The 42,738-nt window shown below is 35.2% G+C and carries 36 protein-coding genes, 1 tRNA gene and 4 pseudogenes; 14 read left to right on the top strand and 27 right to left on the bottom strand.

The features are described from left to right. Window positions 1-1,153: 1,153 nt before the first annotated feature. Both CJF42_RS12865 and CJF42_RS12860 read right to left on the bottom strand, forming a co-directional pair. Window positions 1,154-1,711 (bottom strand): NAD/FAD-utilizing enzyme, encoded by a 558-nt coding sequence (locus tag CJF42_RS12865; RefSeq protein WP_095367071.1) that lies wholly within the window; start codon window positions 1,709-1,711, stop codon window positions 1,154-1,156. 187 nt (window positions 1,712-1,898) lie between these two features. Then, window positions 1,899-2,270 carry a hypothetical protein gene (locus tag CJF42_RS12860; protein WP_095367070.1) on the bottom strand — a complete coding sequence of 124 codons (372 nt, stop codon included), beginning with the start codon at window positions 2,268-2,270 and terminating at the stop codon, window positions 1,899-1,901. A 481-nt stretch (window positions 2,271-2,751) separates the two neighbouring features. On the opposite strand from CJF42_RS12860, the gene CJF42_RS12855 reads away from it, so the two are divergent. Further along, complete coding sequence (locus CJF42_RS12855) at window positions 2,752-3,444, top strand: DNA-3-methyladenine glycosylase I (RefSeq protein WP_095367069.1); 693 nt, start codon at window positions 2,752-2,754, stop codon at window positions 3,442-3,444. A 46-nt stretch (window positions 3,445-3,490) separates the two neighbouring features. Here the strand turns inward: CJF42_RS12855 and CJF42_RS12850 are convergent, their stop codons facing one another. After that, window positions 3,491-3,835, bottom strand: coding sequence for a YajD family HNH nuclease (locus CJF42_RS12850; RefSeq protein ID WP_095367068.1), 345 nt, complete (start codon window positions 3,833-3,835; stop codon window positions 3,491-3,493). Between the two features lie 668 nt (window positions 3,836-4,503). After that, a complete protein-coding gene (locus tag CJF42_RS12845; RefSeq protein WP_095367067.1) occupies window positions 4,504-5,280 on the bottom strand; it encodes a PIG-L deacetylase family protein in 777 nt (258 codons plus the stop codon). Window positions 5,281-5,707: 427 nt separating this feature from the next. Here CJF42_RS12845 and CJF42_RS27495 point away from each other — a divergent pair, with 427 nt between their 5' ends. After that, complete coding sequence (locus CJF42_RS27495; protein ID WP_170940601.1) at window positions 5,708-5,992, top strand: hypothetical protein; 285 nt, start codon at window positions 5,708-5,710, stop codon at window positions 5,990-5,992. A gap of 12 nt (window positions 5,993-6,004) precedes the next feature. On the opposite strand, the gene CJF42_RS12835 is transcribed toward CJF42_RS27495, so the two are convergent. The 6 genes from CJF42_RS12835 to CJF42_RS12810 form a co-directional block, all read right to left on the bottom strand. Continuing rightward, on the bottom strand, window positions 6,005-7,075 hold the full coding sequence (locus tag CJF42_RS12835) for a hypothetical protein (RefSeq protein ID WP_095367066.1): 1,071 nt from the start codon (window positions 7,073-7,075) through the stop codon (window positions 6,005-6,007). 24 nt (window positions 7,076-7,099) lie between these two features. Then, a complete protein-coding gene (locus CJF42_RS12830; RefSeq protein WP_095367065.1) occupies window positions 7,100-7,672 on the bottom strand; it encodes a MiaE family protein in 573 nt (190 codons plus the stop codon). Window positions 7,673-7,817: 145 nt separating this feature from the next. Continuing rightward, complete coding sequence (locus tag CJF42_RS12825) at window positions 7,818-8,453, bottom strand: sulfotransferase (protein ID WP_095367064.1); 636 nt, start codon at window positions 8,451-8,453, stop codon at window positions 7,818-7,820. Between the two features lie 90 nt (window positions 8,454-8,543). After that, window positions 8,544-10,712 carry a tetratricopeptide repeat protein gene (locus tag CJF42_RS12820; RefSeq protein ID WP_095367063.1) on the bottom strand — a complete coding sequence of 723 codons (2,169 nt, stop codon included), beginning with the start codon at window positions 10,710-10,712 and terminating at the stop codon, window positions 8,544-8,546. Then, the gene (locus CJF42_RS12815) at window positions 10,712-11,374 is read right to left on the bottom strand and encodes a response regulator (RefSeq protein ID WP_095367062.1); all 663 of its coding nucleotides are present in this window, start codon (window positions 11,372-11,374) and stop codon (window positions 10,712-10,714) included. Before CJF42_RS12815 ends, CJF42_RS12820 begins: the two co-directional genes overlap by 1 nt. Before the next feature lie 44 nt (window positions 11,375-11,418). After that, a complete protein-coding gene (locus CJF42_RS12810) occupies window positions 11,419-12,303 on the bottom strand; it encodes a hypothetical protein (RefSeq protein ID WP_095367061.1) in 885 nt (294 codons plus the stop codon). Window positions 12,304-12,435: 132 nt separating this feature from the next. Here CJF42_RS12810 and CJF42_RS12805 point away from each other — a divergent pair, with 132 nt between their 5' ends. The 6 genes from CJF42_RS12805 (at window position 12,436) to CJF42_RS26800 (ending at window position 14,997) form a co-directional block, all read left to right on the top strand. After that, window positions 12,436-12,675, top strand: coding sequence for a hypothetical protein (locus CJF42_RS12805; RefSeq protein WP_095367060.1), 240 nt, complete (start codon window positions 12,436-12,438; stop codon window positions 12,673-12,675). A gap of 121 nt (window positions 12,676-12,796) precedes the next feature. Further along, entirely contained in the window at window positions 12,797-13,048 is a 252-nt protein-coding gene (locus CJF42_RS29310) for a DUF2339 domain-containing protein (RefSeq protein ID WP_141235553.1), read from the top strand. A 204-nt stretch (window positions 13,049-13,252) separates the two neighbouring features. Then, window positions 13,253-13,921 (top strand): hypothetical protein, encoded by a 669-nt coding sequence (locus CJF42_RS12795; protein WP_095367058.1) that lies wholly within the window; start codon window positions 13,253-13,255, stop codon window positions 13,919-13,921. Then, window positions 13,921-14,154 carry a hypothetical protein gene (locus CJF42_RS27490; protein ID WP_095367057.1) on the top strand — a complete coding sequence of 78 codons (234 nt, stop codon included), beginning with the start codon at window positions 13,921-13,923 and terminating at the stop codon, window positions 14,152-14,154. Before CJF42_RS12795 ends, CJF42_RS27490 begins: the two co-directional genes overlap by 1 nt. A 31-nt stretch (window positions 14,155-14,185) precedes the next feature. Then, window positions 14,186-14,716 carry a hypothetical protein gene (locus tag CJF42_RS27485; protein WP_170940600.1) on the top strand — a complete coding sequence of 177 codons (531 nt, stop codon included), beginning with the start codon at window positions 14,186-14,188 and terminating at the stop codon, window positions 14,714-14,716. Between the two features lie 41 nt (window positions 14,717-14,757). After that, window positions 14,758-14,997, top strand: coding sequence for a hypothetical protein (locus CJF42_RS26800; RefSeq protein WP_170940599.1), 240 nt, complete (start codon window positions 14,758-14,760; stop codon window positions 14,995-14,997). A 328-nt stretch (window positions 14,998-15,325) separates the two neighbouring features. Here CJF42_RS26800 and CJF42_RS12780 read toward each other — a convergent pair. The 5 genes and pseudogenes from CJF42_RS12780 to CJF42_RS12760 form a co-directional block, all read right to left on the bottom strand. After that, window positions 15,326-15,511, bottom strand: a pseudogene (locus CJF42_RS12780) (integrase core domain-containing protein); the annotation flags it as partial. Between the two features lie 263 nt (window positions 15,512-15,774). Next, the gene (locus CJF42_RS12775; protein WP_095367056.1) at window positions 15,775-15,969 is read right to left on the bottom strand and encodes a hypothetical protein; all 195 of its coding nucleotides are present in this window, start codon (window positions 15,967-15,969) and stop codon (window positions 15,775-15,777) included. Between the two features lie 301 nt (window positions 15,970-16,270). Beyond that, window positions 16,271-17,572: an ADP-ribosylglycohydrolase family protein gene (locus CJF42_RS12770; RefSeq protein ID WP_095367055.1), complete on the bottom strand. Its 1,302-nt coding sequence runs from the start codon at window positions 17,570-17,572 to the stop codon at window positions 16,271-16,273. Window positions 17,573-18,041: 469 nt separating this feature from the next. Next, on the bottom strand, window positions 18,042-19,850 hold the full coding sequence (locus tag CJF42_RS12765) for a cellulase family glycosylhydrolase (protein WP_095367054.1): 1,809 nt from the start codon (window positions 19,848-19,850) through the stop codon (window positions 18,042-18,044). 183 nt (window positions 19,851-20,033) lie between these two features. After that, window positions 20,034-24,272, bottom strand: coding sequence for a glycoside hydrolase family 9 protein (locus tag CJF42_RS12760; RefSeq protein WP_095367053.1), 4,239 nt, complete (start codon window positions 24,270-24,272; stop codon window positions 20,034-20,036). A gap of 479 nt (window positions 24,273-24,751) precedes the next feature. Between CJF42_RS12760 and CJF42_RS12755 the strand changes: the two are divergent. Further along, window positions 24,752-24,880, top strand: a pseudogene (locus CJF42_RS12755) (DUF4372 domain-containing protein); the annotation flags it as partial. A 118-nt stretch (window positions 24,881-24,998) separates the two neighbouring features. Here CJF42_RS12755 and CJF42_RS12750 read toward each other — a convergent pair. The 4 genes and pseudogenes from CJF42_RS12750 to CJF42_RS12740 all read right to left on the bottom strand — a co-directional run bounded on the left by CJF42_RS12750 (window position 24,999) and on the right by CJF42_RS12740 (window position 29,705). Next, entirely contained in the window at window positions 24,999-27,530 is a 2,532-nt protein-coding gene (locus tag CJF42_RS12750; RefSeq protein WP_095367052.1) for a glycoside hydrolase family 3 C-terminal domain-containing protein, read from the bottom strand. Window positions 27,531-27,542: 12 nt separating this feature from the next. Further along, window positions 27,543-27,668 (bottom strand): hypothetical protein, encoded by a 126-nt coding sequence (locus CJF42_RS29540; protein WP_502694792.1) that lies wholly within the window; start codon window positions 27,666-27,668, stop codon window positions 27,543-27,545. Further along, window positions 27,654-28,449: pseudogene (locus tag CJF42_RS12745) on the bottom strand (glycoside hydrolase family 3 N-terminal domain-containing protein); the annotation flags it as partial. The gene CJF42_RS29540 and the pseudogene CJF42_RS12745, both read right to left, overlap by 15 nt. After that, window positions 28,449-29,705, bottom strand: a pseudogene (locus tag CJF42_RS12740) (sugar MFS transporter). The pseudogenes CJF42_RS12740 and CJF42_RS12745, both read right to left, overlap by 1 nt. Window positions 29,706-30,002: 297 nt before the next feature. On the opposite strand from CJF42_RS12740, the gene CJF42_RS12735 reads away from it, so the two are divergent. The 5 genes from CJF42_RS12735 (at window position 30,003) to CJF42_RS12715 (ending at window position 35,035) form a co-directional block, all read left to right on the top strand. Beyond that, window positions 30,003-31,334, top strand: a complete 1,332-nt coding sequence (locus tag CJF42_RS12735; protein ID WP_095367051.1) for a GH1 family beta-glucosidase — start codon at window positions 30,003-30,005, stop codon at window positions 31,332-31,334. Between the two features lie 14 nt (window positions 31,335-31,348). After that, window positions 31,349-32,677 carry a glycoside-pentoside-hexuronide (GPH):cation symporter gene (locus CJF42_RS12730; protein WP_095367050.1) on the top strand — a complete coding sequence of 443 codons (1,329 nt, stop codon included), beginning with the start codon at window positions 31,349-31,351 and terminating at the stop codon, window positions 32,675-32,677. A gap of 54 nt (window positions 32,678-32,731) precedes the next feature. After that, window positions 32,732-33,763 carry a LacI family DNA-binding transcriptional regulator gene (locus tag CJF42_RS12725; protein ID WP_095367049.1) on the top strand — a complete coding sequence of 344 codons (1,032 nt, stop codon included), beginning with the start codon at window positions 32,732-32,734 and terminating at the stop codon, window positions 33,761-33,763. Window positions 33,764-33,978: 215 nt separating this feature from the next. Continuing rightward, entirely contained in the window at window positions 33,979-34,479 is a 501-nt protein-coding gene (locus CJF42_RS12720) for a GNAT family N-acetyltransferase (protein ID WP_095367048.1), read from the top strand. Beyond that, the gene (locus CJF42_RS12715) at window positions 34,472-35,035 is read left to right on the top strand and encodes a GNAT family N-acetyltransferase (protein ID WP_095367047.1); all 564 of its coding nucleotides are present in this window, start codon (window positions 34,472-34,474) and stop codon (window positions 35,033-35,035) included. The genes CJF42_RS12720 and CJF42_RS12715 overlap by 8 nt, the downstream gene beginning before the upstream one ends. 509 nt (window positions 35,036-35,544) lie before the next feature. On the opposite strand, the gene CJF42_RS12710 is transcribed toward CJF42_RS12715, so the two are convergent. From CJF42_RS12710 to CJF42_RS12675, 8 genes are all read right to left on the bottom strand, one after another. Beyond that, window positions 35,545-36,630 (bottom strand): TonB family protein, encoded by a 1,086-nt coding sequence (locus CJF42_RS12710; protein WP_095367046.1) that lies wholly within the window; start codon window positions 36,628-36,630, stop codon window positions 35,545-35,547. A gap of 57 nt (window positions 36,631-36,687) precedes the next feature. Next, complete coding sequence (locus tag CJF42_RS12705; RefSeq protein WP_141235551.1) at window positions 36,688-37,257, bottom strand: hypothetical protein; 570 nt, start codon at window positions 37,255-37,257, stop codon at window positions 36,688-36,690. 44 nt (window positions 37,258-37,301) lie between these two features. Continuing rightward, window positions 37,302-38,348: a lipocalin-like domain-containing protein gene (locus CJF42_RS12700; RefSeq protein ID WP_095367044.1), complete on the bottom strand. Its 1,047-nt coding sequence runs from the start codon at window positions 38,346-38,348 to the stop codon at window positions 37,302-37,304. Then, on the bottom strand, window positions 38,345-40,729 hold the full coding sequence (locus CJF42_RS12695; protein ID WP_252097601.1) for an ABC transporter permease: 2,385 nt from the start codon (window positions 40,727-40,729) through the stop codon (window positions 38,345-38,347). The genes CJF42_RS12700 and CJF42_RS12695 overlap by 4 nt, the downstream gene beginning before the upstream one ends. Window positions 40,730-40,745: 16 nt before the next feature. Further along, entirely contained in the window at window positions 40,746-41,432 is a 687-nt protein-coding gene (locus CJF42_RS12690) for an ABC transporter ATP-binding protein (protein WP_095367042.1), read from the bottom strand. A gap of 117 nt (window positions 41,433-41,549) precedes the next feature. Then, window positions 41,550-41,765: a helix-turn-helix transcriptional regulator gene (locus CJF42_RS12685; RefSeq protein WP_095367041.1), complete on the bottom strand. Its 216-nt coding sequence runs from the start codon at window positions 41,763-41,765 to the stop codon at window positions 41,550-41,552. Window positions 41,766-41,767: 2 nt separating this feature from the next. Further along, window positions 41,768-42,226: a hypothetical protein gene (locus tag CJF42_RS12680; protein ID WP_095367040.1), complete on the bottom strand. Its 459-nt coding sequence runs from the start codon at window positions 42,224-42,226 to the stop codon at window positions 41,768-41,770. Between the two features lie 363 nt (window positions 42,227-42,589). Continuing rightward, a tRNA-Asp gene (locus tag CJF42_RS12675) sits at window positions 42,590-42,666 on the bottom strand. Window positions 42,667-42,738: the final 72 nt, after the last annotated feature.

The following is a 42,738-nucleotide window of genomic DNA, read 5'->3' as shown; positions in this document are numbered from 1 at the left end:
GGAAATACGCTATTTCAGTAAGTCGATAAGCGTGCCAAATGCGGGGCATAAGATGTGTCGTTAAGTCATTATCAACAAATATCTTATAACAACGCAGTTGTCTGCTTATCGTCTTGCCCTAGCAGAGTTTAGGTAGAAAACGATTACGGCGTTATGATTCATAATCAAGGAATAACCATGAATTAAAATCATGCCTTGTACTCATATCCTATCAAAGCTGTGAAACCTGCATTTCCAAGTAGCACGGGTATATAAATACTATAGACTAAATTATTAACAGTTCCATATTCTTAAAAATTAAATTATGACTGATAACAGAGTATTACCTCAAGAATACATCAATAGGACGAGGTTATCTTTCATCTCTTTCACAAAACCGTACGTAAGAATCTCGTATACGCCCCATGTATTCTTTACATCTCATCATTTGTTCGGCATCGATAAAGAACTGTTCGATCTTCGCCACGAATTCATCTTGATGAACTTAAATGGTTTTTCCTAGTATCATTACTGGCTTGTATCGGCCTAACCTTACTCACTACTACGGTTCATCTGCCGCCTCACACAGATATTAAACCTTGGGTTTCTCCTTGAATTTAAACCACTTCCTTATAAGTAAATTTAAAATGCTAGGCATCCCCAGTTACTGCACTAGAGCACCAATTAGTTTAAAATATGAACACCATAATGGTCCAAAAATCAGACAGGCAAGGCGTATTAGTGAATGGAATAGTGGGCTATTTCGAGCTTATACAACGTAGCATGTGTGATTTTTGGCCATTCTCTGCGGGCGAGGCTAAAATTTCCGTATACTGCGTTAAATTTTCTTGATGGAGAATAACTAGACCTACAAAAGTTTTCCTAGTCTACGAAAGTTTTGGCTCTCGCTGGTGACTATATTTTAAACTGATCGGTGCTCTAGCTCCCCATTAGAAATTCCACCCTCAAGCACAGTATTGGTCTGACTAAGTATCGGGCTTTGCGCTATTTTGGACGCTTACCCACTAACACCGCCGAAGCAGGTTACGATTAGTTGTGTACCTTCTAACTTCCTATGACTTCTTTCAGCCTGTCGGGTTTGCCAGCTTCGCTGGGCAAACAAAAAAGCGCCATCATGGCGCTTAATATTAATCATTAAATTTATAAAGCTCTGCTAAGGCATAAATTTCATAAAACGCTTAAAATTATCTTGACTGCGAACAACCCAATGAGGTGTTGCTTCTCCTACGCCAGCCATTTGTATATTCGGATGATATTTCATCACTTTGTCTATAATCATTTCTTGTTCCGGATCAACATCAACAAATAATATATGTTTACCTTTATGTAATAGTTCTTGAAATCTCTGAAAATTAACATTGGGTTTTTGAATACCAATGAAACCCCCTTCCCAAGTACAAAAACCTAATATAACAATAGAAAGAAATATGAAAGGGACCCAGCCTGCCGCAGTATTTGTCCATCCCATAAGATAAGCGATCAGAAGCGTTGAAATCGCTCCAACAATGCCAAATATACACCATACTTCAGTAGAGTGAACAACATCTAATTTTAAAACAGATTCAACCTCATGTAAGTGATGCTCTTTTACCTCTAAATCATGTTCACTCAATACATGAATTTGAGGTTCTGTAAAACCTTGAGATTCAAGCTCTTTCTCAACTAGCTCTAAATCATCAAGATCATTAGTAACGTAATAGTGCCTAATCATGACATATTCCTTTTAAAAACCAAGGTGTACTGTGCTATTTTTCGTGACTTACGATTTATATTTATTAAACTACACAGTATCGCATACCACATACTTGTTTAAAGTATAGCATGAAATAAAATAACCAAGAAAACATACTATTTCACATCAAATAAAGACTATAATTAAAAATTTAAATATAAAATTTCTATTCATCTGTATTAAGCTCGCGCATCATGGCCGTTGCTAATTTCATCCACTCTTCAATTAGTGACTTAGCTACTACATTCATACCAAGTGTAGTATCATCATAAGGCGTATTTATAATAGCTAATAATACTTCAACAACACACCTAACTTGCCTAGAATTTAAAGATACGTAAAAACTTTCTTGATGGATGTTGTCAGCTCTAAATTGCCTAGAACATATGGGATTATTCCCTAATATACGAGTCAGCTCTAAAGCTATTTCGGGCTCTTTTGATTTTATAAGGGTATATGTTAATTCTAGGCTCCCTCTATTAAAAATAGCATCCATGTATTGTGGTGGTACTAAACCAATTTCAAAATCTAATGCCATCAAAAAAACTCCAATTTAAAATATATATCCAAGCTACCTCAAGATGTAGAGTCAGCGTTTCACCGATGCTTAATATTAAGACACAACTTTGTATGAAGTGGTTGTTCCCTTTTAATAAGTTGGAACGTAGCGATTAGTCGTTTTCTACCCAAACTACTTTAGGACAAGACGATAATCGGCCAACTATTGTTATATGATATTTATTGAGAATGTTAAGACATATGTTATGCCTCGCATTTGGCTCGCTTCTCTATTTACTAAAATCGTGTATTTCCATGTAGCATGGGTATATAAGTCCACATAGTCCTTAAAATATAGCTAATAAACCTGAACTCTGCTAAACAAATGCGATAATAGATTGGAAAATAAAACATTAAGAGTTCAAATCTATTTAAATTTAATACCCATATTAAATTTAAATAGATTTGAACTCTGATGCACTTTATTATGAATTCAAATTATGTTGTAAGAAAAATGATTAATGGAAAAATTTATAGATATTAAGGCTCGTGCGATCCAAAGAAAAGGCAGTGAGAAAATGCTAAATTCATTACTGTCAAAGCCATTACCTTCTCAAGATTTGTTAACCTTACCTGATGATACTTGGTTAGAAGAGTTGACTCGGAAAATTTTTCAAAGTGGTTTTTATTGGTCAGTCATTAACAATAAATGGCCTGGGTTTAGAGAAGTATTTTGGGATTTTAATATAACTAAGTTACTTATGATGTCCCCTGAAATGTATGAGCAACGCGCAATTGATCAGCGTATTGTTCGTAATTATAATAAAGTAAAAACAATTGCAGTTAATACCATGATGATACATTCAATTGCGCAATTGCATGGTAGCTTTAGCAAATTTATATATGATTGGCCAAGTGAAGATATTATTGGTTTGTGGGCTTGGTTAAAAAAGAATGGAGCTCGTTTAGGTGGTAATACAGGTGCATATAGCCTCAGAGTAATGGGCAAGGATACCTTTATATTATCTCGAGATATAGAGTCATATTTTAGATCTAACAAAATTATAGATGGTGGCCTACAAACTAAAAAGTCGTTAATAACCATACAATCATTTTTTAATGAAATGCAACAACAAAGTGGATTATCTCTACAAGAAATCAGCCAAACAATATCTTATAGTGTTGGGGATAATACAGTTGGATTTAATCAATAGCTTTATATATTAAGGCTTTAAATAGTATTAAAGCCTTTTTTATCTATTATTTCTTAAGCATGGCTTTTAAATCAGCAAATGGGTTGTATGTTGCCATCTCCTGATTATTATCTCCAGCTTTAATTTCAGTTGGATACTCTTCATGCTTGGTATATTTATCATGTTCATTATCATGACAATATATACATAAAAGTTCCCAGTTAGTGCCATCATTAGGATTATTGGTATGATCATGATCAATATGATGAACAGTTAATTCACTTAACCCTGAGTATTGAAATTCTCTGGCACAACGACCACAAATCCAAGGAAATAATTTTAATGCACGTTCTCTATAGCCTTTCTCTTGCTGCTTGTAATGTTCACTTGTACCAAATCTATCAGCTGACATGATGTTTTCTCTCAATTGCTCTTATGTCCATTGTAGCTAAATACATAAAGAGAAAAAAGAATCTTATTACCTTTTAAACAATTCACTTGCCGGCTAATTTATGCATAGATTCATTAATATTATTGAATCTCTTTTAGAAAATTAATCTTTTTCAGCTTTAGATATAGTGACATTTCAGACTGAAACGTGCTTGAATTAGCCGAATTAATAACAAGCTCATTTTTTGAAAATTTTTGATTGATATTAACTTGAGTAAACCGAGTTAAATTGGTAATTTCATTGCCCATAATATACCCAAACCACTTCAAGGTGCAGGATTCAGTTGGAATTAGAAATGCTTTAGGCAAGACATTGATTTATTTTCTTTTCAAGATCAATAACGCAGCTTAAAGCGCTTCTAAACAAACCTATAGGGGACTTCTGAGCAAATCATGCTCGTTGTTGCCTGTATGGATGTAGGTACTAGAGTAATACAGGAGCATATACCGGTCCATCTTATTTTAAGGGAGCAACCATTAATGCGAAAATGCTGCTAGATCATTATTTTCTTAGCAGTCCTGAAACTCGCATCTTGAAGTAACTTGGCTATATACTTTCCAAATTGTATCGACAAAGCAATAATAGGTTTACCACTTATAGAATTAATTTGCTCATTTAAAATATCTAAGTTATTTGGAAATATATTTATCAAACAACTTAACCGTTTCATTATCTGTAATAACAAACTCTTCTTGAGTCTGCTTTTCTATAAACTTTGAAAAAACTGCGATGAATTGAGGAACAAATTGGGTTTTATGTTGTTTCATCGTTTCGACTCTATGTTTAGAAAAATCGGCTGTATCAACCTTGCGTATAACTGCATCATCACTTATTGGATATTTAATTTTAAAATCTATCCCGTTATTTTTTGCATATTCAGTGAATTTATTCGCTCTCGTTTCAGAAATCGAAAAATAAATTACTTTATTATCAAATACTTTACTTGTTATATTACTAGCAACTTGATGATCCTTATTTCCTGTAATACCCAAAGGATCAAAAGTTAAAGTCATAAGTGGGTTATATTGGCTTTTTAATAATTCAAGCTTGGACGAAACAGCTGTAACATGAGATTTTACTTTCCCATCAGGAAACCTCAAAAATATAGGCGATGATAGACCAAGTATTTTAGCTGCATTAAGTGCTTCAATTTCTCTCTCTTGTGCTAAAAAACTTGCGCTAAGACCTTTGCCTGAACGATCTGTTCCACGATCACCAGACGTAATATAAATAGGCACAATAGTAAGCCCTACATCAATAAGCTTAGCTAATGTGCCAGAAACCCATGTTTCATCATCAGGATGAGCCATTACAACCAAAACACTTTTATTATGTTTATGCTTAACTTCTGGATTAATACATGCTATCAACAAAAAAGATAGACAAATCAGTACAATACTTTTCATAAAATATAACCTTCAACAAACTCAAAATATAAAAAATCAGAGCAACTTTACTTTATTTAGGTAAACAATGCTTAATAATTTAAAATTAAATCACTGAAAATTATCAATTTAATGAGAATCTTAGAAACTATTACTTCATACTTGATTAAATTAATACCTTTTCAACTTCATTTTCGCCTCAAACACCCAATCAATAATTATTTATAAAACAGCACTTTATAAATATAATGTGCTTTAAAATTAGTTGTTACTATTTCTATTCTAGTAAGGTTATATACCCAAACCACTTCAAGATGCAGGATTCAGTTGGAATTAGAAATGCTTTAGGCAAGACATTGATTGAAGAACATGGTTATTCCCTTTTCAAAATCAATAACGCTGCATAAAGTATTTATAAACCAACCTTACAGGGACTTCTGAGCAAATCATGCTCGTTGTTGCCTGCATGGATGTAGGTACTAGAGCAATGCAGGAGCATATTGTCGGTCCATCTTTTTTTAAGGGAGTAACCATTAATGCAAAGATGCGCCTAGCTCATGAATTGCTCAGCAGTCCTGAACCTCACATCTTGAAGTGGTTTGGGTATAAGCTAAATTGCGCAGCTAAACGAAGGCTAGTGCCTTCTCCAATTGTTACATTTGAATCACCGCAAACTGCTAAATACTCAGCATCAAATAAGTTTTCAACATTGAATCTAAAGGTAGCAACCTGACAAATAAACAAATCAAGCATTAGCTAAAATAGCAACTCCTTGACGATATCCGATCCCACCATTACCATGTACTAATCCATAATTGATATCAGTATCTTTTAATTGCTGATACATTTCGATGAGTCCATATAAAGCAGGATTATTCCAAGGCGCTCGGGCTAAGTTCATGCCACCACTAAGTGTTAATAAATGCTGAGATAGAAACTGTGGAATTTGTTCGAGAGAATCGACTAATCCAGTATTAAGTAAAAACGCCATAGGTACAACTGGATAGCAAGTATACACTTTCATTAACGCTTTTTTATCATGCACTAATTGATTAAAATTTAATTTTGCTTGCTTGCAAGCTATATCATATGCATGCGTTAAATGATCATATTTAACAATTTGTGATAAGGCTTTTGGTTCATCAATATCTAACAAACCTAACCCAATGCCTTTTACTTTGACACATTGCTTTTTATCAATATTTAATTTTGTTATCAATTGATCGCTGCACAATAGTAATTTACCGGTGAAATCGATTAAAGGATTTGCACAATCAACACCTCTAAATAAGTCAGTTACTTTATTAAACCATTTAGACTCAGGAGGTGCAAAGTGTGCTCTATCTTCTTTCATAGCCAATTGATGACTTTTACTATGATTTTGGAACAAAAGATCTGCGTAGTTTAAAAACTCTTCTTTAGTGCTATCATGATGATCAATAAATTTATGTGCTAAATCATTATAAAGTTGAGAAATGCTTGCTTCATCATTATAGATAGCCATCAATTTATGACGCTGCGCTTTACTATAACCTGACTTTAATGGCTCTTCACCACTAATAATCACAGCATGCTCACCTGACTCAACTAACTCTTGAGCACGTTTAATGGCTAAAATAGGTGCACAACCACTGCGAAAGTGGTTTTCCTTTTCTGGGCTATGCCAATCAGTAGACAGTGGATCAATAGTGAGAGTAATAATTTCAATATTTTGCAGGTTAATTTTATTTTTAATTTCTTCAAATTGCATTAAAGCAACTTTTAATCTCTGGGTAAAAACCTGATTAATTTGCGTAAAACCAGCAACAATATTCATAATAACCCTATATATTAATACAGTTTAGTGCAAAGCAGCACGATACGGTAAGCTCGCACAGACTTTAGCTTCAAAGGTTAAAATTTCTTCTAATCTTTCATCTACTTCAGTTTTATCAAAATATTCATAAGCTAGCTCTACAAATAAGTTTTTATGTTTTTCTTCTGATTCTGCAATTTCAATATAAAACTGTTTTTCTTTACCTTCTGGTAATGCTTGACCTACTAAACCAAATCGCTCACAACCTCGCGCTTCAATTACTGCGCCTAGAAGTAATCTGTCTAAAAAAAATTTAAGTGGCTCACCACGAAATACTCCACGCATTTGCTTTATATAACTGTCTTTTTTATCATTTCCTAAAGTAAGACCTTTCTTGGTCAATAATTTAAGCACTTCTTTAAAGTGAAATAGTTCTTCAATTGCAAGATCTGTCATCGTTCTTACAAGGGTTTCTCTATCTGGATAATGAGACAACATAGAGGTTGCCATACCTGAGGCTTTTTTCTCTGCTGATGCATGATCTTGTAAAAAACTATCAAAGTCAGCAAGAACTGCTTCTGTCCATTCAAAAGGTGTATTGTATTTTAATTCAAACATGTTAAAACCACAGGTGAAGTTACTAATAAAAAACGTAATTTTACCTGTGTTCTCCACGCTAAAAAAGAGTTTGTTTAAATTAAATTACGGCTTGGAGATATTTTAATGTTGAAAGTCATATCAAAACAAAAAAATTTACTTGAGTTTATGGCCTAACGCGATCTACCTTGCCTTTTTTTGTGGCTTCAATTTTTAACGGACTTTTTATTTGTTTCCAAGCAGTGACCTTACCTCCTATATTTATGCGCTCAAATCCTTTTAAATCAGTTTGCCTAGCATCTATATCTAAAAATGCTAATAATGCTTGAAAACTATTTTCATCACTGACATCTATAGTGAGCAAATCTTGTTCTCGATTTTTAAAATAATTATAAATACCTTGCTGATGAGCTTGATAACAAGATAATAAAAAATCATCTTTTCCTATATTATCAATAGTGATAGGTGAAAAAACAGTATTATAACAACGTTTTAGGGTTGGGTTGAAACCACCATCTGTACGTTGTAAATTTTTTAACATACGCGTTAGTAACTGCCTGATTGAAGGTAACCAAGATGAACACTTTCGTTCTAAATAAATAAATTTAGCATTAGGATATTCAATATCAAGTTTTTGATAATCACAGAAGATTGGCGTATCAGCAATCACTTGTGCAGTATCCATTGACTCCTTGGTATATGCAGTATGGGATGTTTTAAAACCTAATTTTAACATTGCCACACATACACTTGTTGTCGCAGTGCGAGGCAAGCCAATTATAAATATTTTTTGTTCAGTCACTTAATTCAATTCAATAATTTAAAAAGAGAGCATAATTAATTTTGTGATTGATTAACACTTAAAAAGTGTATTTGAGTTAAAAATTTATTTTTAAATTTTATATAAGGGTAATGCAATTATCACTTTAAGGCCCCCTAAACGGCTATCTTTAGCTTTAATTATGCCATCATGCATTTCTATAATACTTTTAGATATTGCTAATCCTAAACCACTCCCCCCTAAAGCTCTATTTCGTGATGTTTCTACTCTGTATAAGCGTTCAAAAATCTGAAAATGTGATTTTTTATCTACTCCTGGAGACGTATCAGAAACACTTAAAATAATTTTGTTATGTTTTTGCTTACAGGAAAAGTGAATGCTACCGGGAAAATCAGTATACTTTATTGAGTTTGAAGCTAAGTTAGTTAGCACTTGTTGAATTTTCTTGCGACAGGCAAATAGCATCACATCATCATCAAGTATTATCTCTTCTGTATAATTAAAATCACTTGCTAACGCTTTAAATTCATTTGAAAAAGCAGAAATAAATAACTTACACTTAAAAGGCTTTTTTACTAAATTTACGCACTCATTATCCATACGTGAAAGCTCATTTATATCACTGACAAGTTGATTTATCTGATTAATTTTTTCATGCATACTCTTAAATTCAGTATCTTTATCGCTTACCAAGTTAAATTCTAAAGACTCTAACTGTAACTTTAAAACAGTTAAAGGCGTTCTTAAATCGTGGGATATATCCGAAAATAAGTTTTTTTTTCGTTCTATAGACTCTGCTAATAAACGCTTTTCTAATTGAATAACTTTACGTTTACTCCAAAGTTTTAGAATTAATCCCAATAGTAGTATTACAATGATGGAATAAATTAAAATAGTAACTTTATTTTGTAGTTTCTTTTGCTCTAATAAAGTTTGTTTATTACTTTTATCTAGCTCTAACTCTTTAATAGCCAAGTCTTTATGAACTGCATCTAGTGAATTCTGTAATATACTTAACCTGCTATTATATACTTTAAAATTTAACTTTTTGAAAGCTTTAAAAAGTAAACTTTGATAATGAGATGCCTGCTGAAAATTCTTATTTTTAATTTCAATCTTAACTAATATTTCTAATGTACTTACTTCATATTTTAAATGGGATATTTTTTTAAGTAAATTTAAAGATTCTAAACCAAACTTCCTAGCTTCATCATACTTTTCTAAACTAAACTTTACATCACTGAGATTAAATAGAATCGCGGAAAGTAAACGATAGTCTCCTTCTCGTTTTTTAATAACTTCATATGACTGTTCAAAATATTTTTCAGCCATTTTAAATTGCTGTTTCTTTGCATAAGCTAGCCCTATATTTGACTTAGCCCAAGCTTGATCTCTTTCATTCTTTATTTCTGTAAAAGTATTCAATGCTTTTGTTGCATAGTCCAAAGACAAATCTATTTGATAGAGCCCCAAAGTTGCTTGTGCCATTTTTACTTGGCTATAGCCTATATAACTTCGATCACCAGATTTAATATCTAACGCTAAACTTTTATTAAAGTATATTTTAGCGGAATGAAAATCATCTAGCTGTCGGTATAAATCTGCTATTGCATAATAACGTCCAGCTTGCTGTGCTTCAGGAAAACCTAGTGCATTAAAAACCTTTAAAGCTTTTAGCTCTGAATCTAAAGCTTCAGGTAGTAAATGTAAATCAGCATATATACTGGCAATATGACTATGTAATTGAGCAAGCTCTGTTTTATCAATTATTTCTTCAGCTCTGAACAATAAAAAATTTAACAGCTTGAGTGCAGTTTGATATTGAGAGGTTTTTCTGTAGGCACTGGCCATACGCATTGTTGCACTAACTTCATCATCAAATTTACCGTATTTTTTGTATATGGTAACAGCTTGTGAAAGCCATTCAATTGCAGAGTGAAAATCTGACTCTTTTAAATAAATAACACCTTTAGTATGCGCTAATTTACCAAACTCATGCTTATTGTGATTGCTTTTAGCTATGATTATAGCTCGGTCAATTACAGAATGTGCTTGCTGAAATTCAGAAACTCCCATTAAACTACGTGATAATAATCTTAAAAACCTTAGTTTTATTTTATAATCAATTTGTTTAAAAACAGTGTTAGAAAGTGACTCTAATTGAGTCACTTTTTTATGATGATTATACTGATTAAAAGCAAGTTCAATTTTCTCTGAAATACTACTTTGTGCAAAAATAGAGAAAGAAAAAATAAACAGAATAGAAATATAAAAGCGCACTAAGGTAATACCAATTTATAACCGGCCCCGTAAATAGACTCTATTATTTTTTCTTGAGAGTCTACTTGTTTAAAGCTTTTACGAATATTTTTCACATGATTATCAATTGCGCGATCTGTGATATCTCTTAGGTCTGGATATACTAAATCTATAATTTGCTCGCGTGAATAAATGCGCTCAGGAGAATTAAATAATAATAATAATAGTTTATATTCTCGCGCTGTTAGGCTAACTTTTGAATTTTTATAAAAAACAAGTTGTTTCGATTTATCAATGAATAAAGTCGGAGAAGGGAGTTGAGACTGTGTTCGTTTTAAAATTGCTTTAACACGCATAACTAATTCAGGTGCACTAAATGGCTTGCACACATAATCATCAGCTCCTATACCTAAGCCCAAGAGCCTATCAACTTCATTTACTTTTGCGGTTAGCATTATAATAGGTACTTCAGAAAACGCTCTGATTTCTTTACAACAAGTTAATCCATCTTTCCCTGGCAACATTATATCTAAAACAATTAAACTTGGAGATGTTTTTTGGATCTCGACAACTACATCTAAGCCATTTTTCACATGGGATGTTGAGAAACCTGAAGCGTGAAAAAATCTTGATAAATGATTTGCTATTTCATTTTCATCTTCAACTATTAATATATGTTCCATAACTTACTACTTTTTAATATTCTATATACTTTCTAATGCCAATTCTATTTTCCGTAATAACCAATCAAGCGTAATGCAATACCGACTTCGGTTTTGTATCTATTAATCTGATTAAATTCTAAAAAAGGCTCAAATTCTATATACATCCACTTTTTGCAAAAAGTATTTCTATAACGTACAGATGCTAAATAACTTTCATTAGAATCTTTCTTGTAACTGTATTGCAACCCACTGACGAGTAACTGCTCGTCTGTCAGACTTTTAATATGATAAAAGCCAATTTTTTTTCGAGCATATTTCTCTGATTGTATTTTTTGCCAACTGACTGATAATGATAGACTGCTACTTTCAAAGGGATAAAAAATCGTACCGATTACTGAAGGTGCCCAGCCATCGCTATTAAAAAAATCTAATCTCGGTGTTAATTGAAATTGATAAGTGTCAACATCCCATTTCCGTTTTAATTCACTGCGTACATATATCTGTGATCTTGATATGCCAATCCTATTTTTAACTTTTAAGTTTTCATTGAGATCTTTTATATATTGTACAGCCAAGTTAAGATCATCTTTATCTTTTTCAATTGTGTCAGCTTCATAATCAAGCTTTAAATCATCTTCATCGTCGTTATCTATTACAAATGCGATTTTATCATTCCAGTTAGGGAGTTTCATACGCACTTTAAATTTAGTTTCGACATCCGCTAAATCTGCGGTTTTTGGCAACCAACCAAGCTGTAAATAACCATTAGCTGATGCTTTATCATTAATTTTTTTACTGCTAGCAAAGCTATCTAACCAAGAAGCCGTGTCTTGCATCATAAGATCTATTTTATTTTGAACGATATCAATTGTATTTTTTTGCGTCGCAAATACAGGTTTGAATAATAAAAGGTATGTACTTAAAACTAATAAAAGTATTTTTTTCATAGCTTTATTGTTTTCATATCCGTTGCTTTATTATCAATAATAGCAGTTAAATTGCAAAAGATTTTAAAGCAATATTGTAAATTTACAATAAACCTCATAGTCTATAGAAAAAATAAAAAGGGTATCTAAATAATGATCATCATTGCCTTATTCATTTTTCTTATCGGGATCGCTATAGAAGAATATATATATGGTTTTATATTCGCCATTTTAATTTATCTTTTTGATAGTAATAGAAAACTACAATCTAGAGTGAGTTTATTAGAAACTAATAATTTAAAACCTAAACCCCTCACTCAAGAAAACTCACCTCATGTTCCAACCGTTGATACACAAAAAGACGCTCATTTAATGAATATCTGCCTCCAGTAGGTAAAGTGAGTATTGGTTATTTTAGTGCTTTGGTTATTTTGATATTTTCCATAAAGTTAAATAAAAAACACCTTGACATGTCAGAATATCCATCAAGGTTAAGTGTGATTTTTTTCTATTTATGCAGCTATTTTTTAGGCCCTTACTATCAGACTTAAATACCTTCATTATATTAGTCTTAATTTCCGCTATCGGTTATATTTTATCGAAAATATACGAAGCACGTATCGTTGCTTTTATTAGTCTATTAGGCGGTGCACTCGCACCCATCTTTCTCACGTCTATCATTAGTAACTCACCTTTTTTATATTTGAGCTTTTTATTACTCATTTGCTTCGGTGCGCTGGCGATCTCTTTGTCAATCCGTTGGTAATTATTAGCACAGATAAGTTTTATATTAAACATTGCGTTAGTTGAATTTTTTTTACTACAAGCACACAACACCCAATCAATAATAATTATTTTATTAGTGCATTTGTTTTTCTAGAAAATGTGCATCAACCTTTATTTGCAATGGTATAAATTTAAAACAAGTCGAGATAACTGTTTAATTCAATTATGTGCATCTTTGGCATTTATGTTAGTTGCACTTGATCAAGTGTCTTCAAGTTCTGAGCAATTTGGTTTTTTACTGCTACTCAACGCTGGTATTGTAAGTTCTGTATTCTTATTAAGCAAAATAAGTTATATCAAGTTACTGATAAACAAAGATGTAAAAGTCATTACTTTACTTATATCAGGTTTCTTTACCGGTACTAGTATCTTAGCCTTAGTAGCGACCGATTTACTCAGTTTAATTTGGGGTATTGAAGGTATAATATTGCTATATCTAGGCTTTCATTTTAATTTTTACAGCGTTCGAATAGAAGCTTATTTATTATTGTTAATTTCAGTACTAACGGCAACAGTGAAGGTCGATTTTTTACATTGGTTGCTACTTTTAGTGCCTGTGATCACCAGCGGTTTTTATATCGGTAATTTCCATTTTAAAGCCCAAATACTCATAGGCCAAATAGCACGTATTGAAGCATTTTTAACCTTATGGCTTATTGCTTATTTTTATCGCACATTTTTTAAAACCAGTAGATTCTTTAAAATAGCGCAACACTTAGACACCGCGTTTTTTATCATCTTACCAATATGCTTTTTACCCGCTGTTTATAGGCAGTCACCTGAATTTATAACCTTAGCTTTATGGGAACAGTTTTTATTTTCTATAAGAACCAACGCCCTATCTTATGGATAATGGTAAAATTAGTATTATTTTCAGCTGCAACAACAAGCATATTTACCTGTTACTTAATACGCTTTGAAAATTGGCAAGGACATGGATTAAGCGCTTTACTACTTGGCTGCTCACTACTACTGATACTGTTTTTAGTATCAAGATCTTTTAGCCATCAAATAGCTTCATCTTCAAATATATTTAAAAAACAAGTTGCGTCTTTATTCGCCCCAACTTGTTTTTTTGGGGTTTAAGTATTTTTATTTTTGTATTTGGCTTTCAACCTTGTTTTTAATCTTAGCGTTATGGCAATATACCGATATAAATCAAATCATTAATATTTATTCAATTACTTTTATATATATACCATTATTGCTCAGTGTGTTTTATATATCCTATACAAGTAAACCACAATGTGTATTAACACGCAGATTAGGTGTAAAACAAAAAGCCAGCATCTTATTATGTCACTTATGCTTAACCTCAATTTATTTAAGTCTTATTTATCTTTATGAAGCTAGGCTAACAAGCCCATTAGTTTCAATTTTACTGGTAATACATAGTACAAACCTGTTGTTCCATACTTTAAAAATTAAATACCTATGGTTGATGCCTGTTAGCATAGGCTATTTTGCTATTGCAACATCAAAAATTTTATTATGGGATGTCAGCGGCTTCACTGTCTTACAAAAGTTATCGCATTTATACCCAAACCACTTCAAGATGCAGGATTCAGTTGGAATTAGAAATGCTTTAGGCAAGGCATTGATTGAAGAACATGGTTATTCCCTTTTCAAAATCAATAACGCTGCATAAAGTATTTATAAACCAACCTTACAGGGACTTCTGAGCAAATCATGCTCGTTGTTGCCTGCATGGATGTAGGTACTAGAGCAATGCAGGAGCATATTGCCGGTCCATCTTTTTTTAAGGGAGTAACCATTAATGCAAAGATGCGCCTAGATCATGAATTGCTCAGCAGTCCTGAACCTCACATCTTGAAGTGGCTTGGGTATATGTTTATTGGTAGTATTCTATTAGCTTCAGCTTTTCAATTTCAAAAGCTTAAAACTAAAAATTGTCCAGTCTTGAAATAGGTTGGCGGTTTTAATAGAAGGCCAGTTGCTTTTACATCTGGTCTTTTTTATACATTTGTTTTAGTGTTTTCATTCCTAAACTCAAATGCGGTCTCATTTGATTGTATACCCAAACCACTTCAAGATGCAGGGTTCAGTTGGAGTTATAAACGCTTTAGACAAGGCATTAATTGCAGAGAATGGTTACTCCCTTTTCAAAATTAATAACGCAGCATAAAGCGTTTATAAACCAACCCTGCGGGGAGTACTGAGCAATTCATGATCGTTGTTCCATCTTCTTTTAAGGGAGCAACCATTAATACAAAGATGCGCCTAGACCATGAATTGCTCAGCAGTCCTGAAACTCGCACTTTGAAGTGGCTTGGGTATATATTACAATTGATTCATCGACGAGATCTTTTAATTCATCCAAATTTTTGCATTTATGCAAAAATTCCAGCTTTAAGATCCCATTAATTCTTTCCGCTAGCGCATTTTGATAACAATCATAACCATCAGTCATTGATGGTTTTATCTCACTTTCATTGAGCTTTGTTTAATATACCCGACATTCCGCAGCACTTTGAGGAATAAATTTTCTGATAGATGTTACCCATACAATTAAGGATAATATCGTTCCTCTCTTACACATTGAGGACTAATTGTTGTTCACTACCAATTGTTAATTCATGAATACCCTGGAAACAAAAAAATACCCAACGAGCGGTTGGATTTTGGCAAGGTTTATATTTTAAGTTGGAAAAATAGACTGACTGAGCCTTTAATTTTCTTCTGATTTTATGCTCCATCGCCACGTAAACCATTAAACAGCAAGTAATTACCATCAATAACACTTCTATTCTCTCTGGCTTTTTCCTGTAACCGTTGCACTCGACTTTTTAGCGACCAATACACTTGCCCTGTTATTTGGTATTCATAGCTATCCGGTTGTTGATTTAGCTTAGGGCGGTCACTTTGTTTAAATATAGCCAACTTGAGTATTTCACTATCACTGATACCAAGTTCATTATGAGATTTAAACCAGTTTTTTAATGCCTAATCTGCATCTAATAAACAAGAAAAACGTTGACGACTCAGTTTTTTAAGCGATTTTAGGGCTTCATTGGATATTTTTACATTCGTTTATCTAGTGTATGTTACTCCCGTTTTTTGCTTGCTTTGTATTAATAACCAACGCTGTTTTACTTCGCCATAGTCAGATTAAAGCCATACTGCACTGTAATCAGGAAAAATAAATGCTAGAAAGCAATTACTTATCCCGACCTCTGATTATCTAATATTGAATTTTCCAAAATTGACTAGCACTGCTTTGAGATAATATTACGTCAATCACTTTAATTGTTCTTTCGGCCATGAGTTCAAATGAATCTTCACCTAATTGATTAGGTGTATAATCAGGGAAATTTCGACGGGTGCGATGAATCCAATATGTACTCGAAATGTCTTGTTTATTAAACGCATCTTTGATGCCTTGTTTTCCTAGCATAAAGCCTAACAAGCCTCCCCAAGTAGCTGTCGGATTATCTGAGTCCCACCCCACCAGTGAGCCTATTCGAATAGTTTCAACAATATCGCCTTTACCGTAAAATAAACTAATTAAACTTGCAGCAAAATTAATTCCTGCGTCATAGGGCTCTTTATAATGATACCCATCGTTAACTTGAAGCTGGTAGCGTTTATATACAGCATCTCTGGTAGACTCCCAATCGCTCTTATCTGGATTTTGTTCATAATGCTGCTTAATAAACTTGTACATTTTAAACGGAAAGCTATTTTTTGGTAAAACAGAGGTGGCCTGCTCAGCTATCGAAAAAACGTGTTGTTTTATAGTGCGGCTCTTATCTACAACAGAGGCTAGTGAATGCATCGCAATATAATAATTTGCTATAGCAGCAGCTTCTCTACTAGCAGATATACTAATAGGTAATTCTGCTATTTCCAATGCGAGTGCTATATTACCAGGAGCCATCAAACCAAATAATTCCGTAGTTAACTGTGCATCAATCATATTATAATGAGGATTATTTTCTGGCTGACTCGTTTGAGGAGGCAACATACCTTGCTCCATTAAGGTTCTGGCTCTTTCGTTCGACACCCATAAAAAATTTTCCTTTTGTGGTTTTGAGTCGGAAAATTTTTTAAATAACGGCGCATCAATATCAGAATATGTATGAGAAAGCCAACCATCACGTATTTCAGATGCGGTCAGTTTTGGTGTTTTATGTAGCTTATGTAAATGCAGGTACATGTATTCTATATCTGTATCATCGTCCGCCCCCCATGGCGTTCCTCGGCGCTCAAAATAAAAGTCGATAATTGAAGCATGCGGTACATATTCTCCCCAAAAAGCCTTTTGATCTGGCTTTCCCCAATCTTCATCAGTGTAAAAAGGAAGTGTTTCAGGTGTGCCAATTTTGTCCATTTCGGTAATTAAACCAGTCCAATTTGCAATACTTTGCCCAAGCCAGAACCCCTCTAATTGTTTTACATAATCTTGTTTATTAATTTTGATTTCATTCGCTATAATCGGCGAACTGAACCACAAGAAAACTAATAACATTAAGCTTTTTTTCATTATTCTTACCTACTTATAATTACAATAAATGGGGCCTGAGCCGTTTTATTTAGATGATAGAGAAAACCCACTTGTCGCGTTTTGACCATTTGTCAGTAGTTTAACTTCGCAAGCAGTGGGGGTGATAATCCGAAGGAGGGTGTGCTCCTTCCTAATACGTCTCTAACGTACAGCCTAGTTCTGCACTCTTTATGTTGCAGGCGTGCCCACAGTGAATTACGTTCCCACTGATCACAGGTTACTTCTGCCCTGAAAATATTAGATTGAATTTTCGCAGTTGCCCGTACTGCTAACCCTGATTCTTCACAGTTTTCATTTGTTAACCTTTATTTATTTGGCGTTTACAACTTGTATTTCGTTCTTTATTTAATGTGTCACTTTCACTAACCGTTTAAAAAAAGGTAAATCAGATGTTTACCTTTTTATTGTCAGTAGTTAGCTGCTATTTACTGTTAACATTACGTTTGTATTACTGAGGCCAGATCTTATGCAACAGATTGGTCTTGCGTGGTTCAAAGTCTAGCCATTCTCCCCAGCCACCTGGATTGGTGTTTGGATCGTAGGCGTGCTCATACCATCCGCCTGTATCGCCCGACTCAGGATTCATTCCCCAGTAGCAACCATCAATGTCTTTTTCAACCATATAGTCGGTAAATACTGCTTGCCATTCTTTGTCAACTCCAGGAGTGATATGACCCCCCCATAATTTCTGGTCGCCCAATGATGCTTTGTCTGGCCAATCCATGTTGCCACCAAATTCGCCCATGACCATTGCATATCCTTGGTCACGCAAGTAACCAAAGTGCTCTTCCCATGATGGCTTAAGACGTACCGGATCGATAACGATATTACATTTAGCCTCACCAGCTTCATGTCCTTTTAAACCATCACATTTCGGTTGACTCGGGTCCATATACATAGGTTGAACGAATACCGACGGCCCATAGGCATGTGGAGAGAGCACTAGACGATCTTTCGGAATGTTGATTGGATTGTCACCAAACTCATAAAAGTTCTCACCCCAGTTAGGTGTCGACGATGATTCACCGTGCGGTGAGTCACCTATGGTGTCAGGTGTGCCATCTTGGTTGCCATAGGAATCAGAAATACCTTCCACAAAAATCAAAATATTTGGATTCACTTCGTTAATGGCCACATAGGCTTCTTCTGTCAGTGATTTCCATTCTGCCCATGAGTAATCCCAAGGTTCGTTGAAGACGTCAATACCCAGAATATTACTCACTTTTAATGTTTCAGACAGACCTGCGATGTCTCTAAGGTTGTCCAGCCATTTTTCTTTATCATAAGCTTGGATTTTGGTAACGCTGTCTGGGTTACCAGTCGCTGCACAAGAGTAATCTTCGCGCAGGAAGTCGTAATCGGTTCGAGTTATGTCAACAAAAGGAGGACGGGCATCTAAACGTCCAGCTCGCCAACCAACGTAGTTGGAACATGAATGGATGTCGATAATGACTTGAATATCGTTCTCATCAGCTAATTTGATAAAGTCTTCCATTTGCTGACGTGCATTGGTTGCCACAACATTTGGGTGGTTTTTCAAATACGGTGCCATGCCTTGCGGGTTTGTAGGATCCAGTGTTTGAGGTGCGATCGGGAAGCGAATGACATTCATTCCCATATCTTTAATTTCGTCCATAGTTTGTTGAATGGTACGGCCAGTACCTTGGCCATCATTAGCCCAAAATGAATTACCGACATAAAGCTCCATGGGTGCGCCACCTGGGTTTACGCTATCATTTGATGGCTCATGACGACCTTCCAAACCAAACCAGTTGCCACATTGAATCGGTATTTCATCGCCATTTTTAGTGATGTTGCCATGTTCGTTTACTCGAAATAGACCATCATCAACTGGATCTGGGTCAACCGGGCCTGGGTCAACGGGTCCTGTTGTACACACATCACCAGAGATAACAGGAGTTTCGACAAGGCCGCCATTTAACGTGCCTTGTAAACCAAATTCAATGCTTTGACCCGGTGCAATTGAGCGGTTCCAACTTAAAGGTGTAGCAGTATAGCCGTCGGCTAATTCAGCATTCCAGATACTTGAGATTTGATTGTTTTGGTAACTCCAACTCACTTGCCAATCATCAATAGCGGTTGCAGTGTCATTCTTAATTTTGATGGTACTAACAAAACCAGTGTTCCATGAAGCGTCTACTTGGTATGTACACTCACCGGCGTAAACATGTGAGGTTGCAATGGCCAAGCCTATAGCAACCGCGAGGCTGCTTGGTTTTATTTTTAAAGTTATCATCTGTCTTCCTCCTTTGAAAATGTGTTGGTACGTTGTTGTTCGACGTTAGTGATACGCTACAGTTTACGTCGATAATCTGCGCGTATTTGGTAAAGGTATGGCAGAGTCGCCATATGTTGCCGGAATCAATTGTGATCTCGGCAACGGTTTTGGTGTTACAGGTTGTATCGCTTCATAGGTTTGCTATTGACAGCTTTCTCCGGTCAACGTTGGTACAGCAACGGTGGAACCCGCAGTGCCTTTGTTGCCTGAAATTCCAAATTCAATCGAAGCTCCGGGCGCAATAGTGCCATTCCAGGATAACGGTGTTGCCGTATTTAGCGTACCTAGCGTGACATTGGCATTCCAGGCATTAGTTGTCACGCTGCCATCGGTAAATTGCCAACTGACTTGCCAATCATCCATTGTTTGGTTACCGTTGTTAGTAATAACAATTTTGCCGTTAAAACCGCTTTGCCAATCATTAACGACCTCAAAGCTACACACGCTATCACCATTATTTTGATCCGAAACAGTAACCGTTTTGCTCATCGTGTCACTAAACGTACCATCACTGACAGTTAACGTAATCGTGTAGGTACCGGCACTGGCAAATGTGTAGCTCACTAATTCGCCAGATTCGGCAACACCATCAATCCTCCAGCGATATGTTAGTGCGTCACCATCGGCATCACTTGACGTACTGGCATCAAAATCAACGACTAGATTACTCGTATTAACTGAGAAGTCAGCAACTGGCGCACGATTCGTTGGTGCTACACCATTTGTAGTACACTCGCCAAAGCTGACATCGCCACTGAAGCTACCTTGGAAACCAAAGGCGACTGACTGCCCTGGATTGAGTGAATTACCACTGGCGACAATAGCATCATCGCTGGTTGCGACATCTGCATTCCAGCTATTTGAGATCGCAATGGGACCGGAAGTACTGATGCTTGCTTGCCAATCTTGTGTCACGCCAGAGCCTATGTTGGTTACAACAATATTGTTCATGACAACACCACCTGACCAAGTATCAATTGAACCTATTTCGCATGTTAGCGAATCGACTACAGTTTGCGTTAAGTCGATTTCCTGGCTAATCGAATCACTCAGCCCTTCGTTGTCAGTCACTGTTAAGGTGACCATAAACTTGCTAGCAGTCGAATAACTATGAGAAGTGGTTATACCGGTTTGAGTGTTAGCATCGCCAAAGTCCCAGCTTGCCAACAAACCCGCGGTGGTATCGTCTGTTGCGCAGTTCGCGTCGAAGGATGCCGTTAGATCTTGCTTATTGACCGTACTTGTAAAACACGCAACTGGCGGCTTGTTTACAATCGGATCATTAACATTAATCGTGACAGTTGCGGGTGTAGATGCAACATTATCATTGTCAATAGCAACGTAGGTAAATGAATCTACTCCGGTAAAATCAGTATTAGGCGTAAATGTAACCTTATCGTCAACTAATACAGCCTCACCATTGGCTGGTTGCGTGCTCAATTCGTAGCGCACGACAGAACCGTTGTCATCGGAACCAGACAGTGTAATCACAGTTGCGACATTCTTGTCGGTTGTCGCCGCTTTAGCTTCTGCCACTGGTGGACATGCGATTGTACAAGACATAATAAAGTTAATACTTACGGTCGCCAGATTCGATATTGCACCTTCAGCGTCAGTCACTGTGAAGCTAAATTGATCATTGAGGGTGTTGCCTGCATTCGGCACATACGTGGCGGTGTTATTACTGATCGTCACTGTACCATGAGATGGCTGGCTGGCGATGTCATAAGACACAATACTGCCATCAGGGTCGCTACCTTGCAGGACAATCATTTTGGTTTCATCGACGTCAATATGAATGGTTTGTGAAACCGCAGAAGGCGCTACATTCGGGCAATCAGGTTCACAGTTGTCACTAATCGGCTCTAACGCTGTCGCACTGGTATGAAAGATTTTGTCGCTCGTTAGCCAAATTACCTGACCTGTGTTGAAATTGGACTCAGATAAGTACCAATCGCTAGTGCTGCCGTCTGGTGAGAAACGATCTGGGCTACCCCAGTTTGGCATAGCAAAGTGGAACGAATAAGGTGGCGCCTGACGAAATTCATAATGATACCAGCCATTACCTAGAATCGTTGTAGGATCCTCGGGCTGAATGACCGCACCAGTACCCACATAATTGCTCAGTGCAGAATTATCTGGCTGGTAATAAATTTCAAACGTTGTCGCAGCCGGCGTTGTTTCACACACTTCAGAGGAAGCAGGTGATTTCAAACCAGCATAATCAACAGCAATAACTTTAAAGCAGTATTCAGTATCTGGAGTCAGTGGTACAAAAGATGCTTTATCAAACATAGTGCTGGCATAAAGCGCGTAACCTGCACCTTTTGGATTCATCAGAACTTCATATTTCTTTACTTGGCCATTATCCGATGCGGGCTCCCAGCTGACTTCTACTGAAGAACCACTGGTAGCAAGTGCTGAAACTTGAGTTGGCATATTAGGCGCTAAAACATCGGCAGGAGCAGGAAGCGCCTCATCAATGTAAGCTAAAACTGCCACCAAGTTAGCGTTCCAGTTAACGGTTATCTCGTTGGAAGAATAGTTGTTCCAGTGATCGGCAAATGATTTTGCTGGCGTTTCGCATGGTGTACCATCCGTTTCAGGACCACTGGTACCGTCCGATACTAAGTCATTTTGTGGGCCACCGGCTATCGCACCTGGGTAAGGTATCGCAATCGCTTCTGCAACCGCTGTAACGGGCGTTGCTTTAGACTTCAACCAAAAACGATGATGGGGTTCCTTCGTTGGATTTTCACCATATCCTGTCATATAGGCACGGTCGAGCGCATTGACACCCATAACATGATCCATCGTTTTGGTCATACCATCCAGATATTGGTTGTCGCCACTCATTCGATGTGCAAACCCCAGCTGGTGGGCTGCAGCTAAAGTGAATGAACCAATAGAGCCCCATGGGTAAGTCTGGCTGCCTGTACATTCTCCACCAATGGGCCCGGCATTCTTAGGTTTTAATGGCGTCAAATAACCTTCGCTACTGATGTTGCTAAGCAGCGTATCACTATCACTCAACAAGTTATCCTGCAATTGAGCAATTTTCGCCGGCGGGAGGTCAATACTGCCTTTATTCAACAACAGAGAATAATGCCCTGCATTGGCTACTTCCGCCCAGTCAAAGGCAGTATAGTTAGCAAAGTGTGGGCTATCGAGAAGAAACTCTTTATATTCTGCTTTACCAGTTGTAATAAATAGCTCAACGGCGGCCCAATAAAATTCATCAGACACCGTATTATCGTTATACGGCCCACTGCCCATGGACGCATCGCTGGAGGCAAAAAGAGCGGGATTGTTTAGGGCGGCTGCCCAAGCAATTTCTGCTCGTTCGATTAATGTGACGTGGTAAGGACGACTGTCACCATCAAAGCCTGCCGCTGATGGATAGTTTTGCCATAAACGGGCTGCTTGAGCCATGACAGCAGCGCCGTTCAGCGTTGCCGAAGTAGACACAGGTTTAATCGTTCGTTTAGATTGAGGGTTCCCCCAATAAATACCGTCATCATCAGCGGGTACTAATGGGAACGGTGCCCAGTTTTGCCAAGATTTTTTATGGTGAATCATACCAGGATAAGGCGCTTTGTTCTCTGGTACTTGCATGCGAAGAATAAAATCTAGCTCATAGCGAGCTTCATCAAGAATATCCGCAATAGCATTACTATTTTCAGGGATATATAACGAACCATCCGCGTAAGATAATGGAATTGCCTCATAAACATGCTGTAGCATCCATGTGTAATAGCCACCATTAACAACATAGGCGCCATAATCACCGGCATCAGCATGGCCACCTCGTACATCCAGTGAATAAGAGCATGAGCTGGATGAATCCCAATCGGAAGGAAGGTCATCATCGCACTCTAAGTTGGAGTCCATTAGATGGCCTGCTTTACGAGCAAACTCAGCTCCAACGTATTTTGCATCTACTTTTTCGCCTAAGCGTTGATGATAAAAATACATCGCTGCATCTTCTTTCATATAGGTATAAGTGAAATCACTAATTTTAAAGGCGTAGCTTTGTTCTCCCGCAATTTCCAGATAGTAACCCGTGCCTGTTGTAGTAACTGTGGAGAAATTAATGTGAGACACATTATCACCTGATGCCTGATCCGTGCCAAATAACGTGGTCACGCCACTGCTAACCAATGAACCGCTGGCATCTTTAAGCTTCCATGCAGTGCCAGCAGGTCCAACATAAACGGCCATTTTCGGCTGAGTGGGCAAATATCCGTGTTGATTAACGCGGATAGTGTTAATTGGCTTTATTTCCGCTGCTGCTGGTGGTGAGTTCAGCAAACCAGCGGTGATGCCTATGGCGACCGCAGTGCTTACTAAGCACTTACTAAGTAAGTTGTTTTTCTTCATTTGATATTCTCTTTCTTCTTGTCGTTTTAAAGAATTTGCGACGATTTAGTCGTAAAATACCTACAATTATAGATTTTAGTGGTTTTTAATTTTCTGACGTTTCTATTTAACTCGCCCGCTCAACACCGGAATTATTTTTTCTATCCGGTGCATCAAAACGAAATGTAACGATCACAATAAACACAAATGTAAGCGCTTACATGGCTGGCAACACAAATACTCAACCTTTGTAAATAAAATGTCAAGTTTTTGTTTGTATTTTTATGCGGATGATTATTTTATCTGACGAAAAACGATCTAACTAAAAGTCATATTATTAGATAGTAGAACGATGTTGGCTGTACATTATAAAGAGGATATAACTCTATCTGGATAGTCCCGAACGTAAAAAAATCATTGTTTTTATGCCCTTTATCGAGGTTCGAGTTCGACAAGGAAAAGAAGGACACTAAACAGGCTGCTCAACCACTCGATGTGAACGGCTCATTACCATAGAGTTTACTCAGCTGTTTGACCGTCAAAGTCTGTGTGATATTGAATCCAATCAAGAAGCTCAGAGTGATAAACTCTACCACCTTGGTAAAAAAGTAATCTCTCACTCTATTTAATCAGAGCCAACCCGATGAACTCAATCAGGTGCTGTTTTATATATAGGATTTTAAATGTAACTTTGCTTTTGCCATCATTAGAAATAATAATGACAAAATAACAATGTATTACACCCTTCTACTGAAAATAATTAAAACTCTCAACTAATCGAATATCATCGACTGCAGCACCTAACATTACTTGAAATTCACCTGATTCTGCTAACCAATTATTGGTTTTGATGTCCCAAAATGATAAATCTCTTTTTGTCAGTTTGATACTTACCGTTTTTGATTCACCAGGCTGTAAAAATACTTTATCAAAACCTTTAAGCTCTTTTAAAGGCCGATCTACACTTGATTTTTTATCGTTTAAATAAAGCTGTACAATCTCAGCACCAGCTACTTTGCTAGTATTTGTCACTTTTGCCGTTACAGTTACAGTTTGATCCCCTCTTAGATTTTTAGTGGAGAGTTTTATATCGCTATAGTTAAATGTACTATACGATAAACCATGGCCAAAACTAAATGTTGGTTTTATATCTTGTTTTTCAAACCAACGGTAACCAATAAATACACCCTCTTTGTAAAGTGACTCTTCTGCGTTGTAATCATCAAGTGCGATAGGTGCTGTATCTTCAAGTGTTTCAGGCAAGGTAATTGGCATTTTACCGCTTGGGTTAATATCTCCCATTAAAATATCCGCAAAAGCATTGCCTGCTTCCATACCGCCATACCAGCCCCAAACAATACTGTTTGCTTGTTCAGCCCAAGGCATTTCAACCGCAGAGCCTGCCACCATAAATACCACAGTGTTTGGATTGGCTTGTAGTAGTTTGGTAATGATTTCATCTTGGCTGTTTGGTAACTTCATGTCCGGGCGATCTATTGACTCTCTATCATCACCATGGCTTAAACCGCCAAAATAAATGACTACATCAGCTTTTTTAGCAGCCGCTAAATATTGTGCTTCTTCACTAAATAAACTCCCAGGAGCATCCCAACCTAAAGTAAATGACTGCGAACCATCATAGTTAATTTCAAATGCATAATTTTCTTTGTCATTTAAGTTAACGGACTTATCAAATACCTCACCATTTTTGCTTATGTGTTCAATCACCAGCTTGCCATTAATTTTTAACTTAAAATCACCTTTTGCTGCTATTTTAAGTATATGTTCACCTGTTTTAAGCGGTTTAATATTAGCTTTCATAGTAACATATGAGGTAGTTTTACTATCATTTGCTTGATATTTAGAATCAACTATCCATGATTCATTATTCAGTTGAGAGCGTGCTTTATCATCATAATATGAAATGTTCCAAGCTGGGGTGCCTGTCCAATGACGACTTGCCACATAATCACTGGCTATCGGCGCTAATACATTACTTCTTGCACGCATTACTTTGATATTGACATCTTTACCTAACTTATTTTTAAGCCCTTGTAATGGCGTAATTTCATATAAAGATTTAACCTCTGAAGATCCCCCTCCTGTGCCATGCTTTTTATCTGAATTTGGCCCTAATACCAGAATATTTTTAATTTTACTTTTATCTAAAGGTAAAACGGCTTGACCATCTACTTTTTCATTTTTTAATAATACAACACCATCAGCCGCTATTTTTCGTGCATCAAGTTGATGTTGTTTAGTATTTCTCTCACCTAATTTGCGATTTTTGTCCATCATACCTATGGTATGTTGCACACGCAAAATTCGTTTAACTTTATCATCGAGTGCAGCTTCAGGTACTTTGCCAGACTTAATCATATTATATAATGGATCTGCCAAAAAATAATCATTGTAACTGGTAACGTCTGTACCCATTTCTAAATCTAAACCATTAATAGCAGCATCATATGTATTAATATCAACATTCCAATCTGTTAATAAGACACCTTTAAAACCCCATTCTCCTTTTAAAATATCCATTACTAAATGTTTACTTTGATTGGCATTCGTACCGTAATATTCATTATAAGCGCCCATCATACCAAGTACATCAGCTTCTTTAACGGCGGCTTCAAATGCCGGTAAATATACCTCTCTTAAGGTTCTTTCATCAGGTTTTGCATTTACGCCTGTACGATTCAGCTCTTGTGTATTTAAAGCATAATGTTTAATTGTGGCTGCAACATCATGTTTTTGAATCGCTTTAATTTGTGGTACTGCTAACTTAGCAGCAAGAATAGGATCTTCGCCCATATACTCAAAATTACGACCATATAAAGGTAAGCGTGCTAGGTTTACGCCAGGTCCTAAAATAAAGTCCTTTTCTCTATGGCGAGCTTCACTACCTAATACGTTGCCATGTAATTTTGCAATATTAGGATCCCAACTGGCAGCAACTGACGTTAAATGTGGTAAATAAGTAGAATAATCATCTGTCCAACCTGCAGAATCCCAAGTATGTCGCTCTATTTGATGACGAACACCATGTGGACCATCTGATAACCACATTTCAGGTATGCCCACTCGTTCTATGGCATTTATATGAAACTTTCCACTGGCATGTACTAAAGATACTTTCTCTTTTAAGGTTAACTTTAAGAGTAAAGCTTCAACATCAGCTTCTATATTATCTCTTTTTTTATCTACTTTTTGCCCAGCAATCGCAGATAAGCTCATAGCCGTTGCAATAAATAATGATAATTTTGTTTTTCTATTCATGATATTACCTAATTAATATGTAAAACGCGTAATTTGTTTAACTAATTTTTGCTGTACTTCACATAATTCTGCTGTAGCTGTATGTAATACATCTACTTCATAACTTAATTGTTGTGCGCCCATATCTACTTTCTCCATGCCGCCTTTAACGCTTTGTGTACCACCATCACCTGAAAAATGTTTAACAGTACCGATTTTCAGCTTGAAATCCTTTATAAACAGTGCTCTGTAAGCCTTTTACAATTGAAGATGCGTATGATTTTACAATTTGAGAGTATTCAAAATAACCTTCATATGTAGTACCCCATCTATCATCTCGTACAACGGAAACCGTAGGTACAAAGACCCAATCTATTCAAGTTACCATCACTTCAGTTGCCGTAATAGTCCCTATTTTTTCAATTAATCAGGGTTATTAGCCGCACCTAAACTGACATTATGAGGGAATAAAGTCGCCCCTATTACATTATTGTGGCCATGAACTGCATCAGTCCCCCCACATGGTAGGAATATTAATGCCATCAATTGATGCATGAAACATATCTTCTGCTAAATTAATCCTATCATCTGGTGTTGCATGTTTATTATTATCAGGAAAAGCCCCACCGCCATTTAAATGAGAACCAAATCCATATTTACGCATATCCTCAACTGTAATATCGCGGATTTCAGGTTAGATCATTTGTGTAATTTTTGGCTCTAAAGTCATTCCATTAATCAAATCGATGACTTTAGATTCCATTTCAGAGTCTTGTTTAACTGTGATATTTAGCTTTGACCAAATGTTAGTTGCTTTACTGACTGAGTGATTTTTATCTGCTTGATCAACTTTCATTGCATTGGATTCATGCCCACTACAACCAATTAAACTCGTTGTTATCCCTATCGCACACAGCAATTTTAATTGTGAGCTTTTCATTATAATTTACTCCCTCTCAAACCGTAATAAGCAATAAAAACAAAACAAAATATCGGTAAGATAAAAGACATTTGAACACCCGCTGAATCTGCTAAAAAACCTTGCAGTAGAGGTAAAATCGCCCCACCCACTATGGCTAAACATAAAATGCCTGAGCCTTGACTGGTATGCTGATTTAATCCTCTGAGGGCTAAACTAAATATCGTAGGGAACATAATTTAATTACATAAACCGATTAACAATACTGCCCACATAGCAATTGAACCTGATGCGACTATGGCTACAATTAATAATAAAATGGCACAGCAGGCATTAAAAAATAATACGAAACCCGCATCAACTTTTTGCATAACGGCAGCGCCAATAAAGCGCCCCACCATAGCTCCCCCCCAAAAGTATGTAAGATAATGAGCCGCCTCAGACTCTTCTAAACCTGCAATATTATCTAGTGCCATAAAGTTAATTAAAAGGCTGCCTATACCCACTTCAGCACCAACATAAACAAATATGCCAACAGCACCCAAAATCAAATGTTTATGCTGCCAAGCTGATCCTTCACTTTTTTTATTATTTATTTCTGAATCAGAGACTTGTGGCAATTTGATAAAAGCAAAAACAGCCGCTAAAACAAGTAAAGATAATGCCAATAATAAATATGGCATCTGCACGGCTTGCGCTTGCATCATCTTTTGTTGTTCAATCGATTCAAATGATTGAGATGCAATACCTAAAATCAGTATACCACCAAAAAATGGCGCTATAGTTGTGCCTAATGAGTTAAAAGCTTGTGTCATAGTTAAACGTGAAGATGCTGTTTTTTCATCACCTAGAATGCTTACATAAGGGTTAGCCGATACTTGCAAAACAGTAATACCTGATGCCAATACAAATAATGCAGCTAAAAATACAGGATAACTATGTAAAAATGCTGCAGGGTAAAATAACCCACACCCAATACTTGCAATGACTAAACCAAGTACAATGCCCTTTTGATACCCTATTTTTTTTACAACCCCACCAGCTGGCATTGAAACTAAAAAGTAAGCGCCAAAAAAACAAAATTGAATCAGCATTGCTTGGGAATAAGATAAATCAAAAACATTTTTTAAATGTGGGATCAAAATATCATTCAGACAGGTAATAAGCCCCCACATAAAAAATAAAGATGTCAATGAAATGAGCGCAAAGTTATAATTTTGCGATGAATTTTCACCTAATTGATCTCTTGCATTTGTAACCCCAATTGAACTAACCATAAATTTCCCCTCGTTCACTTTTTTATAACAGCTTAAACTGAAGTCTTTTTTAATTGTGATATTAAATACTCTGTTTGTTGGCTTAATTTCGTATTAAAAAAACATAATGTTAAAAGTATTGACCTTTATTTAATAAACCTCTAATCTCAGTGTAAGCGCTTTCATTTATATCACAGATAAGATTAAGCGCAATATTTTTTACAAAAAAATGTAAGCGTGCTCAATATATGACAACGTGATCTTTGTGTGAAAAAAGAAAATTTAAACTGGAACTAAAAAATAAGAATTTGGCTTAATATGAAAATATCGTTACCGAACAATTCAAAAATGAACTCTAAAAACTTTACATTTGGCGTTGCCACCGCTTCGTTTCAAATTGAAGGTGGTGTTGATGAACGCCTACCTTGCATTTGGGACACTTTTTGCGATAAAGATGGAAAAATTGTTGATAGATCAAATGGAGATGTTGCTTGTGATCATATCAATAAGTGGCAACAAGATGTTGAATTGATTGATTCTCTTGGTGTAGATGCCTATCGGTTATCAATTTCGTGGCCCCGTGTTATTAAACTTGATGGCACTTTAAACCAAAGTGGTGTTGATTTTTACATTAACTTATTAGATAAATTAAAAAACAAAAATATCAAAACATTTGTCACTTTATATCATTGGGACTTACCGCAGCACTTAGAAGATAAAGGTGGTTGGCTAAATAGAGCCACTGCTTACGCTTTTGAAAGTTATGTTAATTTGATCACTAAAGCCCTTGGCAACCGCGTAGATTCTTATGCTACCTTAAATGAACCATTTTGCAGTGCTTTTTTAGGTTACGAAGCAGGTATTCATGCACCTGGGATCAAAGGTAAAGAGTTTGGCAAAAAAGCTGCACACCACTTATTACTTGCTCACGGTTTAGGGATGCGAGTATTAGCGAAAAATAGCCCAAACAGCCAAAATGGTATTGTTTTAAACTTTACGCCTGCTTATCCAAAAACTGATTCATCTGCAGATATTATAGCAGCACAAAAAGCGGATGATTATTTTAATCAGTGGTATATCAAACCAATTATGGATGGCGCCTACCCTGAGTTATTAAATGAGCTACCACAAGAGAACCACCCTGATATTCATGAAGGTGATTTCGATATCATAGCCACACAGCTGAATTTCTTAGGTATAAACTATTATACTCGCGCAGTATATGAAACTGATAATTCAGAGTTATTCAAAGAAGTACCGCCTAAAGATGTTGCTATTACAGATATAGGCTGGGAAATTTATCCTAAAGGATTCAGTCATTTATTAGTGTCATTAAATGAGACTTATACTTTGCCACCCATTTATATTACTGAAAATGGTGCTGCAATGGCTGATAAAATTAAAGATCATGAAGTCAATGATATTGACCGTATTGCATATTACCAAAGCCATTTAAATGCAGTTAATGATGCAATAGAACAAGGTGTTAATATTAAAGGTTATTTTGCATGGAGCTTAATGGATAATTTTGAATGGGCAGAAGGCTATACCAAACGTTTTGGCATTGTTTATGTTGATTATCAAACCCAAATACGTACCATAAAAGCAAGTGGTTACGCATATAAAAACTTTATTAACCGAAGAACTTAACCGCTGAGGTAAACATGCTTTCAATTAAAGAAAAAGTAGCCTATGGCCTAGGCGATACCGCAAGCAACATCATTTTCCAAACAGTAATGATGTTTCTATTAATTTTTTATACTGATGTTGTTGGTTTATCGCCCGCAGTTGTTGGTACGATGTTTTTGATTGTACGCATTTTTGATGCGGTAACTGATCCGTTAATGGGTGCACTTGCCGATAGAACTAAAACTAAGTGGGGCCAGTTTAGACCCTACTTACTATGGTTAGCTTTGCCTTTTGGTATTTTAAGTGTGCTTGCATTCACTACACCTGATTTATCAGATACCAACAAAGTGATATATGCATTTGTTACATATACCTTATTAATGATGGTTTATACTGCTATTAATATACCCTATTGCTCATTAGGCGGTGTATTAACTGCAGATCCAAAAGAGCGTGTTTCCGTTCAAACTTATCGTTTTATTTTTGCAATGTTAAGTGGTGTACTCGTTGCTGCGTGCACTATGCCATTAGTTGAATATTTTGGTAATGGCGACTCAGCAAAAGGCTATCAAATGACCATGATAGTAATGAGCATTTTTGGCGTTGTTTTATTTTTGTTATGTTTTGCAGGTACTAAAGAACGGATTTCAATACCTGTAAATCAAAAAATTTCATTTAAAGACTCAATGAAACAGTTATGGTTAAATGATCAAGCAAGATTGTTATGCCTTGCTGGTGTGTTTTTATTAACCGGTCAAGTATTACGTTTCACCTTAGCTGTTTACTACGTAAAGTACTTTCTTGGGCGCGAAGATCTGATCACCACCTTCATGACAATTGGCATGGTAGGGAGTTTATTAGGCTGTGCTATTGCGCAACCTTTAGCAAAACGTTACTGTAAAATAAAATCTTACATTAGTTTACAAGTGATTGCTGCCATTATTTGTATTTCAAGTTTTTTCATTGGCAGTGACCAAGTGATATTAGCCTGTGTTTCTTTCTTCTTTTGGAAATTCTTTTTAGATATGGCAACACCATTACTTTGGGCTAAAATGGCTGATGCGATAGATTACGGTCATTGGAAAACAGGTGTACGTATCACAGGAATGGTTTATTCAACAATTATCTTTTTCATAAAGTTAGGTGTTGCATTTGGTGGTGCACTCGCAGGTTGGGCACTGGCATATTATGGCTATCAAGCTGATGTTGCTCAAACTAAAGAAACAACGCGAGGCATATTGGTTTCATTTACCTTATATCCTGCATTAGGGTCATTAATTGCAGCTGCTATTATGCGGTGGTATATTCTAGATAATAAAAAAGTTGAGCAAATACACCAAGAGCTTAATGCCATAACAAATTAGTTTTTATGATAAAGTAACCCCAATAACAGGGTTACTTTTTGTTTAAGGAAAGAAATGGCAACAATTTATGAAGTGTCTGAATTAGCAGGTGTCTCTTTGGCAACAGTCTCTCGTGTGATGAACAATAATGCGCGAGTCAGTGATAAAACCAAAGAGAAAGTTCTAGCAGCCATGAAACAGCTAGATTACCGCCCCAATTCAATTGCGCAGTCTTTGGCATCTAACTGCTCAAATAGTGTCGGTATTTTAGTATCTGAGCTAAGCGGTTACTTCTACGGCGCGATGCTGAGCGGTATTGAATCAAAGTTAAGAGCGGCACATAAACACGTTATTATTGCTGCAGGTCATGCTGAAGAAGCAACTGAAATAGAAAGCATTGATTTTTTAATTGGTCGTAATTGTGATGCCCTCATTTTGCATGTTGAGGCTGTATCTGATGAATACCTAATAAAACTAAGCCAAGGTTCTATTCCTATTGTGTTAATAAATAGATATGTTGCAGAAATAGCAGATCGGTGCATTAGCCTTAACAACGAACAAGGCGGTTACTTAGCCACAAAAGCATTACTTGACAAAGGTCATAAAGAATTAGCGGTCATTTCTGGTCCACTTTGGAAAAAAGATGCTAAAAACCGCTTAATTGGCCATAAAAAAGCCTTAAAAGAGTTTAGTTTAACTTTTAATCAAGATTTACTTGTTGAAGGTGACTATAATGAAAGCGGAGGTTCAAATGGTATGCAGTTATTACTTGAAAAAAAGGTTAATTTTACTGCTGTTGTATGTGCTAATGATGAAACTGCATCTGGTGCTATGACAGTTGCTAGAGAGCATAAATTACATTTACCCTCAGATATCTCTATCATAGGGTTTGATAATACAATTTTTGCACGTCACTTATACCCAAAGCTTTCCACTATAAACTATCCAGTAGATAAAATGGGTCAAATGGCTGCAAACTGGGTGCTTAAATATGTATATCAAAATGACAGTATCAATATTGATAATTTATTCAAGCCTGAATTAATTATCAGAGACTCTATCTCTGCGCACAACGACTCTATTACTCCAAATCTAAAGATTTCTTAATCTCAAGGTGCTAAATGCACCTTGCCTAATCTGTATTGCAATATATTTATTAAAACTGTATCTGTTTTGCTTTTTTATTATCCCTATACTGCTTCCACACTCAGAAATTAAACAATAACAATCAAATTTAAACGAGATTTTCAAATAAATACATTGAAGATAACGACATTGCTAATTTGGTAATATCAAAAATAAAATGAATAAGGATAAATACAATGACAATACTGATAGAAACACCACGTTTAAAAATGAGAGAATTTACTTTAGATGATTTAGATGCCGTATATGCGTTTTCAATTAATGAAGACGTGACCAAATATACAGGGGATTTAGGGCTAGTAAAAACCAAACAAGATGCTGTCAATGTGATCACCAACGTTTGGCAAGCAGAATACAAAAAATATGGTTATGCCCGTTATGCATTGTTGTGCAAAGAAACAGATAAAGTCATTGGATTTTGTGGTATCAAATACCTACCTAACGAGCAACGTCCAGACATCGGCTATCGCATGTTGCCTGAATATTGGGGCAAAGGCTTAGGTTATGAAGCTGTTAAAGCAACAATGGATTATGCAAAAAATGTATTAAAACTTGATAATCTCATAGCTGAAGCTGTTGTTGAAAATATCGCTTCGAATAAAATCTTACTCAAAGCCGGTTTAAAGCATGTTGATACATATGAACGTGGGGGCTTTACATTGAATCGTTATGAATAAATTATTCTCAACACTCAATTCTACTAGGTTAATTCTTAATGACGTTCAATCAAATGATGCCAAAGATATATTTAAGATGCTTTGTGATAAAGATGTTGTAAAGTTTTATGACTTTGACGTTTTTAATAATATAAGTCAAGCAAGTGAACTCATAAATAGTGATTTCCAAAAATATCAAAATGGTACACATTTACGTTGGGCTGTAAGAGATAAAAACTCATATGAATTTATGGGTAGCATAGGTATTAAATATATTGATGAAAATCACAGTGCAATTTTAGGCTATGAATTTAAAAAATCGACTTGGGGCAAAGGTATCGCAACAGAAGCTTTGCAACAGGTCATACGTTTTTTACTAAAAGATGATTTTCTTAAAGCACATACAAGTAAAATAATTAACCGAATCGAAGCTTATACAATGCAAGGTAATAGCGCATCTGAAAAGGTTTTATATAAGCTTGGATTTCAAAAAGAAGGTTTATTAAGACAACATGGGTATTGGAAAGAGCAATTTCATGATCTTAATATCTTTTCTATATTAAAATCAGATGATTAAGTATTTATGAAATTCAATTCCCTTAAGAAGTAGCTGTCATTTGATCTGATCTTGAAGGTTAAAAAAGTATAAAATATATTTAAAAAATATCTTTTAGACTAAAATGGATAAAAAGAAAAGTCAGCGCGAAACTATTTTTACTTATGTGCTTAAACTCACTGTTTTAGCAAGCTCTGATGAACATCGAGAATTGCTGTTATGTCACTTATGCTTAACCTCAATTTATTTAAGTCTTATTTATCTTTATGAAGCTAGGCTATTTTTCTATTGCAACATCAAAAATTTTATTATGGGGTATCAGCGGCTTTACTGTCTTACAAAAAGTTATCGCATTTATGTTTATTGGTAGTATTCTATTAGCTTCAGCTTTTCAATTTCAAAAGCTTAAAACTACAAATACTTGATCGAAAAAGCCCTAACAAAAAATGTTAGGGCTTTTTTAAATGCAAGTTTATGTGCTACATGGAAATGCGCGATTTCAGCAAGTCGAGAAGGACGGGTACAGGTAACTAACGCGAAATTTTAAAATCTATCTGGACCATTGAACTAGCCTCTACTGCCTCACCATTTTCAAATTTAGGAGCATAACGCCATTTATCCAAAGCTACTAAAGCCGCTTTATGAAAACCCTTTGATTCTTCAGGGTTAAGTACTTTTGCATCAGTCACAAAGCCAAAATCAGAAATTGTAAATTCAATTTTTACTGAACCATCCTTCCTTGCTCTTGCCATCTTCTTTGGAAACTTCGGATTTGCTCTATATAATGGTCTTTGTTCTTGATTATTATCCCATGGTCTCATTTTACCTATTGCGATACAGTGCTTGGTTGCTTCGTCACTTTTTCCTGTTTTTTCAAGTACATTAATTAAAAATGCATGGGTATTTAGCTCTAACGGGTGTGTTGGGCCTTCTAATGCTTCAAATACAGCTAAGTTTGATTCAAAGTTATCTGCTGATTTACTATATTTTTTCCGTGCCAAGTAATATTTACCCGCATAAAAATTAGCTTTGACCACACGTTTATCATTAGCAGGAAAATGTTCGGTCAGGTATTGCTGCGCATCTAAAATCATTTTACTTTTTCTAGAACCTATGGCTAATAACTCAATACCCGCATCTAAAGTGATCACCGCCTTCAATAAATCATTTTTTTCTGGTTGCTCATCTATCACTGTGAGCGCTTTTTTATAATATCGCTCAGCCAAATCATGCTTTTTAAAAGGGAGAGACTTAGCATAAGCAAAATATAAGTCGATTAACTCGATATGATATTTACCTAATTGTTTTTTATAAATATCAATTAAAGACTCTAACAGTGCTCTTGCTTGCTCTACTTTATCAGTATGATTATAAATTGAGGCTAAATTAAACCCTAAACGCGCCGTATTAATATCTTGATCACCGTATACTTGTTTACCAAGTTCATATGATAATTGTGCAAATTCAAGTTGTTTTACCTTATCAGATGTTTCAACAGCCGCTTGATATTGATTATAAGCATCTTTAAATTGCTTATTTACTTTATTTAAATCACTTGCTGATACTATCAAAGGTAATATAAAGGCGATAGCTAAGCTTAATTTTTTTAATTTCATACTCTTCCATGATCTAATCTAAATTAAAGGCCAAATATGTCAACCGATTGTACCTTTTTATCCAATAATTTTTTTATATCCTATCGCCATTATTAACCCTAAAAAAGCTAATAGCAGCACTAATGCAAGCCCAACGATGCCTAATACTTTGTCAATTGAATCTATTCCAGTCCATTGTAAATAATGAATTTTATACATTCGATTTATAAAATCTGTATCTTTACCTTGTTGATACAAACTCATTTTAGACCAATTTAAACTGATCCTAATATTTGTATCTGTCACTATCTTTAAACCATCAATACTTATAATATTACCGTATCTTAGAGGGTTATGTGCAATCGCATCTTTAAGTAAAGTTTCAATTTGTATTTTTGTTGGTGCTGTAACTACATTTAATGTAGTTGGATCTCTTTGTTGCCAACCCTTATCATTTTTTATCAGTAAGTGAGTACCTAAAATAGACCGTATTCTTCGGGTTTCAAGCCAAGTTTCATTACCTTTATATTGCATATCCTCAATTAGTGGATAAGTTTTAATTGGCAAACTTTCATATGCAGCCTTATAACCAGGTTTGATAAAAAAATAAACACCCGTAATTGTCCAAGCAACAAAGGGAAAAATCATTATAAAACCTAAATATTTGTGTAATTTTTTCATTTATAAATCAGTTAATATCCTGTCATTTCTAAAAAGCCTATGCCTTGATGGCTGCCATTAAAACTGACCATGCCTTCAAAATATTCAATGCCAAAACGCATGATTTGATCTTTATTAATCGTTTTTACATCAATATCAATTTCATGGGATTTTATTTCAATTTTAAAATGGTTTGGATAAGTATTTTTATCATTATGATTTAATAATATCAAATTAACGTCATCTTGTGTGAACGTTTCAATATCACCATTTTTGTGCATTAAGCTGGCGTATATAAAGTCTGTATTATCAGAACGTATGCGATAAACCATAAGTGCTAACTCAGATTTTAAACGAAGAGAAAACCAATCCCAACCTTGTTGATCTGACGCTAACATTTGAGAGCCCCACTCTCTATCAAACCAAGCATTTCCTTCTACATTAAGCCATTTTCCATCAAGAAAGACTCGCCCATTTACTTCAATAAAAGGCTGAGAGTAATAATGGCTAGCAATGTCTAAATCAGCATGTTTTTTATTATAACCTTGCTCACCTTGTAAATAGAATTGATTAGCACCTTTTAATTCCAATTCTACTTGCCATTTTTTGTCATCTTTACTATCTGAAAAATGAAGATTTGCAGGTAATAAATCAGATGAAGATTGCCATATCCAATCGTCAATTGAAGCACTAAAGGGGTTTATTGATATTTCAAGATTACCAAGTTCTTCACGGGCATTTCGAAATGCTGATAAATGTTGTTTTTCATCACCTAAGGCAGCATGAGAAAAATACCAATGTTTACCATTAATAGCGGTACGAAATAATGTCCATTGCACAGCTAAATTATCACCATTTTCAGTAAGTAAATTTGCAGTGATATACCACCATTCATGACGATAAGTCTTTTTAGGAGTATGAGCATCTGGGAAGTTAATTTTATTATTGATAGAGGGTTTTTCATAGTTTTGAGTTTTATCTGCTAGTCTATGCAATGGGCTCACATATGCTTTTTTCTCTAAATTAACTTCACTGCAAGCTACGAGTAGTAATAAGATCCCTGTGAGTATAAATTTCATAAACGACCTTTTACATTGATTTTACTAAGCACAATTGTTAAAGCCGGAATTAAGCATATTAAGCCAATAATACTGCTACTAATAAATGAGGATGTTTCTAACAATAATGGCATAGACCATCCAAAAGAGCTTGGTAACACTTTGGACACTAATACATCGGCTAAAATAGTCGCTATAGGCCAGCTCAGTAAAATACAACCACAAGCAAGTAATAGCCACTGTATTAACATATGGATAAATAACGCTGATTTACTGTACCCTAGACTGATTAAAATGAAGAGATCAGATTTTCTAGCAAGTTCCAAATTATTTGCTGATAAAAACAAACCAAAACAAGCAATTGATAATAATACCACGGCTATTGCTTGTGTTAGTAAAAAGGTTTTTTTAAACACTATAAGCGCCATTTTTTTAATTTGAGAAGGTTGATACAACTGACTTTCATCTATATTAAGCTGCGCGATCAGATCTGTCATAACATCATCATCAAATGATTTAAAATATACACCAAAACCAATTTCTTTTAACCTCTTTAAATGTGTTATAGCCAACTTTCGGGCAATAGTTACTTCAAAACTAGGATTGCCATAATCAAAGTAAATGCCTGTCACTGTACAAGAAAAAGTAACGCTTGTTGAAGTATTTTGTGATATTGGAATCATATCCCCTAATAAAATATTACGCTTCAATGCTAACTGTTCGTTTATAAAACAGCTTTTGTCTAATACTTGATTCAGTGATTGACTTAGCTTAGATTTAAACACAATTGAACTAAACTGCCTCTTTGAATTGATAGTATTAACCGCAACTGTATTTTTGCCAACTTTTGCTTTAGCATCATAATATAAAAGAAATTCATCTACATTTGAGTGTTGATTCAGCCAGTTTTCTATCTTTTCTTTTTCTCCCACTTTAAACCTAATATATAAGTCTTCGTTTAAGTGTTGATCTAAATACTTAGTAAATGCAGATTCAAAGCTAGAGACCATTAATGCGGCTGCTATACTTGTTGTTAACGCAATATAAAATGTGGCTAAAGGCAAAAATCGAATTGATATCTGATTCTTCAAATCTTGTAATATAAAATTTATTTGGTATCGCGATATGAACGTATTTAATACTGAAAAAATCAGATATAAAAATAATGGTAATAAAGCCGTTGTGATGATTAATAAAACCCCATACTTCAACATAATAAAATGCCAATTAAATTCAGGCATTGTAAAAAAGACAAGGCTAGTTAAAACGACAAATAATAAGAGGTTTTTAATGAATCTACTCTGAGTTAAATTCACTTTACTTTGCTTTGCATAAAGAGAGATTTCTTTGCTCTTGATTAATTTAAATTGATTAAGTAACGCCAAGAAAACAGCAAAACTTGAAATAATTAAAGACCAGAGAAAATATTGCCAATCCCATTGAAAATGGCCACTTGATTGCAACTGATACAATTGAGACAAAGTAAAACCTAATAAAGGTAATAAAAAGCTGACCATCAAAATTGATAGTATCAGCCCCAATACACTTGATAATACAATCAAAAATAATGCTTCAAACATTAAAGCAAGTTTTATTTCAAATAGACCCACACCTAATAAACGTAATTGCGACATTAATTCACTACGCTTATGCCACGCTTGATTAGCGCCTTGAAAAGCAATAAATGCACTGACAATAAAACCAAGTATTGATAATGCAGTTAAGTTTAGATGTAAAGCATCAGCGAAACCCGAACGCTCCTTTATATCAAATGACTGCTGTAAAATAAGGTGTTCAGGTAACAGCTTACTTAAGCTGTATAATCGATCTTGAGTCATTTCACTGACAATTAAATAACTAAAACCAGTATATTCAGGGAATATTGACCAAGCATGAGCTATATCTAACAATGCAACATTGTGCCATAAATTTGACTTTATTTGTTTAACAGCAAAAGTATGATTATTTACTAATCGAAGTTTGGATGGTAACTCTAATTTTAGCTTTTGGGCATATTCAGCAGACAATAAAATGGCATTAGGATTATAGAGATCTGGTTTTGATATACTCAATGCTAATAGATCTATTGCTTTAAAAGATACCAGTTTATTATTTTTTAATCTTTTTTTAAATGATAGAATAGGCTGTAATTCATAAAAACCTAATTTTCGTAATTTAGCAAAATCTTTTTTTGTAACCGTATTGCCTTGCTTAGGCACTATATAGTGTGCAACGGGGCTTTCAAGCAGTATATTAGCTTCTTTATATTGTTGTTTACTTGCATGATTTAAAATTAAAATGCTTAACAAAGTACTGGTTGCAATGGCTAAGCTTACAATAAAGCCAATATTGAGTAACAGCTTTTGCTTATATTCAGCTAACTGAACTTTAAAAATGAGCATAAGTTGCTTCATATAGCTAATCAGCCTCAATTTCAAGAGCATTAACTTGAGTTAACTGACCACAAACTAAGCGATAAACCTTATCCATTCTCTGCGCTACTTGCTGACTATGTGTGACAATGAGCAAAGCCGTATTATACGTTTTGGCTAAACCTGCTAATAAATCAACTACTGTATTACTATTTTTAAGATCAAGATTACCGGTTGGCTCATCAGCTAATAACAATTTAGGTTTAGCGGCTAATGCCCGTGCAATTGCCACTCTTTGTATTTCACCGCCAGACAACGTTGCTGGAAATTTATTTAATAAATGCGCTAGGCCTAAGTTTTTAGTAAGTCGCTCATTATGTTCATGATCAAATTTATTTGCTAACTTAGCACTGAAGGCGATGTTATCTCGTATATTCAAGCCTGTCAGTAAATTAAATTGCTGAAAAATGATCCCTAAATCATTTTTACGTATGAGACTTATCTTTTTATCGGCTGCATTTTTGATATTAATATTGCCGATATGAATATCACCACATTGAATAGGCTCTAAGCCGCAAATCAAATTTAGTAATGTCGTTTTACCACTGCCACTATCTCCCATTAAAGCAAGTGATTCACCCTGATCTAACTTTAAATTGATATCGCATAATATCTCTCGACCATGAGTACCATCATCAACTAAATGTTTAAGATTTTTGATCTCTAACGCCATTCTAATTCCTTTTATTTAAGTTTTTTAAATTAAGTGTTGTTTACTTGAAATAGAGTTATACCAACTTTTTTAAATTAATGAACGAATATAAATGACTAAATATTAATAGAATTCGTCTCAATTAGGTTGATAAATAAATACGTTTTCTAATGATACTTTAAAAACAGCTGATATTTTAAAAGCGACCTCTAATGACGGTGAATACTTAGCAGATTCAATTGCAATAACCGTTTGGCGACTCACACCCACTTCATCAGCTAATGCCTGTTGTGTCATTTCATTATGATGAAACCTTAGTTGACGAATATTATTATTGATACATAATTTTGCCATCATTAAACTCCTCTACGTGATAGCCAAATTCGTATAAAAAAAGTAGCTAGTTCAGATAATAAAAATGAAATAACTAAAATATGAAGTGGTAAAAAAGGAATGTTTTGATGCAAGCCTATCACCCATTCATTAGATTCTAAAGCATACTGTCCTATGGCAATTACAATTCCCACTTTTAAAATCCAATTACTGTAATAACTGCCTTTTAATTCTATTAATTGCTCACGTTCATCTAATGGCTTATCTGCATCTTTATGATTAATAAAAGCCAATATCACTGAAGAGATGATCATAAGTACTACTGAGTACATTACAACTTCAAATAATACACCTATGATCAAGCTGCCATCAGCTAATTGTGTATTATTAAATCCTAAAATTTGATTCATGTAATAATTAAAAATGATCACGGTTGCAATAAACTCCAACCATAAACTTTTTTCTCGAAAACTTATATTCATAATATGGATTCCTTTACTCATTTTATGTTAATAAAACTTAACTTGGTGTTAAACATACTTTACATGAAAATGTATTCCTAAAAACTAGGAGTGTCAAATATACTTAACACAATGAATATTATTCTTTATTTTCAATAAGAGAAAATACCAGAATGAATCTCAGTATACAAAAAGTGATTTAAGTTATTTTATGGAGGTACAATTACGATGATTTATTGAATGAGTATTTATTTTTAAGTAAATATATATAAATTTATATTTTAATTAACAATTTCAGCTGTTAATTGATAACTATGGGATGAATTAATTATTTTTGATGTGATTAAATTGAGGATTTTAATAAAGTAATTTATCTTAGATAAATGGCGGAGTGGACGGGACTCGAACCCGCGACCCCCGGCGTGACAGGCCGGTATTCTAACCAACTGAACTACCACTCCGCAGTGGCATCTATTTGTAATAAAATCAGTTTTATTCATATTAACTATGAATGGCGGAGTGGACGGGACTCG

Source organism: Pseudoalteromonas sp. NBT06-2 (assembly GCF_002276045.1).
Taxonomy (GTDB): Bacteria; Pseudomonadota; Gammaproteobacteria; order Enterobacterales; family Alteromonadaceae; genus Pseudoalteromonas.
This window is presented reverse-complemented; position numbering and strand designations above follow the sequence as displayed.

Coding starts and splice junctions, on each gene's coding strand:
- CJF42_RS12685 (WP_095367041.1), bottom strand. CDS start 41,765: ATGGCAAAATTATGTATCAATAATAATATTCGTCAACTAAGGTTTCAT.
- CJF42_RS12700 (WP_095367044.1), bottom strand. CDS start 38,348: ATGAAATTTATACTCACAGGGATCTTATTACTACTCGTAGCTTGCAGT.
- CJF42_RS12715 (WP_095367047.1), top strand. CDS start 34,472: ATGAATAAATTATTCTCAACACTCAATTCTACTAGGTTAATTCTTAAT.
- CJF42_RS12805 (WP_095367060.1), top strand. CDS start 12,436: ATGATCATCATTGCCTTATTCATTTTTCTTATCGGGATCGCTATAGAA.
- CJF42_RS12770 (WP_095367055.1), bottom strand. CDS start 17,572: ATGAAAAAAAGCTTAATGTTATTAGTTTTCTTGTGGTTCAGTTCGCCG.
- CJF42_RS12845 (WP_095367067.1), bottom strand. CDS start 5,280: ATGAAAAGTATTGTACTGATTTGTCTATCTTTTTTGTTGATAGCATGT.
- CJF42_RS12720 (WP_095367048.1), top strand. CDS start 33,979: ATGACAATACTGATAGAAACACCACGTTTAAAAATGAGAGAATTTACT.
- CJF42_RS12765 (WP_095367054.1), bottom strand. CDS start 19,850: ATGATAACTTTAAAAATAAAACCAAGCAGCCTCGCGGTTGCTATAGGC.
- CJF42_RS12850 (WP_095367068.1), bottom strand. CDS start 3,835: ATGTCAGCTGATAGATTTGGTACAAGTGAACATTACAAGCAGCAAGAG.
- CJF42_RS12735 (WP_095367051.1), top strand. CDS start 30,003: ATGAAAATATCGTTACCGAACAATTCAAAAATGAACTCTAAAAACTTT.
- CJF42_RS12830 (WP_095367065.1), bottom strand. CDS start 7,672: ATGTTTGAATTAAAATACAATACACCTTTTGAATGGACAGAAGCAGTT.
- CJF42_RS29310 (WP_141235553.1), top strand. CDS start 12,797: ATGCAGCTATTTTTTAGGCCCTTACTATCAGACTTAAATACCTTCATT.
- CJF42_RS12730 (WP_095367050.1), top strand. CDS start 31,349: ATGCTTTCAATTAAAGAAAAAGTAGCCTATGGCCTAGGCGATACCGCA.
- CJF42_RS27490 (WP_095367057.1), top strand. CDS start 13,921: ATGGTAAAATTAGTATTATTTTCAGCTGCAACAACAAGCATATTTACC.
- CJF42_RS26800 (WP_170940599.1), top strand. CDS start 14,758: ATGCTCGTTGTTGCCTGCATGGATGTAGGTACTAGAGCAATGCAGGAG.
- CJF42_RS12705 (WP_141235551.1), bottom strand. CDS start 37,257: ATGATTTTTCCCTTTGTTGCTTGGACAATTACGGGTGTTTATTTTTTT.
- CJF42_RS29540 (WP_502694792.1), bottom strand. CDS start 27,668: ATGGAGAAAGTAGATATGGGCGCACAACAATTAAGTTATGAAGTAGAT.
- CJF42_RS27495 (WP_170940601.1), top strand. CDS start 5,708: ATGCTCGTTGTTGCCTGCATGGATGTAGGTACTAGAGCAATGCAGGAG.
- CJF42_RS12860 (WP_095367070.1), bottom strand. CDS start 2,270: ATGGCATTAGATTTTGAAATTGGTTTAGTACCACCACAATACATGGAT.
- CJF42_RS12760 (WP_095367053.1), bottom strand. CDS start 24,272: ATGAAGAAAAACAACTTACTTAGTAAGTGCTTAGTAAGCACTGCGGTC.
- CJF42_RS12695 (WP_252097601.1), bottom strand. CDS start 40,729: ATGCTCATTTTTAAAGTTCAGTTAGCTGAATATAAGCAAAAGCTGTTA.
- CJF42_RS12680 (WP_095367040.1), bottom strand. CDS start 42,226: ATGAATATAAGTTTTCGAGAAAAAAGTTTATGGTTGGAGTTTATTGCA.
- CJF42_RS12835 (WP_095367066.1), bottom strand. CDS start 7,075: ATGAATATTGTTGCTGGTTTTACGCAAATTAATCAGGTTTTTACCCAG.
- CJF42_RS12865 (WP_095367071.1), bottom strand. CDS start 1,711: ATGATTAGGCACTATTACGTTACTAATGATCTTGATGATTTAGAGCTA.
- CJF42_RS12750 (WP_095367052.1), bottom strand. CDS start 27,530: ATGAATAGAAAAACAAAATTATCATTATTTATTGCAACGGCTATGAGC.
- CJF42_RS12815 (WP_095367062.1), bottom strand. CDS start 11,374: ATGGAACATATATTAATAGTTGAAGATGAAAATGAAATAGCAAATCAT.
- CJF42_RS12690 (WP_095367042.1), bottom strand. CDS start 41,432: ATGGCGTTAGAGATCAAAAATCTTAAACATTTAGTTGATGATGGTACT.
- CJF42_RS12725 (WP_095367049.1), top strand. CDS start 32,732: ATGGCAACAATTTATGAAGTGTCTGAATTAGCAGGTGTCTCTTTGGCA.
- CJF42_RS12710 (WP_095367046.1), bottom strand. CDS start 36,630: ATGAAATTAAAAAAATTAAGCTTAGCTATCGCCTTTATATTACCTTTG.
- CJF42_RS12795 (WP_095367058.1), top strand. CDS start 13,253: ATGTTAGTTGCACTTGATCAAGTGTCTTCAAGTTCTGAGCAATTTGGT.
- CJF42_RS12810 (WP_095367061.1), bottom strand. CDS start 12,303: ATGAAAAAAATACTTTTATTAGTTTTAAGTACATACCTTTTATTATTC.
- CJF42_RS12855 (WP_095367069.1), top strand. CDS start 2,752: ATGGAAAAATTTATAGATATTAAGGCTCGTGCGATCCAAAGAAAAGGC.